The sequence below is a fragment of the Winogradskyella sp. genome, assembly GCF_016744625.1.
Taxonomy (GTDB): domain Bacteria; phylum Bacteroidota; class Bacteroidia; order Flavobacteriales; family Flavobacteriaceae; genus Winogradskyella.
In genome coordinates this window covers 1-48,654 of record NZ_JADGDZ010000018.1, presented here as the reverse complement: position 1 = coordinate 48,654, position 48,654 = coordinate 1, and the positions used below count along the sequence as shown (strand labels likewise).

49 protein-coding genes are annotated in these 48,654 nt (G+C 31.6%); 17 read left to right on the top strand and 32 right to left on the bottom strand.

Annotated features, from left to right (window positions below):
* On the bottom strand, positions 1 to 425 hold a 425-nt coding region (locus QZZ53_RS06230), incomplete at its 3' end, for a hypothetical protein (protein ID WP_296382648.1).
* Positions 426 to 585: 160 nt separating this feature from the next.
* On the opposite strand from QZZ53_RS06230, the gene trxB reads away from it, so the two are divergent.
* Complete coding sequence (gene trxB, locus QZZ53_RS06225; protein WP_296382646.1) at positions 586 to 1,569, top strand: thioredoxin-disulfide reductase; 984 nt, start codon at positions 586 to 588, stop codon at positions 1,567 to 1,569.
* A gap of 72 nt (positions 1,570 to 1,641) precedes the next feature.
* Here trxB and QZZ53_RS06220 read toward each other — a convergent pair whose 3' ends face one another.
* The 5 genes from QZZ53_RS06220 to QZZ53_RS06200 form a co-directional block, all read right to left on the bottom strand.
* Entirely contained in the window at positions 1,642 to 2,478 is an 837-nt protein-coding gene (locus QZZ53_RS06220) for a DUF2807 domain-containing protein (RefSeq protein ID WP_296382643.1), read from the bottom strand.
* A gap of 207 nt (positions 2,479 to 2,685) precedes the next feature.
* A complete protein-coding gene (locus tag QZZ53_RS06215; RefSeq protein ID WP_296382640.1) occupies positions 2,686 to 3,414 on the bottom strand; it encodes a head GIN domain-containing protein in 729 nt (242 codons plus the stop codon).
* Between the two features lie 112 nt (positions 3,415 to 3,526).
* Positions 3,527 to 5,308, bottom strand: coding sequence for a PspC domain-containing protein (locus tag QZZ53_RS06210; protein ID WP_296382636.1), 1,782 nt, complete (start codon positions 5,306 to 5,308; stop codon positions 3,527 to 3,529).
* On the bottom strand, positions 5,305 to 5,646 hold the full coding sequence (locus QZZ53_RS06205; protein WP_296382634.1) for a PadR family transcriptional regulator: 342 nt from the start codon (positions 5,644 to 5,646) through the stop codon (positions 5,305 to 5,307). Before QZZ53_RS06205 ends, QZZ53_RS06210 begins: the two co-directional genes overlap by 4 nt.
* Before the next feature lie 86 nt (positions 5,647 to 5,732).
* Entirely contained in the window at positions 5,733 to 6,179 is a 447-nt protein-coding gene (locus QZZ53_RS06200; RefSeq protein WP_296382632.1) for a DUF4870 domain-containing protein, read from the bottom strand.
* Positions 6,180 to 6,324: 145 nt separating this feature from the next.
* On the opposite strand from QZZ53_RS06200, the gene QZZ53_RS06195 reads away from it, so the two are divergent.
* The 3 genes from QZZ53_RS06195 to QZZ53_RS06185 all read left to right on the top strand — a co-directional run bounded on the left by QZZ53_RS06195 (position 6,325) and on the right by QZZ53_RS06185 (position 8,174).
* Positions 6,325 to 6,780, top strand: a complete 456-nt coding sequence (locus tag QZZ53_RS06195) for a DUF4442 domain-containing protein (RefSeq protein ID WP_296382655.1) — start codon at positions 6,325 to 6,327, stop codon at positions 6,778 to 6,780.
* 142 nt (positions 6,781 to 6,922) lie between these two features.
* Positions 6,923 to 7,747 (top strand): TIGR00266 family protein, encoded by an 825-nt coding sequence (locus QZZ53_RS06190; protein ID WP_296382631.1) that lies wholly within the window; start codon positions 6,923 to 6,925, stop codon positions 7,745 to 7,747.
* A 229-nt stretch (positions 7,748 to 7,976) separates the two neighbouring features.
* Complete coding sequence (locus QZZ53_RS06185; protein WP_296382652.1) at positions 7,977 to 8,174, top strand: hypothetical protein; 198 nt, start codon at positions 7,977 to 7,979, stop codon at positions 8,172 to 8,174.
* A 27-nt stretch (positions 8,175 to 8,201) separates the two neighbouring features.
* On the opposite strand, the gene QZZ53_RS06180 is transcribed toward QZZ53_RS06185, so the two are convergent.
* Positions 8,202 to 9,140 (bottom strand): LysR substrate-binding domain-containing protein, encoded by a 939-nt coding sequence (locus QZZ53_RS06180; protein WP_296382629.1) that lies wholly within the window; start codon positions 9,138 to 9,140, stop codon positions 8,202 to 8,204.
* A gap of 103 nt (positions 9,141 to 9,243) precedes the next feature.
* Between QZZ53_RS06180 and QZZ53_RS06175 the strand changes: the two genes are divergently transcribed.
* A complete protein-coding gene (locus QZZ53_RS06175; RefSeq protein WP_296382626.1) occupies positions 9,244 to 9,723 on the top strand; it encodes a Dps family protein in 480 nt (159 codons plus the stop codon).
* A gap of 90 nt (positions 9,724 to 9,813) precedes the next feature.
* On the opposite strand, the gene QZZ53_RS06170 is transcribed toward QZZ53_RS06175, so the two are convergent.
* A complete protein-coding gene (locus QZZ53_RS06170; protein ID WP_296382623.1) occupies positions 9,814 to 11,331 on the bottom strand; it encodes a hypothetical protein in 1,518 nt (505 codons plus the stop codon).
* A gap of 133 nt (positions 11,332 to 11,464) precedes the next feature.
* Here QZZ53_RS06170 and QZZ53_RS06165 point away from each other — a divergent pair, with 133 nt between their 5' ends.
* From QZZ53_RS06165 to QZZ53_RS06155, 3 genes are read left to right on the top strand one after another with little or no spacing between them, the layout of a single operon-like run.
* Positions 11,465 to 11,977, top strand: a complete 513-nt coding sequence (locus QZZ53_RS06165) for an RNA polymerase sigma-70 factor (protein WP_296382621.1) — start codon at positions 11,465 to 11,467, stop codon at positions 11,975 to 11,977.
* A gap of 55 nt (positions 11,978 to 12,032) precedes the next feature.
* Positions 12,033 to 12,953: a FecR family protein gene (locus QZZ53_RS06160; RefSeq protein WP_296382619.1), complete on the top strand. Its 921-nt coding sequence runs from the start codon at positions 12,033 to 12,035 to the stop codon at positions 12,951 to 12,953.
* 2 nt (positions 12,954 to 12,955) lie between these two features.
* Positions 12,956 to 15,256 (top strand): FecR domain-containing protein, encoded by a 2,301-nt coding sequence (locus tag QZZ53_RS06155; RefSeq protein WP_296382617.1) that lies wholly within the window; start codon positions 12,956 to 12,958, stop codon positions 15,254 to 15,256.
* A 67-nt stretch (positions 15,257 to 15,323) separates the two neighbouring features.
* On the opposite strand, the gene QZZ53_RS06150 is transcribed toward QZZ53_RS06155, so the two are convergent.
* The 7 genes from QZZ53_RS06150 to QZZ53_RS06120 all read right to left on the bottom strand — a co-directional run bounded on the left by QZZ53_RS06150 (position 15,324) and on the right by QZZ53_RS06120 (position 22,114).
* Positions 15,324 to 15,743 carry a DUF2141 domain-containing protein gene (locus tag QZZ53_RS06150; RefSeq protein WP_296382614.1) on the bottom strand — a complete coding sequence of 140 codons (420 nt, stop codon included), beginning with the start codon at positions 15,741 to 15,743 and terminating at the stop codon, positions 15,324 to 15,326.
* A gap of 135 nt (positions 15,744 to 15,878) precedes the next feature.
* On the bottom strand, positions 15,879 to 17,156 hold the full coding sequence (locus QZZ53_RS06145; RefSeq protein WP_296382650.1) for a DUF58 domain-containing protein: 1,278 nt from the start codon (positions 17,154 to 17,156) through the stop codon (positions 15,879 to 15,881).
* A 53-nt stretch (positions 17,157 to 17,209) separates the two neighbouring features.
* Positions 17,210 to 18,271, bottom strand: coding sequence for a MoxR family ATPase (locus tag QZZ53_RS06140; protein WP_296382613.1), 1,062 nt, complete (start codon positions 18,269 to 18,271; stop codon positions 17,210 to 17,212).
* Positions 18,271 to 19,476, bottom strand: coding sequence for a DUF4350 domain-containing protein (locus QZZ53_RS06135; RefSeq protein ID WP_296382611.1), 1,206 nt, complete (start codon positions 19,474 to 19,476; stop codon positions 18,271 to 18,273). The genes QZZ53_RS06140 and QZZ53_RS06135 overlap by 1 nt, the downstream gene beginning before the upstream one ends.
* Positions 19,469 to 20,197: a hypothetical protein gene (locus QZZ53_RS06130; protein ID WP_296382609.1), complete on the bottom strand. Its 729-nt coding sequence runs from the start codon at positions 20,195 to 20,197 to the stop codon at positions 19,469 to 19,471. Before QZZ53_RS06130 ends, QZZ53_RS06135 begins: the two co-directional genes overlap by 8 nt.
* Positions 20,190 to 21,110: a hypothetical protein gene (locus tag QZZ53_RS06125; protein WP_296382607.1), complete on the bottom strand. Its 921-nt coding sequence runs from the start codon at positions 21,108 to 21,110 to the stop codon at positions 20,190 to 20,192. Before QZZ53_RS06125 ends, QZZ53_RS06130 begins: the two co-directional genes overlap by 8 nt.
* A complete protein-coding gene (locus QZZ53_RS06120; protein WP_296382605.1) occupies positions 21,107 to 22,114 on the bottom strand; it encodes a stage II sporulation protein M in 1,008 nt (335 codons plus the stop codon). The genes QZZ53_RS06125 and QZZ53_RS06120 overlap by 4 nt, the downstream gene beginning before the upstream one ends.
* 34 nt (positions 22,115 to 22,148) lie before the next feature.
* Between QZZ53_RS06120 and QZZ53_RS06115 the strand changes: the two genes are divergently transcribed.
* The 3 genes from QZZ53_RS06115 to QZZ53_RS06105 all read left to right on the top strand — a co-directional run bounded on the left by QZZ53_RS06115 (position 22,149) and on the right by QZZ53_RS06105 (position 24,588).
* A complete protein-coding gene (locus QZZ53_RS06115; protein ID WP_296382603.1) occupies positions 22,149 to 22,874 on the top strand; it encodes an RDD family protein in 726 nt (241 codons plus the stop codon).
* An 88-nt stretch (positions 22,875 to 22,962) separates the two neighbouring features.
* Positions 22,963 to 23,571 (top strand): trimeric intracellular cation channel family protein, encoded by a 609-nt coding sequence (locus tag QZZ53_RS06110; RefSeq protein ID WP_296382601.1) that lies wholly within the window; start codon positions 22,963 to 22,965, stop codon positions 23,569 to 23,571.
* A 165-nt stretch (positions 23,572 to 23,736) separates the two neighbouring features.
* Positions 23,737 to 24,588 (top strand): hypothetical protein, encoded by an 852-nt coding sequence (locus tag QZZ53_RS06105; RefSeq protein ID WP_296382599.1) that lies wholly within the window; start codon positions 23,737 to 23,739, stop codon positions 24,586 to 24,588.
* Between the two features lie 65 nt (positions 24,589 to 24,653).
* Here the strand turns inward: QZZ53_RS06105 and QZZ53_RS06100 are convergent, their stop codons facing one another.
* Complete coding sequence (locus QZZ53_RS06100) at positions 24,654 to 26,798, bottom strand: M3 family metallopeptidase (RefSeq protein WP_296382597.1); 2,145 nt, start codon at positions 26,796 to 26,798, stop codon at positions 24,654 to 24,656.
* Positions 26,799 to 26,860: 62 nt separating this feature from the next.
* Positions 26,861 to 27,559: a peptidylprolyl isomerase gene (locus tag QZZ53_RS06095; protein WP_296382594.1), complete on the bottom strand. Its 699-nt coding sequence runs from the start codon at positions 27,557 to 27,559 to the stop codon at positions 26,861 to 26,863.
* Positions 27,560 to 27,561: 2 nt separating this feature from the next.
* Between QZZ53_RS06095 and QZZ53_RS06090 the strand changes: the two genes are divergently transcribed.
* A complete protein-coding gene (locus QZZ53_RS06090) occupies positions 27,562 to 28,203 on the top strand; it encodes a CoA pyrophosphatase (protein WP_296382592.1) in 642 nt (213 codons plus the stop codon).
* A 209-nt stretch (positions 28,204 to 28,412) separates the two neighbouring features.
* Positions 28,413 to 29,213 (top strand): lysophospholipid acyltransferase family protein, encoded by an 801-nt coding sequence (locus tag QZZ53_RS06085; protein WP_296382590.1) that lies wholly within the window; start codon positions 28,413 to 28,415, stop codon positions 29,211 to 29,213.
* Here the strand turns inward: QZZ53_RS06085 and QZZ53_RS06080 are convergent.
* From QZZ53_RS06080 to QZZ53_RS06070, 3 genes are read right to left on the bottom strand one after another with little or no spacing between them, the layout of a single operon-like run.
* Positions 29,200 to 30,237, bottom strand: a complete 1,038-nt coding sequence (locus QZZ53_RS06080; RefSeq protein ID WP_296382588.1) for a hypothetical protein — start codon at positions 30,235 to 30,237, stop codon at positions 29,200 to 29,202. The genes QZZ53_RS06085 and QZZ53_RS06080 overlap by 14 nt on opposite strands.
* Positions 30,238 to 30,259: 22 nt before the next feature.
* On the bottom strand, positions 30,260 to 30,892 hold the full coding sequence (locus QZZ53_RS06075; RefSeq protein WP_296382587.1) for a hypothetical protein: 633 nt from the start codon (positions 30,890 to 30,892) through the stop codon (positions 30,260 to 30,262).
* A gap of 4 nt (positions 30,893 to 30,896) precedes the next feature.
* Positions 30,897 to 31,391, bottom strand: a complete 495-nt coding sequence (locus QZZ53_RS06070) for an RNA polymerase sigma factor (RefSeq protein WP_296382585.1) — start codon at positions 31,389 to 31,391, stop codon at positions 30,897 to 30,899.
* 135 nt (positions 31,392 to 31,526) lie between these two features.
* On the opposite strand from QZZ53_RS06070, the gene QZZ53_RS06065 reads away from it, so the two are divergent.
* Entirely contained in the window at positions 31,527 to 32,798 is a 1,272-nt protein-coding gene (locus QZZ53_RS06065; protein WP_296382583.1) for an NAD(P)/FAD-dependent oxidoreductase, read from the top strand.
* Positions 32,799 to 32,804: 6 nt separating this feature from the next.
* On the opposite strand, the gene QZZ53_RS06060 is transcribed toward QZZ53_RS06065, so the two are convergent.
* On the bottom strand, positions 32,805 to 33,476 hold the full coding sequence (locus QZZ53_RS06060; RefSeq protein ID WP_296382581.1) for a lysoplasmalogenase: 672 nt from the start codon (positions 33,474 to 33,476) through the stop codon (positions 32,805 to 32,807).
* Positions 33,477 to 33,614: 138 nt separating this feature from the next.
* Here QZZ53_RS06060 and QZZ53_RS06055 point away from each other — a divergent pair, with 138 nt between their 5' ends.
* Together QZZ53_RS06055 and QZZ53_RS06050 are read left to right on the top strand one after the other, a co-directional pair.
* Positions 33,615 to 35,813 (top strand): TonB-dependent receptor, encoded by a 2,199-nt coding sequence (locus tag QZZ53_RS06055; RefSeq protein WP_296382578.1) that lies wholly within the window; start codon positions 33,615 to 33,617, stop codon positions 35,811 to 35,813.
* A 92-nt stretch (positions 35,814 to 35,905) separates the two neighbouring features.
* Positions 35,906 to 36,631: an energy transducer TonB gene (locus QZZ53_RS06050; RefSeq protein ID WP_296382576.1), complete on the top strand. Its 726-nt coding sequence runs from the start codon at positions 35,906 to 35,908 to the stop codon at positions 36,629 to 36,631.
* A 247-nt stretch (positions 36,632 to 36,878) separates the two neighbouring features.
* Here QZZ53_RS06050 and QZZ53_RS06045 read toward each other — a convergent pair whose 3' ends face one another.
* From QZZ53_RS06045 to QZZ53_RS06000, 11 genes are all read right to left on the bottom strand, one after another.
* Positions 36,879 to 37,406, bottom strand: coding sequence for a GNAT family N-acetyltransferase (locus QZZ53_RS06045; RefSeq protein ID WP_296382574.1), 528 nt, complete (start codon positions 37,404 to 37,406; stop codon positions 36,879 to 36,881).
* 77 nt (positions 37,407 to 37,483) lie between these two features.
* Positions 37,484 to 37,969, bottom strand: coding sequence for an acyltransferase (locus tag QZZ53_RS06040; RefSeq protein WP_296382572.1), 486 nt, complete (start codon positions 37,967 to 37,969; stop codon positions 37,484 to 37,486).
* The gene (locus QZZ53_RS06035) at positions 37,959 to 38,501 is read right to left on the bottom strand and encodes an acyltransferase (RefSeq protein WP_296382570.1); all 543 of its coding nucleotides are present in this window, start codon (positions 38,499 to 38,501) and stop codon (positions 37,959 to 37,961) included. Before QZZ53_RS06035 ends, QZZ53_RS06040 begins: the two co-directional genes overlap by 11 nt.
* A 3-nt stretch (positions 38,502 to 38,504) precedes the next feature.
* Entirely contained in the window at positions 38,505 to 38,891 is a 387-nt protein-coding gene (locus QZZ53_RS17135) for a GtrA family protein (RefSeq protein WP_365940379.1), read from the bottom strand.
* Positions 38,875 to 39,837: a glycosyltransferase family 2 protein gene (locus tag QZZ53_RS06030; RefSeq protein WP_296382568.1), complete on the bottom strand. Its 963-nt coding sequence runs from the start codon at positions 39,835 to 39,837 to the stop codon at positions 38,875 to 38,877. The genes QZZ53_RS17135 and QZZ53_RS06030 overlap by 17 nt, the downstream gene beginning before the upstream one ends.
* Before the next feature lie 17 nt (positions 39,838 to 39,854).
* On the bottom strand, positions 39,855 to 41,000 hold the full coding sequence (locus tag QZZ53_RS06025) for a hypothetical protein (protein WP_296382566.1): 1,146 nt from the start codon (positions 40,998 to 41,000) through the stop codon (positions 39,855 to 39,857).
* A gap of 375 nt (positions 41,001 to 41,375) precedes the next feature.
* Entirely contained in the window at positions 41,376 to 42,266 is an 891-nt protein-coding gene (locus QZZ53_RS06020; protein ID WP_296382564.1) for a T9SS type A sorting domain-containing protein, read from the bottom strand.
* Between the two features lie 251 nt (positions 42,267 to 42,517).
* Positions 42,518 to 43,081 carry a hypothetical protein gene (locus QZZ53_RS06015; protein WP_296382562.1) on the bottom strand — a complete coding sequence of 188 codons (564 nt, stop codon included), beginning with the start codon at positions 43,079 to 43,081 and terminating at the stop codon, positions 42,518 to 42,520.
* 84 nt (positions 43,082 to 43,165) lie between these two features.
* Positions 43,166 to 44,860 (bottom strand): serine hydrolase domain-containing protein, encoded by a 1,695-nt coding sequence (locus QZZ53_RS06010; protein WP_296382560.1) that lies wholly within the window; start codon positions 44,858 to 44,860, stop codon positions 43,166 to 43,168.
* Between the two features lie 613 nt (positions 44,861 to 45,473).
* Positions 45,474 to 46,892 carry a hypothetical protein gene (locus QZZ53_RS06005; protein WP_296382558.1) on the bottom strand — a complete coding sequence of 473 codons (1,419 nt, stop codon included), beginning with the start codon at positions 46,890 to 46,892 and terminating at the stop codon, positions 45,474 to 45,476.
* 459 nt (positions 46,893 to 47,351) lie between these two features.
* Positions 47,352 to 48,026, bottom strand: a complete 675-nt coding sequence (locus QZZ53_RS06000; protein ID WP_296382556.1) for an RNA polymerase sigma factor — start codon at positions 48,024 to 48,026, stop codon at positions 47,352 to 47,354.
* A 122-nt stretch (positions 48,027 to 48,148) separates the two neighbouring features.
* Here QZZ53_RS06000 and QZZ53_RS05995 point away from each other — a divergent pair, with 122 nt between their 5' ends.
* Entirely contained in the window at positions 48,149 to 48,532 is a 384-nt protein-coding gene (locus QZZ53_RS05995; protein WP_296382554.1) for a DoxX family membrane protein, read from the top strand.
* Positions 48,533 to 48,654: the final 122 nt, after the last annotated feature.

The window sequence follows — 48,654 nt, the reverse complement described above, 5'->3', positions numbered from 1 at the left end:
AATTCAATCTGTTGAAAACGATCTGACTGTAGTTGCAGTTCAAATTTAAATTGTTTCTTTTCTGCTATTACATCATCCATTACTGCTGATCCAAAATCTAATACTTCTATTAGTGTATTGTCTTTAAAATTATAGGTTCCGTAACCAAACCATTCTGAAGAATCTGCAGGTTTATGTTTACACCACATCACTTTAGTATCAGTGTACATTTTTAATTGCCTAGAATTTGAAGATGTTTTAAAAGAATCTACCACGACATTATCCTTATAATTATAAAATCCAACAAGCTCCCAAGTTCCTTTTAAATTAGCTTTATCAACAGGAATTTCTTCTGTAGTAGCTACTTCAACGTCACTTTCAGTAGTGTCTTTGCAGGAGCATATAATGATAAATAGAAGTCCAATAATTAAAAATTTTGATTTCATGATTAATTAGATTTAATGTGTTAAACACCTATAAATTACAAAATTATGAGCAAAGTTGAGATGGATTTATAAAATTTATAACATCATAACGAGTGTTAATAACTTCTATGTAAGGATTTGCCCAAAAAACCTACTTTTGTTTTGTAATAAAACATAAAATATGTCTGATTCAATTGAAAAAGTAAAATGCTTAATAATAGGTTCTGGACCTGCAGGATATACAGCTGCAATTTATGCGTCTAGAGCTAATATGTTCCCTGTTTTATATCAAGGAACGCAACCTGGTGGTCAATTAACTACCACAAATGATGTTGAAAACTTCCCTGGATATCCTGATGGAATTACAGGGCCAGAAATGATGATTCAATTGCAAAAGCAAGCTGAACGTTTTGGTGCTGATGTTCGTCATGGTTGGATAACTAAAGTTGATTTTTCTGGTGATGTCCATAAAGTATGGGTAAATGATGAAAAGGAAATTCATGCCTCAACAATTATTATTTCTACAGGAGCTTCCGCAAAATATTTAGGATTACCGTCTGAACAAAAATATTTAAAGTTAGGTGGAGGTGTATCTGCTTGTGCAGTTTGTGATGGTTTCTTCTATAGAAATCAAGAAGTTGTTATTGTTGGTGCTGGTGATTCTGCTGCCGAGGAAGCACACTATTTATCAAAGTTATGTAAGAAAGTTACCATGTTGGTAAGACGTGATGAGTTTAGAGCTTCTAAAATCATGGCTAACAGAGTTAAGAATACAGAGAATATAGAAATTTTGTTTAATACTGAAACTGACGAAGTTTTAGGTGATGGACAAGTGGTAACAGGTGTACGTGTTTTTAATAACAAAACAAAAGAGAAACATGAGATACCTTCTACAGGATTTTTTGTTGCCATTGGTCATAAGCCTAATACAGATATCTTTAAAGATTATTTAGATCTTGATGAAACAGGTTATATTATAAATGCTGTTCCAGGAACGAGTAAAACAAATGTTGAAGGTGTATTTGTAAGTGGTGATGCCGCTGACCACGTATACAGACAAGCTATTACTGCTGCTGGTACAGGTTGTATGGCAGCACTAGACGCTGAACGTTATTTAGCGGCTAAAGATGCAGATTTTGAAGTAGCTACATCGTCTTACAATTAGTAAATAATATATACAAACAAGAAAGCCGAAGTTAGTTACTTCGGCTTTCTTGTTTGTAATCGATAATGACTCTTAGCGTTTCTTCTTTTGAAGTTTTGCAGTATCTTCAAATTTAGTAATTGTAATTGCAGGACTTCCATAAAGATAGATTTCACTATTTCCTGAAGCAGCAATTATTATACTTTCTGTAGTTGAAATTGTTAAATCACTACTATCTTCTAAGTTTATATCAGCAGTTTTAACATCGAACTTTGCTCCATTAAAATTTGTGGAGTTATCTAATTTAATAACAGAATTTGTTGCTGAACCTTCAATCACAGCATCAGAGCGCAGGTATAAATCAAAGTCAGCTGTTTTACTGTTTATTAAAGCATCGAGTTTACTATTATCACTAAGCTCAACCTTAGTAGAGTCTGCAGTTAGATTCAGTCGTGTTTTAGACTTACCAGAACTTTTGTATAGAAAGTTTTTAGCTCTAATATTCAAATAAGCTCTAGAGTTATCAGATGTTGTAAGAGTAGCATCTCCAAGTTCCATAGATGTTAAGGATCTAATTTCTCCATCATCTTTGGTTTCTATGCTTTTTAGAGCATCACCATAGTTTACGGTAATGTTTAACTTCTTTTTAGATGTAATACGAATGGTTTCTACAAAAGTGAGTACACCATCTACAACATTGAACTGAATGACTTGATGTAAGTTATCATCAGCTTCAACATTAACAGAAGGCTTACTGTTGTAAACAATCTCTATTGAAAAATTTCCATCAACTATAATAGTTTCAAAATCATCGATATAGGTCTGTTTAATGGTAACGTTTCTATCACCTTTAATTTTTTCTGTTGATTGTGCCGTAACAATTGGTGTGGCTATAATCATTAATACCAGAATGAGTAATATTTTTTTCATGTAATATATCTATTATACTTTATATAGGACACAAATGATTAATATGGTCACTTTTAAAGCAGTTAAACAAAGATATACAAAAACCATCCCAAACTCTATAAAGAATTTGAAATGGCTTATAATTGATTGGCTGTAAGTAAGATATAGGTTTTGGTAATCCCTATCTATATTAGGTTGATACTGAAACGAGTTCAGTACAGATTGATTTTATTGCTGTCTTACACTACCTGAAGAGCTATCTGATTTATTCACTTTTTCTGGATTGCCAGAATATCTTACATCTCCACCACTTGTAGCTCTAGCTGTTAATTCTTTTGAAGTGTTTACTGATATGTCTGCTCCACTTGTTGCTTTTACTTTAGAGGTTTCTGATTTTAAGTTAGAGGCTTCAATATCACTTCCACTAGTTGCTTCAGCAATTAAAATATTAGTGGTACCACTAATATTGATATCGCTTCCGCTAGTAGAATGGCAATTTAATGTTTGAGTTGTAACATCTAATTTCATATCTGCTCCACTTGTAGTATTTAATTCTAAGTCATCAACTTCAATAGTGTTTGTTGAGTAAACATCACTACCACTAGTTGCCTTTATTGCTGAAATATCAGATATACTTAGCATTATTTTTTTTGAAGCTGCTTTTCGAATATTCTCAGTGGTGTATATACTTAGAACACTGTTTTCTACTTTGGTCATAATAAGATCGTGAAGGTTTTCATCTGCTTCAATACTTAAGGATACATCATTAGATTGTGTAATGTAAAGGTCTAATCCTTGGCTTACTTTTATAGAGCTAAAGTCGCTAGAAATGTCTCGGTCTGCTGTTACTACATTTCTGTTGCCATCTACTCCTTCTCCTATATTCATAGAAAAATTACAGGATAGCATTAGTATACTTACGATACTAGAGATAATAATTCTTGTTAATGTGCTCATGATTTTTGATTTTTTAATTGATTCGCTTTTTGATTGATGAATTACACTACAAATATCTGTAGCTTTTTGTTTGATTTAAATTTAATACTACTGAACTGTTGAATGTTTATTCTCAATTGTCATTTACTTCTAAAGTAACACCATCTTCATCATTAATTTGAAGACTAACTTCTGGTTTATCCTCATTAGACGACTGTTCTTTAGTTGAGGTTTCAATTCGTTCAATTTTTTCTTCAACTTCCTCAATACAGTCTAAGCATTCTATATCATCCTTTAGAATTTTATAGTAATGACCTCTTTTAGCCTTGTGCAAAATATCGTTGTAATAAACTATACGGTTATAGTATTTAGGAAAATTTTTATTGGTAAAAAGCGTTGTTCCTTCGGGTAAATTAATAATTAACCGCACTTCTTGCTCACTATATTTATTATCTACATCAGTAGATAGGTAATCATCTAAATTTAGATTGCCATCAGACAATGCATAATTATAGTTAATATTTTCTGCTCTAGTCCTTGCTACATTATAATTACTTCCAGTAGCTTTCTTTTCAATTGTAATAGAAGCTATAGAGTCAGTAGTAGATTTTACAATATATCTTATATCTGAGGAGATAATACTTTTTCCGTTATCGTCTTCTATGATTTTAAATTCATTATTATGACTATAAAAAGGGCTACTATATTGGTCAAATTTTAATCTGTTTAAATTTATGGTATCATTAGATTTAATGTTTAATGCTTCAGTATTGGTAACCTTAGCGTCAAAAGCATGTTCGGTAACTTGCTTAGCACCAATAATAAAAAGACCAATTATTGCCATTAGCCATAACCCAAGTAAAGTGAACTTAGCTACATTTCCTATTGACTTTAAATTGTTAACCAAAATCTTTAGTCCTAAGTAAAAGACAAAAAAGAATGGTATAGCAAAAACAAAGAAGAGTAACATTGATATTAACCAAAGAGGAATGTTGGCAGCATTAGCAACATATAATAAATCCATACCAGGAAAGTGAATGGAATCTACTAAACCTACGGTAAATAATGCTACTATTAATGTTATCAAAGTACTAATACCAACAATGATTAAGATAATACCAATGAACTTTGCTAATACTTTAAGGAAAAACATCATTATGCTCCCAATAGAGTCAAAGAACGTTTGAGAACTCGATTTTAATCGGTTGCCTTGCTTTTGAAAATCGACACTTTTTACTGTGTCAGATATGTTATCCGAAACATTGTCAAAACCTTCCTTAAGTTTTTCTCCATGTTTTTTTAAATCGACATTTCTTACAGTTTCAGAAACGGTATCAATGCCGTCTTTAATTTTTTTTTCAATGTTGCTGATGTTAACAGCATCACCAGTCATGGTTAGTTTCTCAGCAGTGGTACTTGCTTCTGGTACTAAAGCCCAGAAAATAAGATAGATTAAAATAAATGTACCACCAGAGCCTATGGCTAATAATAACCAGATTAAACGTAACCATATAGATTCTATTCCAAAATAATGGCTTAGACCTGCAGCTACACCACCTATATAAGAATTATCTGTATCTCTATATAGTTTTTTAGATGGTCTAGACGTGTGTCTTTGTCTAGGTTGAGGTTCGTCTTCAAATATCTCGTCATCGACTAAATAATCTTCAGGTTGTCCCATAATGGTAATCACCTCATCGACTAATTTTACACCAACAACTTGTTTTTCATTTTGTATACGCTCTGCAAACAATTCTGCTATACGAGCTTCTATATCCGAAATAATTTCCGAACGACCTTGAGAGTCTGTAAATGAACGTTTTATAGCCTCAAGATAGCGTTGTAATTTAAGATATGCATCTTCATCTATGTGGAAGAATATACCTGCTAAATTTATATTGACTGTTTTATTCATTTCTCTGTTGTTTTTGTACTTGTTACTAGGTTTACGGCATTTTGTAAGTCACTCCATGTAGAGTTTAATTCTTTAAGAAACAGTTTACCTGTTTCTGTAAGACCATAATATTTTCTTGGTGGTCCAGAAGTGGATTCTTCCCAACGGTAATTGAGCAATCCAGCATTCTTCAATCTTGTTAATAGTGGATATATAGTTCCTTCTACAACAAGCATTTTTGCGTCTTTTAGTGTGCCTAGAATCTCTGCGACATAAGCATCATTATCCTTTAAAATGGATAAAATGCAATACTCCAGAACACCTTTACGCATTTGTGCTTTTGTGTTTTCTATTTTCATAAATGTGTCTTTAATTCGATTAAACTGCTCATTTTTTGATTGATTATTGATGAATATTTTGATTACTGAAACGAGTTCAGCATAAATTACTTTAAAAAATTGATGGTCAATGGGTATTTATACATATTACCATCTCTTGCAGACAAGCTTGCTTTAACGATAAGGGCAAGCTCTATTATAAAACCAATAACTGCTAGAGCTCCTAAACCACCTCCTATATATAATAGAGGAGAAGGTTTTCCTACATTAATATGAAAATTATGAAATCCATGAAAATCGATAACATCCATACCGTTAAATAAATTAAAGATGAAAAAAGGTACAGTTATAGTTCCTATTATAATAGCATAGAGTAAAACACTAATTTGAAAATTAATCGCTTGTTTACCATGCTGATCTATAAACTCAGACTTTTCTTTATTCGCAGCCCATAATACTATAGGGCCAATAAAATTGCCAAAAGGAATTATAAATCTTGAAAAGGTCGAAAGATGTATAAATGTTGCTAAATTTTTGTGGTGGTTGTCTAACATTTTTAAAAGTATATAATAGTTGCTTATACAAATATATGTCTTTAAAAAGGTATTATGTTACGCATAGTACTAAAAATTAACATTTTATTAACATTAGTTAAGCTTGAATATTTCAATTATTTTAGTAGAAATTTTAATCTTTAATATGAATATCTCACCTTCAAAACTAAATACATTCCTAATGTTTAAGCTACCTGCAGCCTATTTTACTGGTGTGCGAACAAAACATTTGGATGATACAACTTGTGTGGTTTCTGTAAAACATCGTTGGATTAATCAAAATCCATTTAATTCTATGTTTTGGGCTGTACAAGGTATGGCAGCAGAGTTAACAACTGGAGCATTAGTAATGAAAAAGATTAAAGAAAGTGGAAGAAAAGTATCGATGTTAGTTGCAAATAATAATGCATCGTTTACAAAGAAAGCAACAGGCAGAATTACTTTTAAGTGTGAAGAAGGTTTAAAAATAGATGAAGCTATTGCAAAAGCCATAGAAACTGGTGAAGGCCAGACAGTATGGCTGAACGCTAATGGTATTAATAAAGATGGAGTAGAGGTTTCCACTTTTAATTTTGAATGGACACTCAAAGTTAAAAGCTAGTTGTCATTGCGAGAACGAAGGACGTAACAATCTCAATGTCGAAAGATAACTTTATGTAACAAAACAAAAGTATTTGCAACATATAAAAGAATCAACTTGTACTGAACTTGTTTCAGTATCTTAAACATTTAAATAATTAGCTATGGAAAAACTACCAGATTATAACAACAGAAATGCACACGAAATAGATTACCGTATTTACGGAGAAGAAATGCAATATGTAGAAATAGAGCTAGACCCACAAGAAGGAGTCATTGCAGAGTCAGGCAGTTTTATGATGATGGACGATGGTATAAAAATGGATACTATTTTTGGAGATGGTTCAGGAAAAGATACAGGGTTTTTTGGTAAAATATTAGGTGCAGGAAAACGAATCCTTACAGGCGAAAGCTTGTTTATGACCGCTTTTTATAATGACTTAACTGGAAAACGAAATGTCTCATTCGCTTCTCCATACCCAGGGAAAATCATACCTATTGATTTAAATGAATTTGAAGGAAAGTTTATTTGCCAAAAGGATGCTTTCTTGTGTGCAGCTAAGGGCGTTAGTGTAGGTATAGAATTTTCTAAAAAACTTGGACGAGGACTTTTTGGTGGTGAAGGTTTTATAATGCAAAAATTAGAAGGTGATGGAATGGCATTTGTGCATGCTGGTGGAACAACAGCAGAAAAAACCTTAGCAGCTGGCGAAACTTTGCGAGTAGATACAGGTTGTATTATTGGTTTTACACAAAGCATTGATTACGATATTGAGTTTGTAGGTGGCATAAAGAATTCAATCTTTGGTGGAGAAGGTTTATTCTTTGCAAGATTACAAGGTCCAGGAAAAGTCTATATACAATCTTTACCATTTAGTAGATTAGCAGGTCGCGTTTTAGCATCTGTTCCTAGAGGAGGTAAATCTAAGGGAGAAGGGAGTATTCTTGGTGGATTAGGTGATTTGTTGGATGGAGATAATCGGTTTTAGATTATAATTTTACCTAATACTAAGTAAGTCAGCTGTTTATGTTGCAGGAATTGTTCACATTGTTTTAATGTACTCATCGAGTAATTTTTGACTTTTAACATAAATAGCTGTTAAACTTTGAATATTTTTCTGATTGAACTTATTTTTTTTCTACCTTAGAGACATAATTGAAACAATAGCCTATAGATAAAAATCTACTTTTCATTAAACCTAAAACTTGAAAAACCTTATGGCGAGAGCAATGTATGAGTACACTAAGACTGTACTAAACAAAGTGAGTTTTGATACGACATTATTCTGTAAAGAAGTGCAAAAAGCAGTAAGACGATTATTGCCACACGAACTAGAAGAATTAAGAATTTTTATTCAGTCCCTAATCAATCAGAACCCAGATTTAAATCAATGTTTAATTTATTTAAAAGCATAGAAAAAAGCGACTTACGAGTCGCTTTTTTTATTTAGAAATAGGACTTATAATTTCTACATTCTGAAACGCAATTGCTCCACGTATAATACCAGAAATAACATCGTACATTGCATCTATAATCTGCATTTTTAGTTCACTTTTATGATAAATAATACTGACTTCTCTAGCTGGTGAAGGCTCTTTAAAATGTCTTAAGTTTGTATTTAATTTTTCTTGAACATCTAAAGTATGTAAGTAAGGAAGAAGTGTCATTCCCATACCTTCATTAGACAGTTTTATTAAGGTTTCTATACTTCCGCTTTCTAACTGAAAATGATCATCAGTTTGATTTTTAAAGGATTTACAAAGATTAATTACTCCATCTCTAAAACAATGACCATCTTCTAAGAGTAACATGTCTTCAATATCTAAGTCTGATACTTCAATTGTTTTTTTATCTCTTAGTCTATGACTATTTGGTATGTACGCTACAAATGGCTCGTAATAGAGAACACGCTCTTTAATATTGTCACTTTCTAAAGGAGTAGAAGCAATAGCTGCATCTAAATGACCATCACTTATACGTGTTATGATTTCTTCGGTTGTGAGTTCTTCAATCTTTAGTTTTACTTTAGGATACTTTTTAATAAAATTGTTTAAAAACATAGGTAAGAGTGTAGGCATAACCGTTGGAATAATGCCTAATCTAAATTCGCCACCAATAAACCCTTTCTGCTGATCTACAATATCTTGAATACGATCAGCTTCATTAACTATATTTCGTGCCTGGAAAACTATTTTGCGCCCTACATCAGTTAACTCAATAGGTTTTTTTCCTCTATCAAAAATTATGATATCTAATTCATCTTCAAGTTTTTGTATTTGTGTACTTAATGTTGGTTGTGTTACAAAGCATTTTTCTGCAGCCTTTGTAAAATTCTTATGTTCAGCTATCGCTAAGGCGTATTTTAATTGTGTAATTGTCATAACTATTCATTTAGACTATAAAAGTATAAAAACTATTCATAAAAACTATAGTAAAAACGTATTAATTGTAATGTAATTTTGAATAGATAAAAAATATAAGATTATGATATTAAATAGTATAGGTTTAGATACCAAAAAAACTAAAGAATTAGCTGATGATTTAAACCAGTTATTAGCTAATTTTCAATTGTATTATCAGAATTTAAGAGGTATACATTGGAATATAAAAGGGCGCGCATTTTTTGATTTGCATGTTAAATTTGAAGAATTATATACAGATGCAAATTTAAAGGTAGATGAAATTGCGGAACGTATTTTAACTCTAGGTGCTACACCTTTGCATACATTCGCAGATTATACAAAAGCTGCTAAAGTACCAGTTGGGAAAAATATCTCTAAAGATGAAAATGCAGTAGAACTTATTGTAGCTTCTTTAAGGGAATTATTGAAAATGGAGCGTGCTATTTTAGAAACTTCCGGAGATGCTAACGACGAAGGTACAAACTCTATGATGAGTGATTTTATTACCGAACAAGAAAAAACGGTATGGATGATGAAAGCTTGGTTAGGAGAAACCGTTTAGTACATAGAAAAAAACCTTCAGGAATCAACCTGAAGGTTTGCTATTAATCAATTTACTAACTTAATTGAAGCGTAGATGCAATAATTAATTTTAATCACAGTCACGTTCAAACCCTAAAAACTCGTTGTTAGATTCTAATAAAACACGCCCTTCATTACATTGAAAAACTGTCCAATCTAATTGAGATATCATGTCATGAGGAGCAGTATCTATACCAAAAAAGACAAATACTTCACCTGTAGAAGGATTAGAAGATAAACTCCAAGTACCATTAGCTGCAGCGTCGTTAGATCCTTCATTGAAGATTTCTAATGTTCCATCTTGAGAAAACTGTACGTACTCAGCATTTACAGTATTGTAAAGACTAGTTGTCATATACCATTGGCATTCTAATAAATAAGCAAATATATCTTGCTCACTACATTCGTTCGGGTTGTTGTCACAGTCAACAAAATTTTCAGAATCAAATCCTGCACATTCGGCATAACAAGCATTAGGAAAAGTAATTGTTTCTGTCACACCATTTGGAGTTGTATATTCTACACATACTGGATCTACAGGAGTGTTTTCACATTCATCACATTCACCAGGATTATTATCGTCTTCACATACTACAACATTATCTTGGGTGAAACCTGCGCACAAAGCATAGCACATATTTGGAAAAACAGTTACTATAGTTTCTCCTGAAGGTGTCGAGTATTCAATACAAATTGGTTCAATTGGAGAATCTTCACATTCTTCACATTCATCATTACCATTATCATCAAAACAATCTTCTAAAAGATCTTCTAAACCTTGAGGACTATTTATGGTAACAATTTCACCATCATCCTCTAACGTTACTGTAAAAGGGTAAACAAAATCAAAATAATAGGCGTCATATAATGAGTTATCTAATTCTTCTTGAGAGTTTATTGTTAAAGTCTCATTATTATCAGTTATGATTGTTATCGGAAAATTAAATGTAAAACAACCGTTTCCTCCTGGACAGTTATAGTCTTCTTCACAGTTTTCAGCAAAGTCATCTTCTGTAAATCCATTACATTCTGCATAACAAGCATTAGGATATGTAATGATAAATGTTTCACCATTTGGATCAGAAACTTCAACACATACAGGGTCATAAACTTCAAAACATTCACAAGGTTCTATAGTATCAAAATCACAACTTTCTAATAAGTTTATAAAATCATTTTCGTTGTTAATAGTTACAATTTCTATAGCATTTGTAGCTTCGTTATATGTTTCTACATCAAAAGGGAATGCTATGCCGTTAACATATAAATCTTCAGTAGAGTTGATGATAACATCTATTAAGGCATCTAAATCATCTACTGTTACTGTAGATCCATTATTAAAAGATAAGTCTAAAGGGTATACAAAATCAAAGCAAAAATCGAAAACTACATTTCCTACAGGATTTTCAAATTCATCTAAGCTACCATCATCATCAAATTGTGTTCTCAGTTGGTTTAGAGCAGTGGTTATAGATTCACTTTCTTCTGTTAATTGTTGATCCTCGATTACAGATTCATCATTGGTACAAGAAACAAATACCATAAAAGCCATGGCAATGCTAAATAGTGTAAATTTAAATGTCTTCATTTTTGTTAAAATTTATAAAGTTAAAACTATGTTGTCGAGGTTAATCAGAAGTAAGACAACTTATAATTTAAAAACCCTACTTTTTCTTCAAATTATTTTTTTCATAGTTTTGAGTGTTCAATCAAAATCCTGAATGTCTAAAGATAGTCGCAATATTTGTCACTCAAAAACTTTTGAGCTTGTCTATAAAACTTATGCAAAAGACATGAGGCGTTTTCTTTTTTATAAAACTCAAGATGTTGATAATGCTGAAGATATATTACAAGATGCCTTTGTGAAACTTTGGAATAATTGTAGCAAAGTAGATTACGACAAAGTAAAAAGCTATTTATATACTATTGGTAATAATATGTTTTTAAATGAAAAAAAACATGAAAAAGTAGTTAGAATCTACAATGAACAAAATAAAAAATTTGACACTAATGAATCCCCAGAATTTGTAATGCTTGAGAAAGAATTCATGGAAAAACTTGAAAATACCATCGCAACATTGCCAGAAAAGCAACGAGAAGTATTTCTATTAAATAGAATTGAAAAGAAAAAATATAAAGACATTGCAGAAATGCTAAATATCTCAGTAAAGGCTGTAGAAAAGCGTATGCATCTTGCTTTAATAACCATGAGAAAAGAAATAGGAAATGTTTAATTGACCAAAGAGGTAGGGTTTTTAGTCTTTAAGTTGTCTTAAGTATAGATAAAAAATGGAAAATCAGAATTCAAATATAGAAAAGGATACGTTTTTAGCTCAATGGCTAGAGGGAGACATCTCTGATGCAGAGCTGAAAACTCTAGTTAGTGAAGATGATTTTAAAACCTATCAGAAATTGAAAAAAGGTTTTGGAATTTCTGAACAATTAGATGGATCTATTGATGAAAGCTTCTCTAAAATACAACAACGCATTACCAATAAAACTCCAAATGTTCTACCACTTTATAGAAGTTGGACAATAGGTATAGCTGCTTCCTTCGTTTTACTTTTTGGCTTGTTTTCAATTTTCGGAAATAGCAACATCATTATAGAAACAGGTTTTGGAGAAAGCAAAATTGTTACACTTTTAGATGGTTCTGAAGTGATTTTAAATTCAAAATCTAAACTTAGTTATAATGACGAAGATTGGAAGGAAAATAGAACACTTAGCTTAGATGGAGAAGCTTTTTTTAAAGTTCAAAAAGGTAGCACATTTACTGTAAATACTAATAACGGATCTGTTACAGTTTTAGGAACACAGTTTAATGTAAATTCTACAAACGATTTCTTTGATGTAGTTTGTTATGAAGGTAAAGTAAAAGTAAAGACTACTCAATCAGAACATGTTTTGCTACCAAGTAATTCTGTTAGAAAAATAAATGGACATCCATCAGAGTCATCGATTACACAGCTTATTAGGCCTACATGGATTGCAGGAGAAAGCACCTTTAAGAGTGTGCCTGTACGTTATGTTATTTCGGCTTTAGAAAGTCAGTATAATATTAAATTTGATACTGACGCTATTGATGATACAACAATATTCTCTGGTAGTTTTCCGCACAATAATCTCAAAGTCGCTTTAAAAACCGTTTTTGAAACTCTTCACATAAAATATTTTGAAAAAGAAAAACGTAACATTAAACTGAGGTATTAAAGATGAGGTTAATCTATATCTTTGTCTTAATGTTACTCCCATTATCAGCCTTTTCGCAAGAAGAGGCTTTTTACATTGAATTTAAAGATGAGGTTTTAACTAATGTTTTCATTACAATTGAAGATACTTACGATGTGCTTTTTTCTTATAAAGACCATGATGTAAGTGATAAACGTATTTCGTTAAAGAAAGAGAAGCGTACACTTAGAGAAGTTTTAGAAGCAATTACGGAGCTGACAAAACTTAACTATAAAATTTTAAATAATCGATATGTCATTATAAACGAATCTTTAGAAAAAGAAACAGATTTAAATGAGCTCGATAAAGTTATAGTAAAGAGTTATTTAACTAAGGGTATTGTGAAAAATCGTAATGGTTCTTATAAATTGTATCCATCGAAACTTGGTATTTTGCCAGGTCTCACAGAATCAGACGTTTTAGAAAGTATTCAATTATTACCAGGAGTCTTAAGTCCTAATGAGACTGCTTCTGGTTTTTTTGTTAGAGGTGGAGCTTCCGATCAAAATCGATTAATTTGGGATGGTATAAACATTTATCACAAAGGTCATCTTTTTGGTATGATTTCTCCACTGAATCCAAATGTAACTTCAGAGATTAAATTTATAAATAAAGGCTCTCATGCTAGATATGGTGAACGTTTGTCTAGTGTTATTGATATGTCCTCAAACTCAGATATTTCAAAAAATATAAAAGCTGAATTAGGTTTTAATGGTATTAATGGAGATGCTCTTATAGAGGTTCCTGTTATTAAGGATAAAATGAATATTCAAGCTTCATTTAGGCGAAGCTATGTAGATGTATTAGAAACATTTACTTTTAATCCGTTGGCAGACAAAGTTTTTGAAAGTACCAAGATTAACAAATCTGAAAATGATAATAATGAGTTTTCGTTTTTAGATTATAACGTAAAGCTTAACTATAAGCCAAATAAGAATAATAGTCTATATGCAAGTGTTATTTCTATAGATAACCAATTAGATTATGTTCAGAATGACACAGAAACTAACCGTTTGTTTAATGATAAATTGGTAACAAGTAATATAGGATATGGTGTAGGTTGGAAAACGGATTGGAATGATAATATAACTCAAAATACAACGGCTTTTTTATCTGATTATAAACTGAATTATAACTTTATTACTATAGAAAATAATGAACAAGTTTCTGATTTTGAAAAGCGAAACACCATTTACGATTCTGGGATTTCTTCAGAAGTTACTATTAATACATCTAAAGCAAGTGCTATAGCATTTGGTTACCAATACACACTTAAAGATGTTTCTTATGCATTTTTAAACAGAACAAATCTTTCTTTTGTATTAGATACTGAAGATCGTACAATACAAAGCCATAGTGTATATGGAAGTTATGATTATAAGAATCCAAAATTATTTGATGTGTCTATTGGATTTCGAAGCACATACTTTAAAGAATTAGAGGCTGTAAGATTAGAACCAAGATTAGTGTTTTATAGATCATTGTTTGAAAATCTAAAATTTCAAGCCACAGCAGAAATTAAAAATCAAATTATCAGTGAGATTGACGAAACGATATTAAGTGACCTCTCATTAGAAAATAGAGTATGGAGATTGGCTGATGGAAATGAGTTTCCTATTATAAATAGTCAGCATGTATCTGGCGGATTTATTTATACAGGTAAAGATGTGAGTATAGATATTGATGCTTACCATAAAAGATTGAAAAACATTACCGCATTATCACTTGGGTTTTTAAATCCGGATAATAGTAATTTCAATATAGGGAAACAAAATGTTTTTGGAGTTGATGTTTTTATGAGGAAACGATTTAATGGTTTCAATTCATGGTTGAGCTATTCTTACAACCGCTCTAAGAGTATATTTGAAAATCTTAATGACAGTAATGAGTTTACTTCAAAATCTAATATCAGTCATGCTATATCAACTGCATTAAGTTATCAGCTAAAGCGTTTTCAATTTGCATTAGGTTGGAAATGGCAAACAGGAAAACCATATACTATAGCGCAAGATAATAGTGATAATTTAGAATTTAATAATGGAATAAACACAGGTGAGTTACCTATTTATCATCGAATGGATTTTTCTTCGATCTATAATTTTAAAATATCTAAGCGTAATAGATTAAGAGGTAAGGTAGGTTTGTCTATTAGAAATATCTATAACAGAAAGAACTTAATAAGCAGAGAATATAGAGGTAATAATAGTTTAGACGATCCCATAGAGTTGATAGAAAAATATTCTATAGGAATAACTCCAAATTTAATGGTTAGGCTCTACTGGTAGAATCAGAAAAGAAAAAGCCATTAATTTCTTAATGGCTTTTTTATGCGATTGATTGATGATCTCTGTTTTAGAAACGAATGTTTAAATCTAGATTTTTACCTTCTACATTGAATTTTGCGTCATCATACTGAGGTGGTCCAAAAGACATTACATTGTTAGACATTCCGTAAGATTCAATTGGCATTCCATTATCTTGGAAATCCATTCTTTTATTTTCGTTTTCATCGTGTAAAGCCATTATAGCATATTCTCCAGGTAAAACGTTTTCAAATGTTACTGTGATTTTTCCGTCTTTAATTTCTGTTTCAGCAGTTTTTATACCTTTTCCTTTCATAAAAGTTTCAGAAGTGTGTAATGATAACATTACTTTTCCTGTATCATTTTTTACATTATCAATAGTAACGGAAATTGTAATGCCTTTATCTTCTTGTGCGAAGCTAAATATTGAAGTTAAAACTAGTGCGATTGTTAAGAATAAATGTTTCATGATGATTGTGTTTTAAAGGTTTGTATTTGTTTGATGATTCAAATATCCAACAAAAGTGCTCTTAAAAATAATTGTAGTTACTGAATTGTAACTTTATTAGGATGAGTTGTATTTTGTTTAGTTGAAGGTGATTAACTAAAGTAATCCTCGTGCTTTAATCTCTAAATATTTATTAATAGTATTTATCGTCAAGTGCTCTGGAGCCGTTAAAATTGACTGAATACCATGTTTTTGAAGTTCATTTACAATAAGTTTTTTCTCGTACATAAATTTTTCAGCTATAGTCTTTTGAAAAATATCGAAGGTATTAGAAGCTTCAACATTAGTTAATTTATGCAATTCTGTATTCTCAAAAAAAATAACAACTAAAAGATGGTTTTTTGCAATCGCTTGAAGATATGGTAATTGACGATGTAACGCATCTAAAGTTTCAAAATTAGTGTAGAGTAGAATTAAACCACGTTGTGTTAAGCTACGTTTTATATCTATATATAGTCTAGAGAAATCTGATTCAGAAAAATCAGTATTCACATTATATAAGGTTTCCAGAATTTTATTCATCTGTGATGGTCTGCGTTCAGCAACCACTTTATTTTCCACCTTTCTAGAGAAGGTAAACATTCCGGCTTTGTCTTGTTTTTTGAGTGCCACATTGCTAATTACTAAAGTAGCGTTTATGGCATAATCTAAAAGACTTAAGCCTTTAAACGGCATTTTCATAGCTCTGCCTTTATCAATAACACTGTAAATAGGTTGGGAGCGTTCATCCTGAAATTGATTGACCATCAATTGATTTCGCTTCGCTGTGGCTTTCCAGTTAATATTCCTTATATCATCTCCATTTACATAGTCTTTAATTTGCTCAAATTCCATGGTATGACCAATTCGTCTTATTTTCTTTAAACCATATTCAAATAGTTTGTTAGAAAATGCTAATAGCATGTATTTACGAAGTTGTAGAAATGAAGGATAGTTTGGCACCATAGCATCTTTCGCAAACTGAAAACGTCTGGTTACTAAACCAATTGGAGAGTTAACATATATATTTAAATTGCCAAAGTAATATTCGCCACGTTCTAGAGGTCTTAAGGTGTAGGTTATTTTCTTTTGATCGTGTTTTTTAAGTTGCGTATTGATTTCAAAATCACGCTTTTGATACTGAAATGGCAACTCGTCAATCAACAATAAATCTGCAATAAAGTTATAGTTGTTTTGTAATGTAATTTCAATTGGGTTATCATCACCATTACTCAATTTTTCTGGTAAAATACGTGATGCCGAAATTCCTTTTTGTTTAAATAATAAGATAAGGTCAATTACCACCAATCCTATAGCAACAAAGAATAATGCGGTTACAATACTTAATAATCCTGGATAGATGTATGCCAAGATAAACAATGCCACAAATGCCAATGCTATAAGGAAAAACCGAAAGGTTAAATAGGTATGTTTAAAGAAACGCTTCACTATCTCGGAATCTCAATCGTTTCAAGAATCTGATCTACAACTTTGTCAACTGTAAAAGCTTCCATTTCTCGTTCTGGTGTTAAGACCAATCGATGTTTTAGAACTGCTTTTGTACAGCGTTTAATATCATCTGGTGTTACAAAATCTCTACCACTTATAGCTGCATTTGCTTTTGCAGCATTTAATATGGCAATTGAGGCTCTAGGAGATGCTCCTAAATATAAATTCGCATTAGTACGTGTATTGTTAACAATTGAAGCGATATAATTTAAGAGATTGTCTTCTACTACAATTTGTTTAATTAGGTTTTGGTACTTCTTAATAGCAGCAGCAGATAGTACAGAAGATATGGTGTTAAAATCCATACTGTCCTGTCTATGATGATTATCAACTAATATTTGAACTTCATCTTCTAAAGATGGATAATCAACTTCTATTTTAAATAGAAAACGGTCTAATTGTGCTTCAGGTAGGCGATAGGTTCCTTCTTGCTCAATTGGGTTTTGGGTTGCAAACACTAAAAATGGTAGTTCCATCTCATAACGTGTGCCATCCATTGTGATTTGGCGTTCTGCCATCACTTCAAACAAAGCAGCTTGCGTTTTTGCTGGTGCTCTGTTAATCTCATCAATCAACACAATATTAGAAAAGATTGGTCCTTTTTTATATTCGAACTCGCTAGTTTTTACATTGAAAATTGAAGTTCCTAAGATATCACTAGGCATTAAATCTGGTGTGAATTGAATTCGACTAAAATCTACATCCATAGTTTTTGCTAATAACTTTGCAGTAACTGTTTTTGCGACACCAGGAACACCTTCAATTAAAGAGTGGCCATTAGTTAAAATAGAAATGATTAAGAGTTCAATCATTTCATTTTGTCCAACAATAAATTTCGCAATTTCTTGCTTAATATCTTCAACACTATCTTGAAGCGGTTTGAGGTCTAAACGACTTTTAAAATCTTCTGATGTGTTTTCAGTAGTTTCATTAGGTGTATTAGTTTCACTATGATTTGTCTCATCTAAGTTTTCTGATGATGGTGTGTCTTGATCTTCCATTATAGCTTATGTTTTGTAAAGTGTTCTATTTTTTTATTCAGTTCTATGAGCTCTTGCTCAGTATGATTTGTTTTCGATTTCAAAAAGACTAAGTAATCGACTAAGGTTTTGGTTGTTTCTTTTGTGTTACTCGATTTAGTGGCTAATTTTTCTATAAAACTAGGGTTGAATTGATTGGTGTCTAAGTAGTAGTTAGTTCTTACAAACTCTAGGAAATATTGAGTTTTCTTTTCAATAATATTAGTAAAATCACCATGCTGATAATACAATTCTCCAATAGTTCTTGTAAAATCTACAGTAGCATTGTCTAGTTTTTTTATCACAGGAATAATCCGTTGTACGCGTTTACCTCTGAAAATGACAAATAAAATTAAGCCTAGCATACTAACGTAAAAAGCCCATTTCAATGCTGTGTTTTGTAGAATGTAACGTAACGGACTTGTAATCACTTTACGTCCGCTTTTATAATTATTATCCCAAATAATTTGTTGTTTTGGTAGATAGGATAAAACCGTTGCAGCATAATCTTCTTTATCATCCATGAGATGGTAATTGGTAAATGCAAAAGGATTGGTGTGCAAAATAAATTGACCATTGTTTTCACCAACTGCTACTTTTATAAAGTTGGCATTGGTTTGTTCAATATCGTCTTCATCTTTAGTTGTAATAGTTCCTAAAATTGTAGTTTTTAATGTGTCTATAGAAGTAAAGTGACTGTTTTCAATAACATCGTTAAATAATCTATTATTTTTTTGAAGACTTGGGCTTGTAAATTTACTCTCAGATTCTTTTTTGTACAGATTAGTGTATTGTCGTGTTATACCAATGTTAATAGAGTCTAAAACATTTCCATAAGCATAAGTACTACTAATAAAAACGGAATTTCCTTTTTCTACAAAATTTAGTAAAGCATTAGATTCTTCTGAGTCAAAGGAGATGCGATTATTAATAAGCACTAAAGTTTTCTGAGTTGTTGTGTCAACTTTCTTTAAGTATTGATATATAGATTCTTCTGAAGTTAACATGTCTTCATCCGAAAAGGTTTCTAACTCATTAAAAAGCACATAGCAGCCCAAAGGTATCTTATCTGCTGCAGAGAATGAATCGCGCCAGTTTAATGCTTTTGGTTTGGTAACTTCAGCAATCATCATAAAAACAATCACTGCACCAATAATATAGAGCGCTATTTTAGAACGCTTATCCATGTTGTACTGTTTTTATAAGTTGATTAAAATCGTCTTTGTTTTTATTGAAACTTGCTTCGTCAATCGGAAATTCTCCATACCATACATAGTCGTAGATATAAGAAACACGTTTAAACAATGCTTTCAATTTTGAGTCTTTTATTTCATTGAGATAGTCTGAATTAGTCTTATCGAAATGCCATTCAATAGTTTTTTTATTTGCTAAAGATTTTAAAGATTTAAGATAGAGATAGCGTGTTGCTAATCTGTAATTATTTTCTTTCAGTGCTTTAGTTATAAGTTTATCAAAATCAATTTGTTCAATGTTTTCTTCAACATAGCTAAATCCATCGATGGTTTTGTTTTCAGTTTTAAAGACAGAACTCACTGGGTTTTGTAGTAAAAATTTAATCAGTAAGTATAATACGATTAAACCGAGTAATCCATAGACAATGTATTCTAAGGTCTTGTAATCAACAAAATCAATGTCGAATCCAAAGAGGTCACTCATCCAATTGAAAAATTTTCTAAGAATGCGTTGCATTAAGTTAATGCCACCAGTATCATTTATAGAATAATTAAAATCATCACTTGCATAATTGTCTTTAAAGTTGTCTTTAAAATAGGTGACATCAATATTTGAAGAATCTCTTTTAACAATGACATCTTGAGCCCATAGTATAGACGAACCAAATATGGTCATTATATATGTATTGATATGTCTGAGTTTCGATTTACTCATTAATACCAATTTGATCTATTTTCTTTTGAAGGAAACCATTGTACTTTACTTCGTTAATGTTGTAGTAAAGAATTCCATAAGCCAATTGCGATAGGGCTTGAGTGTATATAAACGATAATAGAAACATAGCAAAGCCAAATGTAAACACCAAAGTTGCAAATGTATTTGTTGTTAGGTCTATGCTACTTTCAACAGAAAAGTAAACATAAATACCAATGATAACACTTGGTATAGAAACGATAAGTGCAGAAATCATAAGGTTAAGAATACCGATAACCAAACCAAATAAGACAATGCGCCAAAACTGAGAGAAGGTGAAATCAAAACCTTCAGAAATAGCTTCGCCAAAACTTTTCTTAGAAGAAAATATGGACATAAAGGTTAATCCAAAAACAGCAGCTAATGTAAAACTTAGTCCATACTGTACAATCATTCCTAAAAGTGGAATAAATGAAATCATTACTGAAATAGCTAAATAGACACCATACATTAAGGCACCAATGAGAATGAATACTATTATGGTTCCAAGATTATTTAAGATGCTTCTCCAGATATTTTTAGAGTCTATTTCTCCATCATTATTGGCATATTCAGCGACATAAGCACTAGAAAAACTATAATTGATTAATGAGGTTACAAAGACAATTAATAAAAGAATCACCACACCAGCAATAAAATAGCTTTCGGTTTCTACGTTGTTACTCATTCCAAATCTAAAATCTCTACTCGCTAACCCCATAAAACCTGTGACTAACAAATACGAGCAAATGAGTGTAAGAATAATGCTTATAGCATTATATCTAAGGTATAAGTTAGTGTATGCTTTAAAATTATGTTTCAGGAAAAGAAAATAAGTGTTTATAATATCTCCAAACGTACTTCTAGTTCTTAATTCAATATACTTTTCGTTCACGTTATTTGGGATTTGGGTATTAATTGTGATGTATTTCGATTGCGCTCAGCATGATTTACTTTATTCAAAGCTATTGGATAAATAATATAATAATATACTATAACAAAAAGTGAAATAAAAATGATACCATAAGCTAAAAACGAAGGCATTTGTTCACCATATCGTGTAATAAAGCCTTCAATAAAGCCAGCGATGATAAAAAACGGAATAGTGCTTACCACTATTTTAAGGCCATCTTTAGCACCTTTCATAAAAGCAACGCGTCTCGAATAGGTTTTGGGAAACAAGAAACTATTGCCCATTACTAAGCCTGCACAACCAGCAATAACAATAACCGAAATTTCTATTGTACCATGCAACCAGACTGTTGAGGTCTTTTCTAAAATACCGTAGTTGTAAAAGAAGGTTATGAATGCTCCAAGCATTATTCCATTGCTAAATAGTACATAAATAGTACCAACACTAAAGAACACTCCAAGTGCAAATGCAATAATTGCGACTCTAATATTATTTATCGTAATACCTAAAAAGGTACCAATATTACTGCCACTTTTATAAACAGCCATTGGTTCTCCTTTTTCAATATTTTCGATGGTCATATTAACATAAGAATCACCAAGAATTAGTCTTATAAACGAATCATCATTTAATGTTGAAACGACACCAATAATAACTGCAGACATAAAAATTAAGAATGCATAAAGCAAGGTTTTATGGTATTGATAAAAGAAAAGCGGAAACTCATCTCTCCAGAACGAAATAATCTTGTTTTTAGATTCCTTTTTAGTAATATAAATCTTTTGATGTGCTTGCGAAGCCAACGAATTTAGGTACAATAAGGTCTTGCTCTCTGGATAGTAAGTCTGAGCATAAGATAAATCGTTAGTAAGTTGTATATAGTAAGAAGCTAAGTCATCTGGATTTATTTTCACATTATTATCTAATGCGTTTTCAAAACCAATCCATTTTTCTTTATTTTGCTTCACGAAAGATGCCTCGCGCATAAATCATTTTAATTTAAAACGAATATACATTTCAATGAGCAAATTAGCAATTAACACTGCACAAAATGTTAACCTAAATTACAAGTTAATTGGTTTAGGAGAACGTATGGTAGCTTTCTTAATTGATGGTGTTATTTTAATTACTTACATGACCATAATGGAAAACCTAATTTCCATTTCAGAAATATTTGATGCTGATGGTTGGACAAGACGTGGTTTCCTAGGTTTGTTTACATTACCTGCTCTTTTTTATTCGGTAATATGTCATATCGTTTTTGGTGGACAAACTATTGGAAAAATGATTATGAAAATTAAGGTGGTAAGTGTAGATGGTTCGCCAACAGAATGGTACAACTTTTTTGTACGATGGATGCTTAGAATTGTGGATTTATGGATATTCTCACCATCTATAGGCATCTTAAGTATTTTATTGTCAGACAAAAAACAGCGTGTAGGAGATGCAGCAGCAGGAACTATTGTTATTAGTGTGAAGAAAAAGCACAAAATATCAAGTACAATTCTCGAAGATATTAATGATGACTATGAACCTGTATTTAGTAATGTTACACAGTTAACAGATAAAGATGTTAGGATTATAAAAGATGCATATACCATATCGAGGAAGAACAATGATTTTAAGACATTGACTATACTTAAAAATAAGATTTGTGATACATTACAAATTGAAACGAAGTTGTATGATGTTCAGTTTATAGATACTATTTTAAAGGATTATAATTACTATACTCAGAATATGTAAGCAGAGAATCAAATTTGCATTTAGCAAAATTGTATGAATCGCTTATCCCGAACTTGTTTCGGGATCTCACAAATAAGAGAAACAAACTATGTTTATCCAAACCATTGATATTTTAGGAACCATAGCCTTCGCTATTTCTGGCGTATTGGTTGCTATGAATAAACGCATGGACCCTTTTGGTGTCTTCATTATTGCCTTTGTCACTGCAGTTGGTGGTGGAACATTACGCGATTTACTTATTGGATATACACCAGTTTTTTGGATGAAAGATATGCTTTTTATCTATGTTATTGCAGCTGCTGTATTTCTTGCTGTAGTGTTTAGAAATCAAATAAAACATCTTAGAAAATCACTCTTTTTGTTTGATACTATTGGTATAGGTTTATATACCGTTATCGGGATTGAAAAAGGCCTAAACGCAGACTTGCATCCTATAATTTGTATTGCTTTGGGTACTATGTCTGCCTGCTTTGGTGGTGTAATAAGAGATATACTGTGTAATGAAATTCCTGTAATATTCAGAAAAGAAATCTATGCTACGGCTTGTATTTTTGGTGGTATCACTTATTTTGTATTACGCGAATTTATTGATGATCAAAACCTAGTTTTTGTAATTGCTTTGAGTGTCGTTATTACTATCAGGTTATTGGCAGTAATTTTTAAAATTAGCTTACCTAATATTTATAAGAAAGAATAAGTCTCTTCTACAGATAATTACCAGACTTTATAGTGGTTTTTATTTGGGTGTCTTCATATTTGTGTTCAATTTCTATAGTTCTAAAATGCATCAATCTGACGAATATCATTGTATGAAAATAGCTTCAATTTTATATTTGAGTTATTAATTCAAATCTATATAATCATGAAAAATTCACTATTTAAAATTTTAGGACTTACATTACTTTTTGCTTCATTTATAACATTTGTGACATGTAGTGATGATGATGACAATCCACCTCCAGTTATAAATAAAGTTATAGTTGTTTCCAACCCAGATACGGGTATGTTTTCTTCTATAAATTTGGCTGATGGTGTACTCACGAGTTTAGGTGTTGTTACTTTAGAAGGCGAAACTGTATTGGGTATCAGAGATATTGTATTTAATCCAGCTAACGGAACTGTTTATGCGAGTTCTAAAGCAAATGACCCTTACAACGGTAAAGTTTATAGTATTAATCCTGCAACCTTAGAAGCAACTGTAATAAATGATAATGCTGATGAAGATTGGTATGCGCTTCCAGGATTAGAAATGTCTAATGGTAAATTATTTGGAACAGTGTATTGGGATGATTACGACCCAATTTATAATGAAAGCACAGGATTGATTTGGCTAAATTTAGATGGCAGTTTTATTGAGTCTAAACCTTTAATATTTGAAGACGAAAATTATTCTATCAACGAAGGTATGGCGATAGAATATGGAGCTTCTAATAATGAAATTTTAATGACTTACGGAAGTGATATTTTAGTTTCAGATATAAATGGTAATATCTCTGAAATCATAGACATAAACGGTGAAGGGTTTCCAATGGATAGTAATCTTGATTCAATTAGAACGCTTGAGACAGGTAATAATGGAATATTATATGGTATTGATAGACATGGTAATTTTGGTAGTATAAATTTAACAACAGCTGTTTTTACATATATCGCTACACTTCCTTCTGAGAAAATTGTGGCATTATCAAATATCCCAGAAACAATATTTGAATAAAACCAATTCCTATATAAAACAAAAAAGGAGACTATTATTAGTCTCCTTTTTATTCGATTTAAACTCTAACTCTTTGGAACAGGAAAACCACGATCTCGCATCAACGCTTCAATCTTAGCATCACGTCCTCTAAATTTTTTATAGGCTTCAGCAGGTTCCATTGCATTTCTAGGTGCGAATAAATACTTTACCAGTTTTGCAGCGACGTCTTTATCATAAAATCCATCTGGTGCTTCTCTAAAAGCTTCAGAAGCATCGCTGGTTAACACATCTGCCCACATATAACCATAATATGCTGTAGCATAACCTTCACCAGAAAATACATGCCCAAAATGTGGTGTTCTGTGACGCATTGGTAATTCTTTTGGCATGTTCATTTCGGCTAAAGTTTCACGCTCAAATTTATCGATATCAATATCTGTTGGATCTGCTAAATGCAATTTCATATCAATTAGGGCAGAGGCTAAATATTCAGTTGTTCCAAAACCTTGGTTAAAGGTAGATGCTTTTTTGATTTTCTCAACCAACGAAGCAGGAATTGGTTTTCCTGTTTCATGATGCACCAAGAATTGGTTAATTACTTTGTCTGTAGATAACCAACGTTCTAATAGTTGCGATTGAAACTCAGTATAATCTCTTACACCACCTTGTAATGTTGGATATTTTACATCTGCAGAGAAGAAGTGGAGCGCATGACCAAACTCATGGAAAAAGGTCGTTGCATCATCCCAAGATACCAAAACAGCTTCACCAGGTGCTGGCTTTACAAAGTTAGAATTGTTAGAGGCTAAGACATTAGTCTGTCCTTCAAACGAAGTAGAACTTCTATAGGTTGTTGCCCAAGCTCCTGAGCGTTTCCCTTCGCGTGCAAAAGGATCTAAATACCAGATGCCAATATGCTTACCAGAATCTTTGTCTGTGACTTCCCAAACGTTGACGTCTTCATGAAAAACGGGTACAGAGTCTTCTGCAACTGGAGTAAACTTATAATTAAATAACTCACCAGCAGTAAAAAACATAGCTTCTGTTAGTTTGTCTAGTTGAAGGTATTGTTTAACTTCATCACTATCTAAATCGTATTTCTTTTTTCGAACTTTCTCAGCATAGTATCTATAATCCCAAGGTTCAATAGTAATATTATCTCCAAGTTCGTTAGCTACAGTTTGCATATCTACAACTTCTTCTTTTACTCTTGCAATTGCTGCAGGCCAAACTGCCATCATTAAATCCATAGCATTTTCAGGGTTTTTAGCCATACGATTTTGTAATCTCCATTCTGCGAAATTGTCGTAATCCATTAAACCAACACGTTCTTTACGTAGCTTTAGTATTTCTGCAATTAATGCATTGTTATCATATTCATCTCCATTATCACCACGAGAGTAGTAATTTGCCCAAACTTGTTTACGTAAACTACGTTCTGTAGAATAGGTTAAAAACGGATCCATTGAAGAACGTGTATTGGTAATCGCATATTTACCATCTTGTCCTTTGTCTGTTGCTATTTTGGCTGCCGATTTAATGTAACCATCTGCCAAACCACCTAATTGATCCTTGCTTAAATAGGTCACATAGTTTTCTTCGTCATGTAAAACGTTATTCCCAAATTTGGTATATAAACTTGATAGTTCTTTATTTATGGCTGCGTAACGTTCCTTCTTCTCGGCATCTAGGTTGGCACCATTCATTTCAAAACCTTTATAGGTTAAATCAACCACACGTTGTGCTTGTGGCTCTAAAGGTGTTTTCTGCGAAGCATCATAAACTGTTTTTACACGTTGAAATAATTTTTCGTTCTGAGAAATTTTAGAATTAAATTCCGAAAGTTTTGGAGCTAATTCTGTTTGTGCTACTCTAAATTCTGGAGACGACACATTACTTCCCATAATGCCATAGTATGCAAATACACGATTTAAGGCTTTACCTGCACTTTCCATTGCGACTATAGTATTGTCGAAAGTTGCAGCTTCCGTGTTATTTGCAATGGCTTCAATTTCTGCTAGGTTGAGTTCCATCGCTTCTTCCATAGCTGATTTTATGGTGTCTACAGATAGTTTGTTAAAAGCAGGAACACCTTCGTAAGGCCCTGTCCATTCTTGGATAAGTACATTATCGCTCATTAATTTTTCGTTTGCTTCTGTGTTTTCTTTGCAACTTGCAAATAGAATGACGCTGCCTAGAACGGCAACTTTAATTGATTTAGAAATCATGGTTTGTTAGTTTTTCGGAATTACGAAAACAAGGTATTAAAAAATGAAAAGAAGACTCTTAATTATTTTATAATTTCTACTTTTCTGATATATACATTTTCTAGTGGCCAATCTCCTTTATCGGTTTCTACAGCATTAATTTTATCCACGACATCCATACCGTCTATTACTTCTCCAAAAACCGTATAATCTTTATCTAAATAATCTGCTCCCCCTTTTCGATGAATAATAAAAAACTGAAATGGTGATGCTAATTTATAGGCGTTTTCAATTTCACTACTAGGCATGGATATAGCACCACGTTTGTGTGTGAATCCGCGTTTGGTATCTGGAGGCAATAAATACTTACCAATCTTTCGTCGCTTCTTATATAAATCTACAGCATCACTACTTCCTCCTTGTATTACAAAATTCTTTACCACGCGATAAAATTGTGTGCCATCATAATATTTACGTTTTGTGAGATAAATAAAATTGGCGCGATGAAACTTTGTTTTCTTATAAAGAAGAATATCAATGTTTCCGAAATCTGTAGTGATTCTTATTTTATTTTCCTTGTGTTCCTTTTCATAATCTAAAAAGAACTCCATAGCATTTTTATTGGTAAGCTTAGGAAATCCTGAAACGTTTGCTTTTTGAACTGTGTCAGTTTTTATAACTAACGAATCTTTAACAACTGTTGTATTTGTTTGTTTTGAAGTTTGCTTATCTTCACAATTAAAGAATAAAAGTAAAATACATACAACTAATAGAACTCTCATAAATGGTTTTTGATACGTTTTTAGAATCTGTAGTAAAAATAGAACATCTCGAGCTTTTTGGCGAAACATCTCACGCTAAAATGTCTCCACCATATCGTATAGAATTAGCAGAAAAAATGAAAACTAAAGCTAAATCAGCTAAGAAAGCTGGCGTTTTGTCTTTATTTTACCCTAATGCTGAAGGTGAAACGTATTTAGTATTAATTCTGCGTAAAACTTATAAAGGAGTACATTCAGCACAAGTTGGATTTCCTGGAGGCAAATATGAGTATGAAGATAAAGACTTAATGATAACAGCAATTCGTGAAACAGAAGAAGAGGTTGGTGTGCCAGAAAAATTAGTAAATGTTATAAAAACCATGTCTCCTTTATACATACCTCCAAGCAATTTTATGGTGCATCCATACCTAGCAATATCAGAAACAACACCAAATTTTATTAAACAAGATGAGGAAGTCGAAGCTATTATCGAGGTAAAACTAGCGGATTTTTTAAACGAGGTGAATACCATAACAACAAGAGTACCAACATCTTTTAATGTAGAGGTTGATGTACCAGCATTTATTTTAAATGGTCATATTGTTTGGGGAGCTACTGCAATGATGCTTGGAGAAATAAAAGACTTGCTAAAACAGGTTTTATAGTAAATACTCAAAACAGATAGATTTAAGGTTTTTCTACTGGTTCTTTTTTCCTTTCTCTTTGTTAAAATTTTAAACCGTAGCTTAAATTATGCTTGAATATTTTGCCTAGATAGAGAAAAGAATAACTGTCTATAAAATTCCCGAAATCTACCTGCTTTGAGTATATCTTATTTGTTACATTTGTAACTGACTAAAATTGAACACTGACTATGGGATTATTCAAAAAGAATCCTTTCGGACATATACTTTTTGTAAAAAAATGGCTGATAAGAATCTTAGGCGTTGCGACACACAGACGCTTTAGAGGTTTTAATGAATTACAGGTTGAAGGTTCTGATATAATTAAGAATTTACCTGATACTAATGTGTTGTTTATATCCAATCACCAGACGTATTTTGCTGATGTAATTGCGATGTTTCATGTGTTTAATGCGAGTTTAAGTGGTCGCTTAGATAACATTAAGAATGTAGGTTATCTGTGGAACCCAAAATTAAACATGTATTATGTTGCAGCTAAAGAAACCATGAAATCTGGTTTACTGCCTAAAATCTTTGCCTATACAGGTTCAATTAGTATAGAACGTACATGGAGATCTCAAGGAAAGGATGTGAATCGTCAGGTGAAAATGAGCGATATCACCATGATTAAGACAGCTTTAGATGATGGTTGGGTAGTGACTTTTCCACAAGGAACAACAACACCATTTAAACCCATTAGAAAAGGTACAGCACATATCATTAAGACATATCAACCTATCGTGGTTCCTATTGTTATAGATGGCTTTAGACGTTCTTTTGATAAAAAAGGACTTCGAATAAAAAAGAAAAACATTTACCAATCTTTTGAAGTAAAAGAACCTTTACAAATAGATTACGAAAATGAATCTATTGCTGATATTGTAGAAAAGATTGAATACGCTATAGAGCAACATCCTTCGTTTCTAAAAGTGATTCCGCAAAAAGAATTAGAAGAAAAAGAGCGCTTAAATAAAGAGCTTAGAGATTGGTAAACAAGTCTTGTTGTAAAACGCTATCTATTCTACTTTTAAATAGATATTTCTCGTCTACATGCAAAGCCAATATTTTATAAGCTCTTTTGATACCATAAAGACCATTTAGGGTTTGTTCATGTTTCAGTTTTATAACTAAGTTATGACCTTCTAAATCTCCTAATAACGATAACTTCCTAGTTGTTTTATTTAACTCAATATCTTTTGTAGATAATTCTATAGATTCAATATCTTGAATATGGATTGTAGTTTCATTCATAATACCATAACGAAGATAGATCACGTCATCTTCTATAAGAATTGGTCTTTTAAGCATTGATTTTAAAAATCCAAGAATTTGAATTCCAGAATAGACACTTATTCCAGTTAAAATCCAAGCTGCAGTCGTATTCCATTTAGATAATAGTAAATGAAACGTTACAGTTTCAATAGCGGTTAAAAATAGCAAGGCAATTAAAAGTCCTATTGTACCACTGTCTTTATGGTATGAGAATTCGTTGGGTTTTAGTGTTCTTTTTTTCCAATTAATAAATCCATAATAGAACACAGCAATTTCAGTAACAAAAGGAGTAGCAGCAACTTTTGGAAGAATCTCAGAACAGGTTGCCTTTATAGTTGTGAAAAAGTCGTTAGATATATTTTGTGTATTCAATTTATAGAGACGTCTAGCTTTTATAATCTTATATATAATAAACGATAAGATAGAGAATTCTATAACTGGCAGTACCCAAGTTTTAAATAGACCTAAATAATATTGATTTTCTGAAGGAAGAATAAGTGAACAGACAATAACTCCAAGAATAATAAAAGGAACAATTGTTGTTTTTAGAATTGATGTCTTACGAATTAGTAAAAAATAAATAAGTGGTGTTGTTAACAATAAATCTATAGTTATTGCTATACTTAATGTATTAGAATTTGCTTCAAAAAGTGATGAATAGGTGAGTAGAACCATTGATGTAATTAAGAGCAATGGTATTGCAAAGATGATTAAGCTTTTTTGAACGTTTAAAGTTTTATTCATGCTTAATTTATTTTCAATTCTACTAGACTTCAAGTTTTTTAAGCTCGTCGTAATTTCTATTAAGACGTTTTAATAGCACTCCATAAATTAGTCTATAGAATAACCAAAGCAGTATTAAAAAAATTCCTGCTACTAGTATTATAAATCCATATAACACTAACATTTGATTAGTGCTAAACTCAATTATTTGCTGATGAAACTCTGGGTTTTCATTATACTCAAAATAAAGAGAAAGCGGTATAGATAGAAAAATCATTGCTAAGTTAAAAATCACATAGTACTTAATTACTTTTCGTGTTTTTAGAATGTTCTCCATTAATTTTTTTGCACTATCTGTAGAAGAAATCGCCTTATAAGATTTGAAGAGTAAATAAATGAATAAGAGAATTACTATGTAACTGAGTATGCTGAGTCCTAAAAATAGTGGATTCTCATAACTCGTTTCTAACTTTTCTTTAAAGTTTGAAGATAAAAAGTAGGGAAGGATTCCTGCTAAAAGCCAAAAGGCTAATTCTGCAATACTGATATAAAATAACGTCTTTACAATCGAAGACGATTTTTTATGTAACATTGGGTAGATGTCTGAGTCAGAATAACTTTTAAATTCTGTATTTCCACTGTTCCAGTCTTTTTTTAATAAATCTAATTCATCCATAGTTTTACGGATTTAATATTGTTCTTAATTTCTTTTTTACACGATTCATTTTCACTCGTGCATTGACTTCACTAATACCTAAAGTCGCGCTTATTTCTCTATAGTCCTTGTCTTCTAAATACAGAAACACTAAGGCTTTTTCAATATCGTTTAATTGATGTACTGCTTTGTATAAGAGCTTTAATTGTTGCTCTTCAGTATCATCGTATTCTTCTGCTTTTATTTTAAATTCAACAGTATCAAACTCTTGTGTGTTGATTCTGCGTTTGGATTTTCTATACAGTGTTATAGCTGTATTTAAACCAACGCGATACATCCATGTGCTAAATTTAGAATCACCTCTAAATTTAGGATATGCTCGCCATAACTGAATTGTTATTTCTTGGAACAAATCGTTATGAGCATCTGCATTGTTGGTATATAAACGACATACCTTATGTACAATGTTTTGATGCTTTTGCAACTGTTCTACAAAACTATGTTCGAGTTCTTTGTTCAATTGATGAAATTGGTTAGTTACCTAATTAGTAGTATTACTTTAAGTATTGTTACAAAAATATCCGACTATAGTTTTAAGTTCTGTATTTACTTAGTAAATCCGTATCTTTGCAGTCCTAATTTCAACTGTTATTTTATGAATATTCCCAAGTCAAATCTGCCTAGAATCTTAATTATAGGAGGAGGTTTTGCTGGTATAAATTTAGCGAAAACCTTAGCTAATAAAAATATTCAGGTTGTATTAATTGATAAACATAATTATCATACGTTTCAGCCTTTGTTATATCAGGTTTCTAGTTCTGGGTTAGAACCAGATTCTATTGCATACCCTTTGAGGAAAATTATAAAAAAGCATAAAACGTCTTTTTTTCGTTTGGCTGAAGTCGAGCAGATTTTACCAGAAGACAAGCAAGTTTTAACCAGTATAGGAGCTATATCTTATGATTATCTCGTACTTGCTACTGGCACAAAAACCAACTATTTTGGTAATAAAGGCATTGAGGACAACAGCATGCCAATGAAGACGGTTCCTCAAGCTCTAAACATAAGAAGTCTTATTTTACAAAATTTTGAAAAAGCAGCAATCGCGGATTCAAAAGAAGAACGAGAAGCCTATCTAAATTTCGTTATAGTAGGAGGAGGACCAACAGGTGTGGAACTTGCAGGAGCTATAGCTGAGCTTAAAAATAATATTTTGCCAAGAGATTATCGAGATTTAAATGCTATTGATATGTGTATTCATCTACTCGAAGGTGCAAGTAGAGTGTTGCCACCAATGAGCGAACATGCCTCTAATAAATCAGCTCAATTTTTAAAAGATCTTGGCGTGCAAGTGCATTGCAATACGTTTGTAAAAGATTATGATGGTTTAACGGTAACAACAAATTCAGATTTGGTATTGCAATCCGAAACTTTAATTTGGGCAGCTGGTGTTACTGGAGCTCCAGTTTTAGGACTAAATGCTGATGCTTTAGTAGAAAACGCTAATAGATATTCAGTTAATGAGTATAATCAAGTTGAAAGTTATTCAGATATTTTTGCTATTGGAGATATTGCTTTAATGACTTCAGAAGAATATGAAAGAGGGCATCCTCAAGTAGCACAGCCAGCAATACAACAAGGAAAATTATTAGGGAAAAATCTATTAAGACTAATAGATAAAAAACCACTAAAGCCTTTTATATATAAAGATAAGGGCTCAATGGCGACTATTGGTCGTAATAAAGCTGTTGTAGATTTAAAGGCTTACAAGTTTGGAGGTTTTTTTGCTTGGTTTATTTGGATGTTTGTTCACTTAATGTCTTTAGTAGGTTTTAGAAATCGTGTGATTGTATTGTTCAATTGGACGTATAATTACATCAATTTTGATAAAGCTGCACGATTAATTATTAGACCTTTTAAAAAGTAAGTTTTACTAATCCTTAAGTTTAAGAATACCGATAACAATGAGATATTGTGCTACTGCATAAGTCACCATAATACTAATATTAGACCAAGGAATAGGCTGGTAAAACTTATTTAATGCCAAAATACTATCGGAAACCATAAAGAATAATGCACCTAAAAAAACAAAACCATAACTAAGGATATTGACTTTGTTTTTTCTTAAATATGCTGAAGTCGCCATACTTAAAATAACGAGCATATAGACTACAACTGGGATTAACATTACACCTAAACCATCTTTTAAAAAATTGAAAAGACTTGCTGCATAGACCAATAGTAGAGCAATAAAACCAAATGGCGAAACTTTAGTGTTTCTATGTTTTAAAAATAAAAGAACATACATAATGTGTGCTGTTAAAAAAGCAACTAAACCTAGTGTAAAGAACTGCTCAGATTTATCTACAAACATTAGTAAAACATCACCTAATAAAGAAAATACTAAAGCTAAAAGTGTAAGATTTCTTATGGGCTTAGATAACGATTCAGAAGTTTTAACAAATAAAAAGATAAGACTTATTACGATAGCTGGCTTTGCTATATAATGTGTATTCTGTAAAGATGTGGTACTTCCTGTTAAGAGTTCAATAAGAACAATAATGAAGAATATAATACTGAATTGTTTTTCGGTGTTGGTGAGCATGAATTAGGTATTTGACCAAATATATTCAATTCATCATTGTATTATTACAATTCAGTAAAATAGAATTCGTGTTGACTCAAAAATGCTACAAATTTGTATCACAATCAAAAAACGAACTTTTAATCATCAACCAAAATCATGAAATCAAAGATTCACAAACTCAATAAAAACAATAGAAATGCTGTGAGTAAAAAGCTAACCACAATCATCGTCTTATTTTTGACTACGCTTGCATATACGCAAACTACTATTTCTGGTAGAGTAGTAGATAACAAAAACCAACCAATTATTGGAGCCAATGTCTATTTAGATGGCACTTACGATGGAGCCACTACTTTAGAAGATGGTAAATTCTCTTTTACTACAGATGAAAAAGGGACACAAACCTTAATCATTTCATTTCTATCCTATGAGACAAAAACAATTATTAATGATGTTTCTAAACTATCTAACCTTCAAATTAAATTAAGAGAAGATGTAGAATCTTTAGATGCTGTGATTTTAAGTGCTGGTACATTCGAAGCCAATGATAATAGTAAGGTTTCCGTTTTAAAGCCTTTAGATGTTGTTACAACGGCTAGTGCATTAGGTGATTTTGTTGGTGCATTACAAACCTTACCAGGAACTTCTAATGTGGCAGAAGATGGACGCTTATTCGTTAGAGGAGGAAATGCAGATGAAACCCAAATTTTTATAGATGGTATAAGAGTATTTACTCCTTACACACCAACAGCTAATAATACTCCGACACGTGGCCGTTATTCTCCATTTTTATTTGATGGTATTACCTTTTCTACAGGAGGTTACTCTTCTGAATATGGACAAGCTTTATCAAGTGTATTACTTTTAAATACTATTGATGAGCCAGTTCAAGAAAAAACAGATATTGGTATAATGACTGTTGGAGCTGCTCTTGGGAATACTCAAAAATGGGAAAAGTCGTCTTTAAGTTTTAATGTGTCTTATATTAATCTTGCACCATATTTAGAAGTTTTTGAAGATAGAAATGAATGGCAAACACCATATCAAGGCGCACAAGGCGAAACGGTTTTTAGACAAAAGTTGAATAATGGAATGCTTAAATTTTATGCTGCTTTTGATACGTCTAAATTCAAATTAACTCAAGAAGATATTAACTTAGAAGATGGTTTAGATTTTAAATTGAATAATAATAACTTTTATCTTAATACTTCATATAAAGGAGTTTTGGGAAATAGCTGGACAATGACTACTGGCTTAAGCTACACTTATGCTAAAACTGAAATAGGAATTATTACTAGTGATGTTAACGACACTGAAAATTCAGCACATTTTAAATTAAAGTTAAAGAAGCGTTTTAATAGTAGATTTAAATTAAGCTTTGGAGCAGAACAATTCATTACTGATTTCGATGAAAACTTTAAAGACGGAACCATTGACGAAACTTATGGATTCAAAAATAATATTACAGCAGCTTTTACTGAAGCTGATCTAATTTTCTCAAAGAATTTAGCATTAAAGATCGGATTGCGAGCAGATCATAGTTCAATATTTAACGAAACTAATGTGGCACCAAGGGCAGCACTAGCATATAAGACATCTAAGAATGGACAATTCTCTTTGGCTTATGGTAACTTTTTTCAGAATCCAAATAGTTCAGTTTTAAAGTTTGAACAAGACTTAGAAGCCCAAAAGACGTCTCATTACATTCTTAACTATCAATATGTAAATAATGGTAAGATATTTAGAGCAGAAGCTTACAGAAAGGATTATGATAACTTAGTAAAGTTCGATACACAATTCGAAAATTTTGATACCAATTATACCTCTTCAGGAGATGGTTATGCACAAGGTGTAGATTTATTTTGGAGAGATAATACTAGTATTAAAAATGTAGATTATTGGGTAAGTTACTCTTATTTAGATACCGAACGTGATCATAGAAATTTTTCAACATCAGCACAACCTAATTTTGCTACCAATCATAATTTATCTCTTGTTGGAAAGTATTGGATAGACAGTTGGAAGAGCCAAGTTGGACTAAGCTATGGTTTTTCTTCAGGGAGACCATACACAAATCCAAACACCAATGAGTTTTTAGGTGAACGTACTAAATCTTTCAATAGTCTTAGTGTAAATTGGGCTTACTTATTAAGTCCACAAAAAATATTGTATTTCTCTGTAAACAATGTTTTAGGGTTTAAAAATATTAATGGGTATCAATATGCAGATACACCAGATTTTAATGGGCAATTTAATAGACGAGCATTAACTCCTGCAGCCGATCAATTCTTTTTTGTAGGCTTCTTTTGGACGATTAGCGAGGATGGAAAAGACAACCAATTAGATAACTTATAACATTGTAATAGTTTGACTTAGAGGTAAACATGATTTTTATCATACTTTTTACGCTAAATGTTGATTAGCTTTATAGTATAAAATTAAACGTCATGGAAGTCAAGAAGAACCCAAAAGCCAATGTAGGTCGAAACAGCAGTTTATATTTTGCTGTTGGCTTAAACGTAATGTTAGTCTTAACATATTTAGGACTTGAACATAAGACTTACGAAACAGAAGCGACTAAGATTGATATCTTAATGTTAGATGATCAATTTGATGAGGATATTCCAATAACTACGATTAACATTCCACCACCTCCTCCTCCAAAACAAGTGGTTACTGAGGCTATAACTATTGTAGAAGATGTAGAGGATGTAGAGGAAACTGTAATAGAAAGTACCGAAATAGGACAAGATGATGTTATTGAAGATCGTGTTGTTAGTGTAGAAGAAGTTGAAGTAGAGGAAGTAGAAGATGATATAGAAGTACCTTTTGCGGTAATTGAGCAAGTACCAATATTCCCTGGATGTACAGGTAATAAAGCGCAATTAAAAGCTTGTTTTCAAGAAAAAATGCAAAAACACTTGCAGAAGCATTTTAATTATCCACAAACAGCAGCAGAGCTAAATATACAAGGGAGAGTGTTTGTATTCTTTTTAATTGATAAGAATGGTAAAGCTACTAGAATTAAGAGTAGAGGTCCTGATAAACTTTTAGAGACAGAGGCAGAACGTATTATAAGTTTATTACCAAAAATGAAACCTGGTAAGCAACGTAATAAAGCAGTTAGTGTACCATATAGTATACCAATAAACTTTAAGCTTCAACAACAATAAAAGTTATTTAGAACACATAGTTTAAACTAATAGTATTGAATGTAAAACCCCTTCTTAGGGGTTTTATTATTTAAGAAATATGATAAAAATTGTAATTAGCACGAAATTTTAAAACGTCCTGCCGTAATATTAACAGATAGTGAATTAGTGATAATAGGTATGACTTTTTCTGTGAAATTGAATATACCTTCAATAAAGCCATTGTTTGAAATTTTAATACAAAATTCTTAGCAATACTTGTAATAAATTATAAATAAGGATTTTGGATAGTGTACCAATTATGAGGTAAACTATCATATTCAAATGTGCCAGAATGTTGCATGCCTATCTTTTTAAGAATTGTATTTGAAGCTATATGATTAATATCTGCAGCTCCACAAATCTCTTTTAATTGTAAATCTTTAAAGCCATAATCTAAAGAGGCTAAAGCTGCTTCAGTGGCATAGCCTTTTCCCCAAAACTGTTCTTTAAGTCTGTAGCCAATATCATAATAGTCGAATTCCTTTCTAAGATTTTGTTCAAACTTTAAGCCAGACCATCCGATAAATTCGTGCGTTACTTTATCTATTATTGCTAAACGACCAATACCATTGGTTTTGTACTGACCTAAAATATGCTGAATCGCATTTTCCGATTCTTTCAATGTTTTTACAGGATTATTACCTAAGAATTTATGGACTTCTGGATTGGAGTCTAATTCAAAAAAATCTTGCGCATCTGCTTCGGTGATTGGTCTTAGTATGAGTCGTTTTGTTTCTAGTTGAGTGATATTCATGAGTTTGATTTCTGTTTGCCGTTAGAATTCATTTAGACAAGATTAATAGTTTTACAACTGAATTATTATTGAAAATTTTAAGCCGATTCACCAATTTTACCAATAATTTTTGCTGGGTTTCCGCCTACAATGCTCAACTCAGGAACATCTTTGGTAACAACAGATCCTGCACCTATAACAGCACCATTACCTATGGTGATCGGTTTAATAATTAAGCTATTCATGCCAATAAAAACATTGTCGCCTATTACGATATCTCCCATTTCATATTCGGTAACGCCTTTTGATGATAACACCGGAAAATGATTGATAATTTTTGTGCCAGTTGTAATTGTTACGTTATCTCCAATAGTAGTTTTTGTGTTTTTTAAATTGTCAAAAAGGACATCAGTGCCAATAAACACTGATTTTCTGTTTTTGAATTTTATACCACAGAATTTCAACATTAAAGTTCTAAAACCTGGTGGTACAAAAAACTGCATAGACATATGTAAAAGCACAAATTTAAAGGCCTTCTTAACGAATGAAAATGAAAATTTATTCCACGTAGCTTTATGATTCATTGATATCTATATTTCTGTGTTTAAGGTGTTTTGCAGGTACACCAGCAACAATGCTTTTTGCTTCGACATCTTTGGTAACTACAGATCCTGCAGCAATTATAGCACCTTTACCTATATAATTTACTGAACTTGTAATCACTACATTATTACAAATCCATACTTCATCCTCAATTACTAAGGACGAGTTACTCGTAATATTATCAAAGATACTTAGATTGTCATATTCGTGTTTGTGTGTTTGGATGGTTACATTATCTGATACTGTAACATTCTTTCCAAAAGTAATTCCACCAGCATAATCTACTTCAATATTTCTAGAAAACGTGCAAGGACCATTAAATTCAATTTTGGTATTTTTAGTAGATTTGTCAAAATTTGTAATGACTACATTATTTGTAATTTCAATTTCGAAAGTTTTAAAACGCAGATAGAAATAGAGTTTTTTAATTCCTTTTATTAGAGGGAAGGTAAACAATAAAGACGTGAAAAATCGCTGTAAAACATAATCTATTTTGTAAAGGAAATTTTTCATTCTTTAGGATTTAAAAACTACAAATTTAGATACTAAAAAGCGTATTGGAAACAATAAAACTATGGTTACTAAAGTAGATATTAAATAATTCAATTCTAAATATACACCAATATTAAACAATAAATTGGCTAACACATAAAATGCAAAAATAGAAATACAAAACCGAATCAATTTGTTCTTAGTATGTGATGTTTTGAATAAAAATTTGAGTTGCAAAAAATATAAAAGAAGGTAAGATAAACCGTAAATAATCATAAATGCTACAGACTTATTAATGTGTAAGATATCTACCAATAGATATAAGCCAGAAAAAACAAAGCTGTATCCAATAAGGCTTATGTAAGCATATCTAATAAGTTGAAGTATCGTTTCTCTACTTATCTTTATCAAAATATTGTTTCTTTTGGAAATATAAAATCTTCTCTTGGTTCTTTCGTATTCTACCTAGCATATCAGCCATAAGCGCGTAGATGGCTATTAACAATGACATGCCAACTAATGCTAAGCCAATAATTCCAATGCTTTTATATGGTGTTATGCTTCCATTTTTTATCCAATGAATTAAAACAAATCCACTAAAAAGCATAGAGATGATTAATATAACAATAGCTATTGTTATAAAAAACTGAAAAGGTTTATAATCCTTTAAGCTTTTAAATATTATAGATGATGTTTTAAATGCATATTTGGTAAGACTATTAGCTACACGAGAGACTCTACCATCAAAATATTCAACATTTACAGGTATTTGAGCCACACGATAACCTTTATTCGCTAAGTCTAAGATGGTCTCGTGAGTGTATGTGAAACTTCCATCTAAATTCAAATTTAAAAGACAATCTTTAGAATAGGCTCTAAATCCGCATGAAGCATCTTGTATTTTTGTTCTACTCACAAAGCTTACAATTTTACTAATACGTTTATTGCCCCAAAATTTAATTTTAGGCATACGATCTGGACGTCCATTACTAAATCGATTTCCGATAGAAAAATCAGCTTCGTTATTTAGAATAGGTGTTATCATCTCAGCAATTTGCTGAACGTCGAATTGCCCATCTGCATCAATGCTCACTAAAACATCTGCATTAACTTCTAAGGCATAATTTAAAGCAGTTTGAAAAGCGCTACCTACACCTTTATTGTAATTATGGCTAATCACTGTTGCGCCAGCTCTTGTCGCTTCAGAAACTGTATTGTCAGTACTTCCATCATTAACAACCAACAATTCAATATCCGAAGCGTGATCTAATGTTTTAGGAACAGATTCTAACACATTGTGTATCGTTTGCCCTTCGTTTAGGGCTGGCATATAGATGATGACGTTATGAGAACTCATTTTGTTTTAGTGCTAGATTAAAGGTATTTATTCATAATTAAGTAATCGAGACGAAATTCATTCAAAATATAAACAAAACATAAGGCATAAGATGCATAAACAAACCATTTATCTGGTAAATTAAATCTTGAGGCTAAATAATAATAGCCCAAAATAAATCCAGGTAATAAGATGAGCCAATATCTACTAAAACCAGTTCCGGCAAATATTAAACCTAGCATTGCCAGACTAATCACTATAATTAAAAGCTTTGCTCCTAAAGGCTTATTTTTTCGAAAATATCCAATGACAAAAGCAAGAATTAAACCGATACTTAAAATGAAATTTCTAAAACCATCAATAGGAACAAATAAAGACGAGAAAGCCAGAATCCCATTGATTCTATTTACCTCATGATGCTTAATAATACCTAATCCAGCTTTTATATTATAGAGTAAGGGACTATCGCTTTTGTAACGATCAAAATAACTAACTTCAGACAAGTTACTCTGCTCTATATTATACACATATTTTCCCCAAAATAAAATTGGAATACTGAGCATGACACAATAAGTGGCTAATTTAAAAACCTTTTGTTTTGAGCTAATTTTATAGTATTGATAGCAGTTGTAAAGGACAATAACACCTAAAACGGCATAGAGGTATCGTGTCATGGTGAGCACAAGGAAAAACGCAATCATCTTTATGAAATTAGAACTCGTTCGTTCTGAAACCGAATAGTACATGAAACCCCAAAAACAGAAGAGTAAAATACTTTCAGGATATAGTCTTCCATAAAACGTAATGCCAATTGGGTTAACTACACAAAGTGCTACAATAGCCAAAACTATAGTTGTATTGAGTTTTAATGTGCTTAAGAAAAGGTGTAAATACCTAAATCCTAATATGGCTAATAGTATATGAAATAATTTATGAAGCGTTATGCCAATTATTGGTGTTACAGACGTTTTGAAAAAAGCCAAAATGAATGGAATTATTGGAGACACCGTTGAGGGATTTGTTTTCTGGTAATATCTCCCATCTAAGATATTGCTAGCTATACTGTAGTAAGTTGTTTCATCAGCAATTAAAGGCATTATTAAAGATCGAAGTGCAGAAATAAAGCTTAATAAGATTATGATTGCAAATACTTTATGCTCTTTAATTAACTGTACAATTCTCATTAGTTAAAACGCTTTTAAAGGCTAGGTGATGCGCTGTTATTAATTTTTTTGAAAGATAGTAAAAATTGAAGAAGAACTAATTTTGAATCTTAATACTTCTCTATAATTCTGTAGACCTTACCAAAGAGCATTACTGATTACTTTAATTTTTGCATTTTCATTTTTTTTTGTTTAGTTAGTATTAGGTGTTTAGCGTTGATTGATTTTTTAAAATTGCCACATCACTAAGAAAATAATGTGATTCACAGTATATAAAAAAATCCTAATGGATTTCGTTAGGATTTTTAGATTCCGTATCGTGTGCGGAATAACAATATTCATTTATATTTTTAAGTTCAATGTGATCCTGAATCAAGTTCAGAAGGATAAATTATTCTATTGTTTTATAAATCGCATCACTTGTGCATCATCAAGCTTCAAGAAATAGATGCCTTTAGTTAATGAAGCGATATTAATAGTTTCATTATTATTTATACTTCCAGTAGTTAACGTTTTTCCTAAAATATCAATGATACTAAAATCTGTTGCTGCATCTATATTAGAGATTGTAATTGTATTCTCTGATGGAATAGGATATATAGATGGTTTATTTATTAACTCAAAGTCGTTAGTTGATAAGACAGAAGCACCCCAAATAAATGTATCTAAAGCCATATAGTCTAAATTACCAGTAGATGTAAATGTAACTTCATCTACATTTGTAGTACTATAGTCAACAATATCTACTGATGACATGTCTATTAAAGTAAACCCATTATTAGGAGTCAAAGTAGTTGGACTGGCAAAGGTGCCAGAAAAGACAAAGCTAAATACAGGAGTTACATTACCATCTTTTTTCCCTGTTATAGTCAGAGTACCAGAGTGTGCGGTAAAAGAACTTGTAGCACAGAACAGATAGAGCGATTTAATCGTAATATCTGAGCCGTCTGCTGTACTTATTGTGAAACTACTACCGTTACCATTTCCGTTATTATTTCCTACACCAGTTAAATCTACAAATTTTTGATCTATACCATTTCCGCTCCAACCACAACCAATACAAGAGTCAGAATTATTTGGCTCTGTGACACTATTATGATAGCCATGTTCAAAGACATCATAAACTTCACTAGTAGAACTTGTAATATTAAATATCATTCCGTTTTCTGAGAAGGTAGTAGAACCTCCAGATTCATTATCAAAAGTTTCTATGCCTTGTGCATTTGCTAATGGGCAAATTAGTAAAGCCATAAATAATTTAATTAAAATCGTGTAATTTTTTTTCATTTTGAATGAGTTTTTTAGTTAATAGCTTTTATAAAGATAGGGTTAATAATGAGAACCTTACACGTATTTCTACCTGGTTTTAATTGAAATAATGCTATAACACGTAGAAAAAGCTTCTCAATGCATGAAAAAGTCCTAATGAGTTGCATCAGAATTTTTAGATTTTCTATGTGGTCAGTTCGAGTGTTCGAGTAGGTGAGAAATGTATCGAGAACCATTAAAAACAAAAACTTCAATTACTCTCACTCAGCTTATAATTCAATAAGTTGGTCTAAAATATTAAAATGGTGATGCTCAGACCTTAACTCAATACGTAACTTATTATTAAGATATTCAATTCTGTATATTTCTTCTGAAATAAAAAGAGGTGTTAAGATGTCAATAAGCTGAAGGAAGAATTTTGGTTTTTTTCCTTTAGAGCACATTACATATTTCCCTGAAACCTCTAGCTTTGACACTGATTTACTTAATGGTATTTTTAGAATATCTGCTGTAGTTTTTTTTCTTATTTCAAATTCCGAATCATGAGTCCCTTTACGCTCTGTTTCCCATTCTGCTAAAGCCAAAAGACTTTGATATTTAGAAGACATCAGTAAGTTACCATTAGTAGTGAAGGTGGATTTTTTATACATCACATCCCAAGGTTTAGGATGAGGTGTTTTTCCAAAAATGAGAAATGACCATGCATTATACTTTCCTTTTACTTTTCCGTTTTTACTCGCTATGTAGCTTTCAAATTCTGAACAGAATTCCTCATTTAAAGTAAAAAAAGGAGACGATAACTCAGCAGGTGAGGCGTTAGATTTTATTTTCATAAGGTATAGATGCTTAATTATTTTTAGCAATAATTAGCATTATGTTACAGAAAATCGTTATTCACACTCAGCCTATATAGCCGATTAGTTTAATTTTTTAAACCACAAATTTTGTACGCGTCCTGTTGAAGCTCTAAATCCTGTTATTTGCTTATTATCATTTCTTTCGAACATAAAACTATAACCATCAATAAGAAATAGATCACTTTTAGCTACCGAAATCTCAATATCACTTGCACGAGCATGCGTAAACGTCAATTTATCATCTTTTAAAATAGCTTTGTAAGTTGTGTTTAACTCAGGACTAAAATACTCTCCTACAAATTCTTTAAGATCCGAAACCTTATAATTTGGTGGTGTAAACTCATGCGATATAATTGGTTCGTCATCATTAATTAAAACCGTCATTATACGTTTTTTATTTGATTCAGAAAATATCACTCTTAGGTCCACACCAACATTTAGCATTTTAAATTCGTTAGGTGAAATTGGAGCTAAACTACTTTCGTTTCCTTCTCCTCTAAAATATCTAAGCGTATCATTTTTAAGATAAATTTTTCGAGCATAGTTTTGATCATCATTCCAAAAATGACCACCTAATCTCTTTAACTGCTCATTAGAAAGGTTAATATATTTTACATCACCTTTAGATGCAGTAGTGGCATCTGTTTGTTTTTCAAAAGTATCCTCTAAATAAAGATCTGCAACTTGGAGTGCTAAATTCCCAGGATTAGATTGAGCTAAATTACTAAAAACCATAACCGCAAAATTTTGATCCGGAAATCTCCCAAGGTAACTGCGATAGCCAGCATCAGCTCCACCATGTTGTATTTGATTTAAACCTTTATAAGTATTTTTAAATTGACCATAAGCTCCACCAAATGTTTCACCATTATTAAGTACAGCAAGAGTATTCATCTTATCAATAATAGCTTTATCACCTACACTAAGTGATGAGAAATTCATAGACCATAATGCCAAATCTTCAACGGTTGTAAATAAACTCGTTGCGCCAACGTTAGCAAAGTTTAAAACGCTTTTTTTGTACTTGTTATTTTCTACGGAGTGATAAGAATAGGCTCTGTTTTTTACAATTTTTTCATGATCATCATAAAAAAGCGTATTGGTCATTTGTAAAGGTTTGAAAATGCGTTCTTCAGTAAACTCAGCAAACGTTTTACCAGAAATTCTTGCAACCACTTCAGCTAATAGTGTAAAACCTGTATTACAATACATATATGCTTCACCAGGATTAAAATTCAATTCTTTTTGTTGAGATACTAATTTTAAAATGTGCTCTTTAGTAATAACATCATCAAATCGCCAGCCAGCCATACCAAGTAAGGTCCACTGATCTCGCATTCCGCTTGTATGTGACGCCAAATGTCTTAATGTAATTTTTTTACCAAAATCTGGAACTTCAGGAATGTATTTACGAATATCATCATCGAAAGCTAATTTCCCTTCTTTTTCTAATAATAGAATAGAGAATACAGTAAACTGTTTTGAAACAGAGGCAATATGAAAAATTGTTGATGGAGAATTTGGAACGTCATACTCTAAATTAGCACTCCCATAACCCTTTTTAAAAACAACTTTTTTGTTTTTAACAACAGCTACAGTAGCTCCAGGTTTATTAATATCATTAAAGTTTTTGAAAATACTATCTATTTTCGATTCTAACGCTGATGATGTATTGGTTTGTGCTTCTATATTTTGAAACGAAAATGATACAATAACTAGAATTGAAAAAAAACGAAGAACTTTTATAGATTTCATAATTAGGGTTGTTTTTAATGATAACAAACAAGGTTGTTTAGCTTGGAACTAAAGTTAGTAAAAGAAAACGAACCAGAATAAATCCTTAACGTTTTGTTAAACTCTGTTAACATGGGTTAATAGCTGTAACAATATTGAAACACATACGTCTATACTGTATAAATAATTAAATATTAAAATAATGAGAACATTAAATACAAATAGAATTACAACGACATCAAACGCAACGAAAACATTTGTTTGGAATTCGAAAAGACGTTACAGTTAAACAAATAGTAAAATCATCAATCAATCAATCAATCAATCAATCAATCAAAATTATGAGAACATTAAACACAAATAGAATTACAGCGACAACAAACAAAACAAAAACCTTTGTTTGGAATGCAAAAAGACGCTACAGTTAATTAACTGGTTATCTATATAACACATCAATCAAAACAATCAGTAAACACCCTTGTTAATTTATATTTTCAAGGGTGTTTATTTTTAATTAAGGACTGATTATATTAGAGCTTTTCGCACTTAGCCTGTATAACTTTCTTTTAACCAATTTTTGAAACAGGCAAAACATATCTCCAGCCTTAAAAAAAAATCCAAATAGTACTTTAATCTATTGCATAGTTTTTATGAACTCATGTATTTCATCCAAGTGCTTCTGTTTTGTTTTTTCAGAAGAATGTCCGTTTGCATTATCAACTGCACCATTAAATATATGACTAATGTTTAATGAAGAACCCTTACCAGCTGAATGACAAGAGAAACAGTTTCCCATACCTGCTAAATTCTGACCATGAATAGTTGTTGGTGTAAATCCTAGTTGCTCATAGGTTTCCATGGTTATGTTATATGCCGCAACAGATCCTCTTGGTAGTTTACCAGGAGATGCATCATGCAATTTACCTCCTAATGAAACCAATAATTGAGCTTGTTTTGTTGGATAACTATAGTGCTCTGTATCAATCCAAATAGAGCCATTATAGAAATAATTATTCCATATATCAGTTAATTGCGAATGCACATTTGTATTTATAAAATCAATATTATTGAAGTTTTTGGGTTCTGTTTGGCTAGTTTTAAGAAAAGCATCTAGTGGTTGACGTGGAACTCCGTATTGGTTAACGGCAAAAACATTAGTGCTATCTGGTTTAGAGCCATTACTTGTAATATTTGCAATGGTAGCAGTTGCATTAACATCGAATAAGAGTTTGTTAGTTTTTGAAGTCACAGGTATATCTGATGTTGTAGTAGATTTCCAATCGTAATATGGGACTAAATCATTATGTTCAAAAGTAGCCCAAACAAATTCAGGATGATTATATACAATACCCACAACATGCATTCCTAATAAAGCAATTTTAGTGTCTGTTCCTTCAACAACTGCATCAGTTACAAAATAAGAGCTTGTATCTTCAATTGCATTTGCATCAACCCACGCTATTTTTAATTCTAACGATCCTATAGGAAACGTTGCATCTACGTACTCACTTTTGTCTTTTGGAGCATACTTCTGAATGCTATTATATAATGTTTTATTCACATGAATTGAATAGTAAACCGAATAACTGGTATCCTTAGCATTAAAAGATTTATTTGTGTTTAGTATATCACCTGTAGCTTGTACATTATCTGCAGAAGACAACACAATTTTTTTATCTAGACTGGTTACAGGCACAGTTTGATTGTCCACCTGAATCAGGTTTTGCATAAATAACGGACTTCCTGAAACATCATTAGTTAGCCAAAGAAATTTTTGCCAAGACCATTGATGAAAATCACAATTAGATACAGTAACATTATTTCCAAAAACACTAGTGCTATCTTCTTTTGGTGCAGGTGTATTTCTCTTTCCAGTTGTTGGGTCAATCGTAAACCATGAAGCGTCTGCGATACATAAGGCGTTAGCTTCTGTGTTTACGTAAGTTTCAAGCTCTTGGTCTGAAGTAGCTTTTTCTTTTTTGGCATCTTTACAAGATGTAGTCATTAGTACAACTAATGTTAGTATACCAATTAAACGTTTAAAGTTGTTCATAATATTTTGTGTTGGTTTTGCATTTATAAAATTACGACTATAAGCAATCTTATTTACGCGTATTTATACCTGTATTTCTGAAAATCAGTAACTTATAAGCGATTAGATGGCTATTTTTTGTAGAATTTAAAAAATCGAATAGGTTAGAAGAGGGCGTTTAGATTTGATTAGCTGTTAGTTTGAGTCGTTTAATTTTTAGCGAGAAATGTATCTAGAATCATAGTAACTCCTAAAGCTTCTCGATACAAAATTCTAAAAAGCGAATTTCACTCGAAGTGACATCACTGGTTTTTAAATTGCTAATACCTAATGTTTCACCTAGCAGAAGTAAACTGTTGAGTTGTGCTTTGCTTTGTGAAAGGGCAGGAGTATGATTCCAACCATCAACATGGTCTAACAGTGTAAGCCTTACGTTGGGTTTTAACAGACATAAGAGGAATAGATAAAGTATATATTACATTACTGTATCATTGTCATTACATTTTCAGTAATCCTGTCACATCTGCTAAATCCAAACTCATAAATACTATTATCAGTTGTAAGGTCGTAAAGTTTTACTTTAAGCATCTCTTTAGAACGATGCAAGCGTATTTTTATATTAGCAATGGTTAAATCTAGTACTATTGCAATTTCTTCAAGACTCATACCTTCTACTTCCTTCATTATATAAACGGTTCTGTATTTTATGTCTAAATGGTCAATGGCATTTTCTAATAATTGCTTAGCTTCATTCCGTATCATTTTGTCTTGCGGATTTAACTGTTTGTTATCTGGAATTTCTAAAATAGTATTGCGCTGTAATCTATCAGAGTATTCGTTTAAATGATAGAGCTTCCCTTTTTCTTTTAGACGAGCCAGAGACTCATTTATTCCTATACGAATTAGCCAAGTAGAGAATGATGCTTCTAATTTAAATTGATATAATTTTGTAAATGCTTTTAGGTAAGTATTTTGCATTACATCTTCAATCTCTGTTTCGTCTTTTAAATAACTTCTAATAATACGATACAGTTTTTGATTGTTACGCTTCACTAAAATTTCGTAGAGTTCTTTTTCACCTCCCAGAATCCGTTGTATGACGTCTGCTTCTTTTATTTTATGATTATTAAAATCATTAATATCTATAGCTTCCATTGTATTATGCCTTTTACTTTAGATAAGGAAACGCGAAAAAAGTTACAAAACTTTGTATCCTTTTTTAAAATCTGCTATCAAAAGGGTATAACAAATTTATAAATAATTAAAAAAATAAAATTATGGATTCAAATGTTCAGTTAGTAAAAAACTTATTGAAATACACTTTTGGTTTAGTGCCAATCGTTGCAGGATTAGACAAATTCACTAACATTTTAACCAATTGGAGTCAGTACATTTCAGAAGGTTTTGCAGAAATGCTATCTTTTGAGCCAACAACATTTATGATAATTGTTGGTATTATCGAAATTATTGCAGGTATTCTTGTTTTAACAAAAACAAAATTAGGAGCTTATGTCGTTTCTGGTTGGTTAGTAGCTATAGCGTTAACCTTAATTTTTAGTTGGAGTTATATAGATGTTGCTGTGCGAGATATTGTGATGGCAATTGCTGCTTTTTCATTAGCTAAATTATCTGAAAACAATTTTAGTAGAGCCAAAAATTAAATATACTCTTATAAATGTCACATAACGTCCACTGTGTATGGCGTAGTGAGGCGCGCCTCACGGATAGCCATTGTTGCGCCTCATTCGCTATACATGCTGTTGTGTGTAGTTTCGTGTGTAGT

Excerpts from the sequence above, each read along its gene's own strand:
- QZZ53_RS06015 (WP_296382562.1), bottom strand. The coding sequence starts at position 43,081 with ATGAAAATAAAATCTAACGCCTCACCTGCTGAGTTATCGTCTCCTTTT.
- QZZ53_RS06130 (WP_296382609.1), bottom strand. The coding sequence starts at position 20,197 with ATGAGTAAATCGAAACTCAGACATATCAATACATATATAATGACCATA.
- QZZ53_RS06030 (WP_296382568.1), bottom strand. The coding sequence starts at position 39,837 with ATGAGTTCTCATAACGTCATCATCTATATGCCAGCCCTAAACGAAGGG.
- QZZ53_RS06100 (WP_296382597.1), bottom strand. The coding sequence starts at position 26,798 with ATGATTTCTAAATCAATTAAAGTTGCCGTTCTAGGCAGCGTCATTCTA.
- QZZ53_RS06190 (WP_296382631.1), top strand. The coding sequence starts at position 6,923 with ATGGAAAAACTACCAGATTATAACAACAGAAATGCACACGAAATAGAT.
- QZZ53_RS06180 (WP_296382629.1), bottom strand. The coding sequence starts at position 9,140 with ATGACAATTACACAATTAAAATACGCCTTAGCGATAGCTGAACATAAG.
- QZZ53_RS06220 (WP_296382643.1), bottom strand. The coding sequence starts at position 2,478 with ATGAAAAAAATATTACTCATTCTGGTATTAATGATTATAGCCACACCA.
- QZZ53_RS06170 (WP_296382623.1), bottom strand. The coding sequence starts at position 11,331 with ATGAAGACATTTAAATTTACACTATTTAGCATTGCCATGGCTTTTATG.
- QZZ53_RS06205 (WP_296382634.1), bottom strand. The coding sequence starts at position 5,646 with ATGAAAATAGAAAACACAAAAGCACAAATGCGTAAAGGTGTTCTGGAG.
- QZZ53_RS06080 (WP_296382588.1), bottom strand. The coding sequence starts at position 30,237 with ATGAATAAAACTTTAAACGTTCAAAAAAGCTTAATCATCTTTGCAATA.
- QZZ53_RS06090 (WP_296382592.1), top strand. The coding sequence starts at position 27,562 with ATGGTTTTTGATACGTTTTTAGAATCTGTAGTAAAAATAGAACATCTC.
- QZZ53_RS06115 (WP_296382603.1), top strand. The coding sequence starts at position 22,149 with ATGAGCAAATTAGCAATTAACACTGCACAAAATGTTAACCTAAATTAC.
- QZZ53_RS06200 (WP_296382632.1), bottom strand. The coding sequence starts at position 6,179 with ATGTTAGACAACCACCACAAAAATTTAGCAACATTTATACATCTTTCG.
- QZZ53_RS06185 (WP_296382652.1), top strand. The coding sequence starts at position 7,977 with ATGGCGAGAGCAATGTATGAGTACACTAAGACTGTACTAAACAAAGTG.
- QZZ53_RS06055 (WP_296382578.1), top strand. The coding sequence starts at position 33,615 with ATGAAATCAAAGATTCACAAACTCAATAAAAACAATAGAAATGCTGTG.
- trxB (WP_296382646.1), top strand. The coding sequence starts at position 586 with ATGTCTGATTCAATTGAAAAAGTAAAATGCTTAATAATAGGTTCTGGA.
- QZZ53_RS06075 (WP_296382587.1), bottom strand. The coding sequence starts at position 30,892 with ATGGATGAATTAGATTTATTAAAAAAAGACTGGAACAGTGGAAATACA.
- QZZ53_RS06150 (WP_296382614.1), bottom strand. The coding sequence starts at position 15,743 with ATGAAACATTTATTCTTAACAATCGCACTAGTTTTAACTTCAATATTT.
- QZZ53_RS06005 (WP_296382558.1), bottom strand. The coding sequence starts at position 46,892 with ATGAACAACTTTAAACGTTTAATTGGTATACTAACATTAGTTGTACTA.
- QZZ53_RS06120 (WP_296382605.1), bottom strand. The coding sequence starts at position 22,114 with ATGCGCGAGGCATCTTTCGTGAAGCAAAATAAAGAAAAATGGATTGGT.
- QZZ53_RS06085 (WP_296382590.1), top strand. The coding sequence starts at position 28,413 with ATGGGATTATTCAAAAAGAATCCTTTCGGACATATACTTTTTGTAAAA.
- QZZ53_RS06195 (WP_296382655.1), top strand. The coding sequence starts at position 6,325 with ATGAATATCTCACCTTCAAAACTAAATACATTCCTAATGTTTAAGCTA.
- QZZ53_RS06110 (WP_296382601.1), top strand. The coding sequence starts at position 22,963 with ATGTTTATCCAAACCATTGATATTTTAGGAACCATAGCCTTCGCTATT.
- QZZ53_RS06175 (WP_296382626.1), top strand. The coding sequence starts at position 9,244 with ATGATATTAAATAGTATAGGTTTAGATACCAAAAAAACTAAAGAATTA.
- QZZ53_RS06010 (WP_296382560.1), bottom strand. The coding sequence starts at position 44,860 with ATGAAATCTATAAAAGTTCTTCGTTTTTTTTCAATTCTAGTTATTGTA.
- QZZ53_RS06050 (WP_296382576.1), top strand. The coding sequence starts at position 35,906 with ATGGAAGTCAAGAAGAACCCAAAAGCCAATGTAGGTCGAAACAGCAGT.
- QZZ53_RS06065 (WP_296382583.1), top strand. The coding sequence starts at position 31,527 with ATGAATATTCCCAAGTCAAATCTGCCTAGAATCTTAATTATAGGAGGA.
- QZZ53_RS06135 (WP_296382611.1), bottom strand. The coding sequence starts at position 19,476 with ATGGATAAGCGTTCTAAAATAGCGCTCTATATTATTGGTGCAGTGATT.
- QZZ53_RS06040 (WP_296382572.1), bottom strand. The coding sequence starts at position 37,969 with ATGAATCATAAAGCTACGTGGAATAAATTTTCATTTTCATTCGTTAAG.
- QZZ53_RS06000 (WP_296382556.1), bottom strand. The coding sequence starts at position 48,026 with ATGGAAGCTATAGATATTAATGATTTTAATAATCATAAAATAAAAGAA.
- QZZ53_RS06060 (WP_296382581.1), bottom strand. The coding sequence starts at position 33,476 with ATGCTCACCAACACCGAAAAACAATTCAGTATTATATTCTTCATTATT.
- QZZ53_RS06025 (WP_296382566.1), bottom strand. The coding sequence starts at position 41,000 with ATGAGAATTGTACAGTTAATTAAAGAGCATAAAGTATTTGCAATCATA.
- QZZ53_RS06155 (WP_296382617.1), top strand. The coding sequence starts at position 12,956 with ATGAGGTTAATCTATATCTTTGTCTTAATGTTACTCCCATTATCAGCC.
- QZZ53_RS06215 (WP_296382640.1), bottom strand. The coding sequence starts at position 3,414 with ATGAGCACATTAACAAGAATTATTATCTCTAGTATCGTAAGTATACTA.
- QZZ53_RS06045 (WP_296382574.1), bottom strand. The coding sequence starts at position 37,406 with ATGAATATCACTCAACTAGAAACAAAACGACTCATACTAAGACCAATC.
- QZZ53_RS06095 (WP_296382594.1), bottom strand. The coding sequence starts at position 27,559 with ATGAGAGTTCTATTAGTTGTATGTATTTTACTTTTATTCTTTAATTGT.
- QZZ53_RS06140 (WP_296382613.1), bottom strand. The coding sequence starts at position 18,271 with ATGGAAGATCAAGACACACCATCATCAGAAAACTTAGATGAGACAAAT.
- QZZ53_RS05995 (WP_296382554.1), top strand. The coding sequence starts at position 48,149 with ATGGATTCAAATGTTCAGTTAGTAAAAAACTTATTGAAATACACTTTT.
- QZZ53_RS06165 (WP_296382621.1), top strand. The coding sequence starts at position 11,465 with ATGTCTAAAGATAGTCGCAATATTTGTCACTCAAAAACTTTTGAGCTT.
- QZZ53_RS06020 (WP_296382564.1), bottom strand. The coding sequence starts at position 42,266 with ATGAAAAAAAATTACACGATTTTAATTAAATTATTTATGGCTTTACTA.
- QZZ53_RS06035 (WP_296382570.1), bottom strand. The coding sequence starts at position 38,501 with ATGAAAAATTTCCTTTACAAAATAGATTATGTTTTACAGCGATTTTTC.
- QZZ53_RS06105 (WP_296382599.1), top strand. The coding sequence starts at position 23,737 with ATGAAAAATTCACTATTTAAAATTTTAGGACTTACATTACTTTTTGCT.
- QZZ53_RS06210 (WP_296382636.1), bottom strand. The coding sequence starts at position 5,308 with ATGAATAAAACAGTCAATATAAATTTAGCAGGTATATTCTTCCACATA.
- QZZ53_RS06160 (WP_296382619.1), top strand. The coding sequence starts at position 12,033 with ATGGAAAATCAGAATTCAAATATAGAAAAGGATACGTTTTTAGCTCAA.